53 protein-coding genes and 2 tRNA genes (1 of these 55 cut by a window edge) are annotated in these 55920 nt (G+C 67.0%); 27 read left to right on the top strand and 28 right to left on the bottom strand.

Annotated elements, in window-relative coordinates:
- Positions 1-814, bottom strand: partial view of a membrane dipeptidase gene (locus tag Q0938_RS03330; protein WP_299359104.1) — the 5' portion only. The gene continues 305 nt to the left of window position 1, outside the view; the window shows 814 of its 1119 coding nt (coding positions 1-814); it begins with the start codon at positions 812-814; its stop codon lies beyond the left edge, outside the window.
- 175 nt (positions 815-989) lie between these two features.
- On the opposite strand from Q0938_RS03330, the gene parA reads away from it, so the two are divergent.
- The 3 genes from parA (at position 990) to Q0938_RS03315 (ending at position 3238) form a co-directional block, all read left to right on the top strand.
- Positions 990-1649 (top strand): ParA family partition ATPase, encoded by a 660-nt coding sequence (parA, locus tag Q0938_RS03325; protein WP_299359102.1) that lies wholly within the window; start codon positions 990-992, stop codon positions 1647-1649.
- A gap of 43 nt (positions 1650-1692) precedes the next feature.
- Positions 1693-2766: a rhodanese-like domain-containing protein gene (locus Q0938_RS03320; RefSeq protein WP_299359100.1), complete on the top strand. Its 1074-nt coding sequence runs from the start codon at positions 1693-1695 to the stop codon at positions 2764-2766.
- A 148-nt stretch (positions 2767-2914) separates the two neighbouring features.
- Positions 2915-3238 (top strand): I78 family peptidase inhibitor, encoded by a 324-nt coding sequence (locus Q0938_RS03315; protein WP_299359098.1) that lies wholly within the window; start codon positions 2915-2917, stop codon positions 3236-3238.
- 22 nt (positions 3239-3260) lie between these two features.
- Here Q0938_RS03315 and uvrB read toward each other — a convergent pair whose 3' ends face one another.
- A complete protein-coding gene (gene uvrB / locus Q0938_RS03310) occupies positions 3261-5447 on the bottom strand; it encodes an excinuclease ABC subunit UvrB (RefSeq protein ID WP_299359096.1) in 2187 nt (728 codons plus the stop codon).
- Between the two features lie 125 nt (positions 5448-5572).
- On the bottom strand, positions 5573-6304 hold the full coding sequence (locus Q0938_RS03305) for a superoxide dismutase family protein (RefSeq protein WP_299359094.1): 732 nt from the start codon (positions 6302-6304) through the stop codon (positions 5573-5575).
- A 143-nt stretch (positions 6305-6447) separates the two neighbouring features.
- Between Q0938_RS03305 and Q0938_RS03300 the strand changes: the two genes are divergently transcribed.
- The 3 genes from Q0938_RS03300 (at position 6448) to Q0938_RS03290 (ending at position 7412) form a co-directional block, all read left to right on the top strand.
- Positions 6448-6759, top strand: a complete 312-nt coding sequence (locus Q0938_RS03300; protein ID WP_299359092.1) for an ETC complex I subunit — start codon at positions 6448-6450, stop codon at positions 6757-6759.
- Positions 6760-6866: 107 nt separating this feature from the next.
- Positions 6867-7280 carry a GNAT family N-acetyltransferase gene (locus Q0938_RS03295; RefSeq protein WP_299359601.1) on the top strand — a complete coding sequence of 138 codons (414 nt, stop codon included), beginning with the start codon at positions 6867-6869 and terminating at the stop codon, positions 7278-7280.
- Between the two features lie 55 nt (positions 7281-7335).
- A tRNA-Arg gene (locus Q0938_RS03290) sits at positions 7336-7412 on the top strand.
- Between the two features lie 137 nt (positions 7413-7549).
- Here the strand turns inward: Q0938_RS03290 and Q0938_RS03285 are convergent.
- Both Q0938_RS03285 and Q0938_RS03280 read right to left on the bottom strand, forming a co-directional pair.
- Positions 7550-8293 carry a Bax inhibitor-1/YccA family protein gene (locus Q0938_RS03285; RefSeq protein ID WP_299359090.1) on the bottom strand — a complete coding sequence of 248 codons (744 nt, stop codon included), beginning with the start codon at positions 8291-8293 and terminating at the stop codon, positions 7550-7552.
- Positions 8294-8388: 95 nt separating this feature from the next.
- Positions 8389-9348 (bottom strand): NADPH:quinone oxidoreductase family protein, encoded by a 960-nt coding sequence (locus Q0938_RS03280; RefSeq protein WP_299359088.1) that lies wholly within the window; start codon positions 9346-9348, stop codon positions 8389-8391.
- 189 nt (positions 9349-9537) lie between these two features.
- On the opposite strand from Q0938_RS03280, the gene Q0938_RS03275 reads away from it, so the two are divergent.
- The 9 genes from Q0938_RS03275 (at position 9538) to Q0938_RS03235 (ending at position 20827) form a co-directional block, all read left to right on the top strand.
- Entirely contained in the window at positions 9538-9894 is a 357-nt protein-coding gene (locus Q0938_RS03275; protein WP_299359598.1) for a helix-turn-helix transcriptional regulator, read from the top strand.
- Between the two features lie 123 nt (positions 9895-10017).
- A complete protein-coding gene (hisN, locus tag Q0938_RS03270; RefSeq protein WP_299359086.1) occupies positions 10018-10851 on the top strand; it encodes a histidinol-phosphatase in 834 nt (277 codons plus the stop codon).
- A 154-nt stretch (positions 10852-11005) separates the two neighbouring features.
- A complete protein-coding gene (mgtE, locus tag Q0938_RS03265; RefSeq protein ID WP_299359084.1) occupies positions 11006-12388 on the top strand; it encodes a magnesium transporter in 1383 nt (460 codons plus the stop codon).
- Entirely contained in the window at positions 12385-12924 is a 540-nt protein-coding gene (locus Q0938_RS03260; RefSeq protein ID WP_299359083.1) for a 5-formyltetrahydrofolate cyclo-ligase, read from the top strand. The genes mgtE and Q0938_RS03260 overlap by 4 nt, the downstream gene beginning before the upstream one ends.
- A gap of 406 nt (positions 12925-13330) precedes the next feature.
- Entirely contained in the window at positions 13331-16975 is a 3645-nt protein-coding gene (locus Q0938_RS03255; protein WP_299359082.1) for a vitamin B12-dependent ribonucleotide reductase, read from the top strand.
- Positions 16976-17333: 358 nt separating this feature from the next.
- Positions 17334-17966, top strand: a complete 633-nt coding sequence (locus Q0938_RS03250; RefSeq protein ID WP_299359081.1) for an SOS response-associated peptidase family protein — start codon at positions 17334-17336, stop codon at positions 17964-17966.
- A 129-nt stretch (positions 17967-18095) separates the two neighbouring features.
- Positions 18096-18500, top strand: a complete 405-nt coding sequence (locus tag Q0938_RS03245) for a c-type cytochrome (RefSeq protein WP_299359079.1) — start codon at positions 18096-18098, stop codon at positions 18498-18500.
- A gap of 385 nt (positions 18501-18885) precedes the next feature.
- A complete protein-coding gene (locus Q0938_RS03240; RefSeq protein ID WP_299359077.1) occupies positions 18886-19278 on the top strand; it encodes a hypothetical protein in 393 nt (130 codons plus the stop codon).
- Between the two features lie 505 nt (positions 19279-19783).
- Positions 19784-20827 carry a YeeE/YedE thiosulfate transporter family protein gene (locus Q0938_RS03235; protein ID WP_299359075.1) on the top strand — a complete coding sequence of 348 codons (1044 nt, stop codon included), beginning with the start codon at positions 19784-19786 and terminating at the stop codon, positions 20825-20827.
- Positions 20828-20980: 153 nt separating this feature from the next.
- Here Q0938_RS03235 and Q0938_RS03230 read toward each other — a convergent pair whose 3' ends face one another.
- Entirely contained in the window at positions 20981-21367 is a 387-nt protein-coding gene (locus Q0938_RS03230) for a DUF302 domain-containing protein (protein ID WP_299359073.1), read from the bottom strand.
- A 179-nt stretch (positions 21368-21546) separates the two neighbouring features.
- Here Q0938_RS03230 and Q0938_RS03225 point away from each other — a divergent pair, with 179 nt between their 5' ends.
- Positions 21547-22530, top strand: coding sequence for a calcium/sodium antiporter (locus Q0938_RS03225; RefSeq protein ID WP_299359071.1), 984 nt, complete (start codon positions 21547-21549; stop codon positions 22528-22530).
- Positions 22531-22560: 30 nt separating this feature from the next.
- On the opposite strand, the gene Q0938_RS03220 is transcribed toward Q0938_RS03225, so the two are convergent.
- Genes Q0938_RS03220 through Q0938_RS03205 form a run of 4 tightly spaced genes read right to left on the bottom strand, consistent with a single transcriptional unit; the run spans position 22561 to position 27251 of the window.
- On the bottom strand, positions 22561-23934 hold the full coding sequence (locus Q0938_RS03220) for a mechanosensitive ion channel family protein (protein WP_299359069.1): 1374 nt from the start codon (positions 23932-23934) through the stop codon (positions 22561-22563).
- Positions 23931-24779 carry a 3-deoxy-8-phosphooctulonate synthase gene (kdsA, locus tag Q0938_RS03215; RefSeq protein ID WP_299359067.1) on the bottom strand — a complete coding sequence of 283 codons (849 nt, stop codon included), beginning with the start codon at positions 24777-24779 and terminating at the stop codon, positions 23931-23933. The genes Q0938_RS03220 and kdsA overlap by 4 nt, the downstream gene beginning before the upstream one ends.
- Positions 24776-26614, bottom strand: a complete 1839-nt coding sequence (locus Q0938_RS03210) for a capsule biosynthesis protein (protein WP_299359065.1) — start codon at positions 26612-26614, stop codon at positions 24776-24778. Before Q0938_RS03210 ends, kdsA begins: the two co-directional genes overlap by 4 nt.
- Positions 26598-27251, bottom strand: a complete 654-nt coding sequence (locus tag Q0938_RS03205; RefSeq protein WP_299359063.1) for an ATP-binding cassette domain-containing protein — start codon at positions 27249-27251, stop codon at positions 26598-26600. Before Q0938_RS03205 ends, Q0938_RS03210 begins: the two co-directional genes overlap by 17 nt.
- 198 nt (positions 27252-27449) lie before the next feature.
- Here Q0938_RS03205 and Q0938_RS03200 point away from each other — a divergent pair, with 198 nt between their 5' ends.
- Both Q0938_RS03200 and Q0938_RS03195 read left to right on the top strand, forming a co-directional pair.
- Entirely contained in the window at positions 27450-28019 is a 570-nt protein-coding gene (locus Q0938_RS03200; protein WP_299359061.1) for a uracil-DNA glycosylase family protein, read from the top strand.
- Entirely contained in the window at positions 28016-28783 is a 768-nt protein-coding gene (locus Q0938_RS03195) for a hypothetical protein (RefSeq protein WP_299359059.1), read from the top strand. The genes Q0938_RS03200 and Q0938_RS03195 overlap by 4 nt, the downstream gene beginning before the upstream one ends.
- A gap of 10 nt (positions 28784-28793) precedes the next feature.
- On the opposite strand, the gene Q0938_RS03190 is transcribed toward Q0938_RS03195, so the two are convergent.
- The 10 genes from Q0938_RS03190 to rlmB form a co-directional block, all read right to left on the bottom strand.
- The gene (locus tag Q0938_RS03190; RefSeq protein WP_299359057.1) at positions 28794-29714 is read right to left on the bottom strand and encodes a glyoxylate/hydroxypyruvate reductase A; all 921 of its coding nucleotides are present in this window, start codon (positions 29712-29714) and stop codon (positions 28794-28796) included.
- 3 nt (positions 29715-29717) lie between these two features.
- Entirely contained in the window at positions 29718-30860 is a 1143-nt protein-coding gene (gene rodA / locus Q0938_RS03185; RefSeq protein WP_299359055.1) for a rod shape-determining protein RodA, read from the bottom strand.
- Positions 30861-32804 carry a penicillin-binding protein 2 gene (mrdA, locus tag Q0938_RS03180; RefSeq protein WP_299359053.1) on the bottom strand — a complete coding sequence of 648 codons (1944 nt, stop codon included), beginning with the start codon at positions 32802-32804 and terminating at the stop codon, positions 30861-30863.
- 3 nt (positions 32805-32807) lie between these two features.
- Positions 32808-33374 (bottom strand): rod shape-determining protein MreD, encoded by a 567-nt coding sequence (locus Q0938_RS03175; protein ID WP_299359051.1) that lies wholly within the window; start codon positions 33372-33374, stop codon positions 32808-32810.
- Positions 33375-33385: 11 nt separating this feature from the next.
- On the bottom strand, positions 33386-34357 hold the full coding sequence (gene mreC, locus Q0938_RS03170; protein ID WP_299359049.1) for a rod shape-determining protein MreC: 972 nt from the start codon (positions 34355-34357) through the stop codon (positions 33386-33388).
- A 10-nt stretch (positions 34358-34367) separates the two neighbouring features.
- Positions 34368-35402, bottom strand: a complete 1035-nt coding sequence (locus tag Q0938_RS03165) for a rod shape-determining protein (RefSeq protein WP_299359047.1) — start codon at positions 35400-35402, stop codon at positions 34368-34370.
- A gap of 271 nt (positions 35403-35673) precedes the next feature.
- Complete coding sequence (locus Q0938_RS03160) at positions 35674-37239, bottom strand: 2-isopropylmalate synthase (RefSeq protein WP_299359045.1); 1566 nt, start codon at positions 37237-37239, stop codon at positions 35674-35676.
- 257 nt (positions 37240-37496) lie between these two features.
- Positions 37497-37910 (bottom strand): CoA-binding protein, encoded by a 414-nt coding sequence (locus tag Q0938_RS03155; RefSeq protein ID WP_299359043.1) that lies wholly within the window; start codon positions 37908-37910, stop codon positions 37497-37499.
- 232 nt (positions 37911-38142) lie between these two features.
- On the bottom strand, positions 38143-38571 hold the full coding sequence (locus Q0938_RS03150; RefSeq protein ID WP_299359041.1) for a YHS domain-containing (seleno)protein: 429 nt from the start codon (positions 38569-38571) through the stop codon (positions 38143-38145).
- Between the two features lie 109 nt (positions 38572-38680).
- On the bottom strand, positions 38681-39418 hold the full coding sequence (gene rlmB / locus Q0938_RS03145; RefSeq protein WP_299359039.1) for a 23S rRNA (guanosine(2251)-2'-O)-methyltransferase RlmB: 738 nt from the start codon (positions 39416-39418) through the stop codon (positions 38681-38683).
- Between the two features lie 297 nt (positions 39419-39715).
- On the opposite strand from rlmB, the gene Q0938_RS03140 reads away from it, so the two are divergent.
- From Q0938_RS03140 to hisH, 4 genes are all read left to right on the top strand, one after another.
- A tRNA-Tyr gene (locus Q0938_RS03140) sits at positions 39716-39799 on the top strand.
- Positions 39800-39987: 188 nt separating this feature from the next.
- Positions 39988-41145, top strand: a complete 1158-nt coding sequence (locus tag Q0938_RS03135) for a hypothetical protein (protein WP_366942728.1) — start codon at positions 39988-39990, stop codon at positions 41143-41145.
- Between the two features lie 100 nt (positions 41146-41245).
- Entirely contained in the window at positions 41246-41833 is a 588-nt protein-coding gene (gene hisB / locus Q0938_RS03130) for an imidazoleglycerol-phosphate dehydratase HisB (RefSeq protein ID WP_299359037.1), read from the top strand.
- Positions 41833-42471: an imidazole glycerol phosphate synthase subunit HisH gene (gene hisH, locus Q0938_RS03125; protein WP_299359035.1), complete on the top strand. Its 639-nt coding sequence runs from the start codon at positions 41833-41835 to the stop codon at positions 42469-42471. The genes hisB and hisH overlap by 1 nt, the downstream gene beginning before the upstream one ends.
- Positions 42472-42561: 90 nt before the next feature.
- Here hisH and Q0938_RS03120 read toward each other — a convergent pair whose 3' ends face one another.
- Genes Q0938_RS03120 through hisD form a run of 3 tightly spaced genes read right to left on the bottom strand, consistent with a single transcriptional unit; the run spans position 42562 to position 44805 of the window.
- Complete coding sequence (locus Q0938_RS03120; RefSeq protein ID WP_299359032.1) at positions 42562-43017, bottom strand: low molecular weight phosphatase family protein; 456 nt, start codon at positions 43015-43017, stop codon at positions 42562-42564.
- 1 nt (position 43018) lies between these two features.
- Positions 43019-43495 (bottom strand): UPF0262 family protein, encoded by a 477-nt coding sequence (locus Q0938_RS03115; protein WP_299359030.1) that lies wholly within the window; start codon positions 43493-43495, stop codon positions 43019-43021.
- A complete protein-coding gene (gene hisD / locus Q0938_RS03110) occupies positions 43492-44805 on the bottom strand; it encodes a histidinol dehydrogenase (RefSeq protein ID WP_299359029.1) in 1314 nt (437 codons plus the stop codon). Before hisD ends, Q0938_RS03115 begins: the two co-directional genes overlap by 4 nt.
- Before the next feature lie 132 nt (positions 44806-44937).
- Between hisD and Q0938_RS03105 the strand changes: the two genes are divergently transcribed.
- Positions 44938-45138, top strand: coding sequence for a CsbD family protein (locus tag Q0938_RS03105; RefSeq protein WP_299359027.1), 201 nt, complete (start codon positions 44938-44940; stop codon positions 45136-45138).
- On the opposite strand, the gene Q0938_RS03100 is transcribed toward Q0938_RS03105, so the two are convergent.
- The gene (locus Q0938_RS03100) at positions 45139-46236 is read right to left on the bottom strand and encodes a DUF475 domain-containing protein (RefSeq protein ID WP_299359025.1); all 1098 of its coding nucleotides are present in this window, start codon (positions 46234-46236) and stop codon (positions 45139-45141) included. It abuts the gene before it with no gap.
- Positions 46237-46451: 215 nt separating this feature from the next.
- Positions 46452-47426, bottom strand: a complete 975-nt coding sequence (locus Q0938_RS03095) for a DUF808 domain-containing protein (protein ID WP_299359023.1) — start codon at positions 47424-47426, stop codon at positions 46452-46454.
- 134 nt (positions 47427-47560) lie between these two features.
- Between Q0938_RS03095 and cobS the strand changes: the two genes are divergently transcribed.
- Positions 47561-48538, top strand: coding sequence for a cobaltochelatase subunit CobS (gene cobS, locus Q0938_RS03090; RefSeq protein ID WP_299359021.1), 978 nt, complete (start codon positions 47561-47563; stop codon positions 48536-48538).
- A gap of 15 nt (positions 48539-48553) precedes the next feature.
- Here the strand turns inward: cobS and Q0938_RS03085 are convergent, their stop codons facing one another.
- Positions 48554-49144 carry a hypothetical protein gene (locus Q0938_RS03085; protein ID WP_299359019.1) on the bottom strand — a complete coding sequence of 197 codons (591 nt, stop codon included), beginning with the start codon at positions 49142-49144 and terminating at the stop codon, positions 48554-48556.
- A gap of 201 nt (positions 49145-49345) precedes the next feature.
- On the opposite strand from Q0938_RS03085, the gene cobT reads away from it, so the two are divergent.
- Both cobT and Q0938_RS03075 read left to right on the top strand, forming a co-directional pair.
- Positions 49346-51214 carry a cobaltochelatase subunit CobT gene (gene cobT / locus Q0938_RS03080; protein ID WP_299359017.1) on the top strand — a complete coding sequence of 623 codons (1869 nt, stop codon included), beginning with the start codon at positions 49346-49348 and terminating at the stop codon, positions 51212-51214.
- Positions 51215-51260: 46 nt separating this feature from the next.
- A complete protein-coding gene (locus Q0938_RS03075; protein WP_299359015.1) occupies positions 51261-53102 on the top strand; it encodes an aminopeptidase P family protein in 1842 nt (613 codons plus the stop codon).
- Positions 53103-53148: 46 nt separating this feature from the next.
- Here the strand turns inward: Q0938_RS03075 and Q0938_RS03070 are convergent, their stop codons facing one another.
- The gene (locus tag Q0938_RS03070; RefSeq protein WP_299359013.1) at positions 53149-53739 is read right to left on the bottom strand and encodes a YeeE/YedE thiosulfate transporter family protein; all 591 of its coding nucleotides are present in this window, start codon (positions 53737-53739) and stop codon (positions 53149-53151) included.
- Between the two features lie 10 nt (positions 53740-53749).
- The gene (locus Q0938_RS03065) at positions 53750-54304 is read right to left on the bottom strand and encodes a YeeE/YedE thiosulfate transporter family protein (RefSeq protein WP_299359011.1); all 555 of its coding nucleotides are present in this window, start codon (positions 54302-54304) and stop codon (positions 53750-53752) included.
- A 153-nt stretch (positions 54305-54457) separates the two neighbouring features.
- Between Q0938_RS03065 and Q0938_RS03060 the strand changes: the two genes are divergently transcribed.
- Positions 54458-55837, top strand: a complete 1380-nt coding sequence (locus Q0938_RS03060) for an FAD-linked oxidase C-terminal domain-containing protein (RefSeq protein WP_299359009.1) — start codon at positions 54458-54460, stop codon at positions 55835-55837.
- Positions 55838-55920 lie beyond the last annotated feature (83 nt).

Genomic DNA, 55920 nt, shown 5'->3' with positions numbered 1-55920 from the left:
CTGGTGCGGCAATGCGATGACCGTCCGGACGCAGAAAGCTGATTGCAAAGTTCAGCCCGACCAGGCCCCCGCTCTCGGCGATCTGGCGCAACTGGCGGTCGGTCAGGTTGCGCGAACTGGGCGCAATGGCATGAACCGCCGAATGGCTGGCGACCAGCGGCGCGTCGCTGATCCGGGCCACATCTTCGAAGCCCTTTTCGTTTAGGTGCGACAGGTCAACCATGATCCGCAGGGTGTTGCATGCACGCACCAGTGCAATGCCGGCAGGGGTCAGCCCCTCGCCAGTGTCGGGTGACGATGGAAACGCAAAAGGCACCCCGTGGCCGTAGCGGGTGGGCCGCGACCAGACCGGCCCCAGCGACCGCAACCCCATCGCGTGCCATACGGTCAGCGCATCCGGATCGCGGACCGCCTCGGCCCCTTCCATGTGCAGGATCGCGGCGATGCGTCCGGCATCCATCGCCGCGCGCAGGTCCTCGGCCGTGCGGCAGATCGACAGCGCCCCGGTTCGTTCCAGCGAGAAGAGAGCGGCAGCCTGGGCGAAGGCCTGCGGCAGTGCGGCGTCATGCCCGATCTCTGCCGGCAAGGCGTGCGCATACGGCGGGATGTCGGCTGGCGGCACGACCCCGCCCGCGGCCGCGTACCACCGCTCGGGGATCCAGATCGCAAAGAACCCTCCTGCGAACCCGCCCGCCCGCATCCGTGGCAGGTCGAGATGACCCGCGCCGTCGCCCCGCAGGAACAGGTCCGGCCCGCTGGCGCCCGCCGCGACGACTCGCTGCAGCATGTCGTTGTGGCCGTCAAAGATGCGCATCACTGCCCCAGCCTGTCACGGTCGTTCCGGCGCGACGATGCCGCGTGGTTGCACCGGGCGCAATGGCGGGCGCCGCGCTGCCGCGCGCAACAGAACACCAGAAAAATCCCGGACCCCCGTGCTATTGCTGCACTGCGGCGTTAAGGGTGGGGGCGTCCGGACAGAGGGGGCCAGCATGAATGGACGGATCATCACCGTCGCCCAGCAAAAGGGCGGTTCAGGCAAGACCACATTGGTCGTGAACCTTGCCTGTGCGATGCGCGCGCGCGGCCTGACGGTCGCGCTGATCGACACCGACCCGCAGGGCAGCCTCGGCCGCTGGTTCATGGAGCGGCTGGACCGGCAGGGCGACGATCCGGGGCTGGATTTCTCGACCTCGTCCGCGTGGGGGGCAAGCTATGAAGCGGGCAAGCTGAAGCGCAGCTTCGACATCGTCCTGATCGACACCCCGCCCAAGATCGACAGCGACCTGCGCCCGGCCTTGCGGGTTGCCGATCTGATCCTTGTCCCGGTGGCCAGCAGTCATGTCGATCTGTGGGCGACCGAGGGGGTCCTGGATCTGGCGCAGCGCGAACGCCGCGATCCGCTCATTGTCCTGAACCGCACCCGACCGGGCACGCGCCTGGGCGCAGAGATCGCCGCCGGGATCGAGGAGCTGGGTGTCGCGGTCGCGACAGCGCACCTGGGCAACAGGGTGGCGTTCGCGCAGACCTTGGGGCAGGGGCAGGCTGTTTCCGATCTGCCGCGCAGCCCCGCGCGCGACGAGGCAGAAGCCCTCGTCAACGAGATCATGGACCGCATCGGATCCAAGCAGGGGGAACGCGTGCCTGCGTGAAGCGTTTCGTCCTGATAGCTGAAATCAGGATGGGAGGACGACGATGTGTGCGCTTACAACACGGCTTGTCACCGCGATGCTGGCCGCCGGAGCCTTTGGCTTTCCCGCAGCGGCCCAGGACAGCCAGACCACGTCCGGCGACACGCAGGCCGTGTCGGGCGCGGCTGCGCAGGCGCCCGGCCAGGCACCGCGGGTCTCGATCACTGCCGACATGCCCGAAGCCGTCTTCACGACCGATCGGGGGAAGTTCACGGTCAGCCGCAACCAGACCCCGGGGGCGAAGCTGGAAGGCGACTGGGCGCTGGTCGGTCACGACTGCCCGCCGTTCTGCATCCAGCCGATGCAGCCTGCGCCCGGCGTCACCACGATCGGCGAACTGGAACTGATCGAGATGATGCAGACCGGTGACGTGATCCTGGTCGACGGTCGCACGCCCGACTGGTACGAGGGCGGCACCATTCCCGGCTCGATCAACATCCCGTACACTCAGGCGATCGAGCGGCTGGCGGAGTTGAACTGCACCCCGGATTTTGAAGGGAAGTTCGACTGCACCGACGCGGCCGAGGTGATCCTGTTCTGCAACGGCCAGTGGTGCGGCCAGTCGCCTTCGGCCATCAGGGCGATGCTGAACGCAGGCTACCCGGCGGACAGGATCAACTATTACCGTGGCGGCATGCTGGACTGGCGCCTGCTGGGCCTGACCGTACAGGGTGGAGAGCAGCCCGCCCCGGCTGACCCGATCGCACAGCAGGACGTCTCGCCTGCCGAGCTGGGCGAACCAGGTGCCGCGCAGGAAAAGGCCGCTGCCGACGGCCTGCCGCAGAATGCAGGGCAGGAGGTCGATGACGGCGTCATGACCCCGGCCGAGAACCCGGTGGTGGAGACCACGGCGGAAGATGCGGCCGACACCAGCCTGGCCCCCGAGGAAGGCGAGGCGACGGCCGCTCAGCCGGACGAGGGTGCGGTACCTGCCGCTTCGGCGGTGGAAAGCAATGCCGAGAACGCCGATATCGAGGAGCCCGCGGCAGACACGACTGCATCGTCGCCGGAGGCCGAGGCGGCCGGTGATCAGGGCAGCGCAGACGACGCGGGTGAGGGTGACAGCTCGACCGATTGATGCTTGTGACCACCACGTGGCAGAGGGCCCGCCGAGTGGCGGGCCTTTTCCTGCCTGCCCCTGGCTCCGCCGGAGTCCCGGGCTGCCGCCGGGTTGACCGCGACCGTCAGGCGCTGTTGGTGGGCGCGACAGACCCGAAAGGAAGATGATGACCCGGTTCGTGACGTTTCTGACCTGCATGCTGTCCGTCGGCGCCTGCACGCTGACGGGGAACGGCTCCACGTCGGACCCGACGCCCGACACACTGCCCCGCACCCATGTGCCCGCGGACGGGGTGGCTGTGGCGGCCTGTGCGCCGCGGGAATGGAGCGCGCTGGTGGGCCGGTCCGTGGCAGAGGTCCGGTTGCCGGCCGGGCTGACCTATCGGGTCATGCCGCGTGGCGCGATCATCACCGACGAATACCGGGACGAGCGGCTGAACATCATCACCGACCCGGTCACCGGTCGCATCGTGGACGTCAGCTGCGGCTGAGCCGCGCGAACGCAGCGACGGCTCAGCGGCGGCGGCGCTTGTTGCCGCCACGCTGGCCGGCCCGGCCGGCCGTCGAGCGACCCTGCCCTCGGACTGCCAGATCGGCGGCCTCCTCGACTGCTGTCTGCCGTGCCAGGGGATCGTCGGCGATGGTCAGTTCCACAGCCTCCAGGCGCTTGACCTCGTCGCGCAGGCGCGCCGCGTCTTCGAACTCGAGGTTTTCGGCCGCCTTGCGCATCTGCGTGCGCAGCGCGTCCAGATGCGCGGCGAGGTTCGATCCGATCAGCGGCTTGTCGACGCGGGTCGTGACACGGGCCTGGTCGGTGTCGCCCTTCCACAGGCCCGCCAGCACGTCCTCGACGTTCTTGCGGACGGTCTGCGGGGTGATGCCATGCGTCTCGTTATAGGCCTGCTGCTTCTGGCGCCGCCGTTCGGTTTCCGCCATGGCGCGTTCCATGCTGCCGGTAATGCGGTCGGCATACATGATGACGCGGCCCTCGGCGTTCCGCGCCGCCCGACCGATCGTCTGGATCAGCGAGGTCTCGCTGCGCAGGAAACCTTCCTTGTCGGCGTCCAGAATGGCCACCAGACCGCATTCAGGGATGTCCAACCCCTCGCGCAGCAGGTTGATGCCGACCAGCACGTCATACGCCCCCAGCCGCAGGTCGCGCAGGATCTCGATCCGCTCGATCGTGTCGATGTCGCTGTGCATGTAGCGCACCCGGATGCCCTGTTCGTGCAGGTACTCGGTCAGGTCCTCGGCCATGCGCTTGGTCAGGGTGGTGACCAGCGTACGGTAACCGGCCTGGGCGACCTTGCGGACCTCGTCCAGCAGGTCGTCGACCTGCGTTTCGACCGGGCGGATCTCGATCACCGGGTCCAGCAGCCCGGTGGGCCGGATGATCTGCTCGGTGAACACGCCGCCGGTCTGGTCCATCTCCCATTGCGCGGGCGTGGCGCTGACGAACACCGACTGCGGCCGCATGGCGTCCCATTCCTCGAACTTCAACGGCCGGTTGTCCATGCAGGAGGGCAGGCGGAAGCCGTGCTCGGCCAGCGTGAACTTGCGCCGGAAGTCGCCGCGATACATGCCGCCGATCTGCGGGACGGAGACATGGCTCTCGTCGGCGAAGACGATGGCGTTGTCGGGGATGAACTCGAAGAGCGTCGGCGGTGGCTCACCGGGGGCGCGGCCGGTCAGATAGCGGGAATAGTTCTCGATCCCGTTGCAGACGCCGGTGGCCTCCATCATCTCCAGGTCGAAATTGGTGCGCTGTTCCAGCCGCTGGGCCTCCAGCAGCTTGCCTTCCTCCTGCAGCTGCTTCAGCCGGTTCGCCAGTTCCATCCTGATGCCCTTGATCGCCTGCTGCAGCGTCGGGCGGGGCGTGACATAGTGGCTGTTGGCATAGATGCGGATCTGCTTGTAGTCGGCCTCCTTCGCGCCGGTCAGCGGGTCGAACTCGGTAATTGTCTCGAGTTCGTTGCCAAAGAAGGAAAACCGCCAGGCCCGGTCCTCGAGGTGGGCGGGCCAGACTTCGACGACGTCGCCGCGAACCCGGAAGGCTCCACGCTGGAACGCGGTGTCGAGCCGCTTGTATTGCTGCGCGACCAGTTCGTTGATGAAGCCACGCTGGTCATAGGATTGCCCCACGACCATGTCCTGGGTCATCGCCGAATAGGTTTCGACCGAACCGATGCCGTAGATGCAGCTGACCGAGGCCACGATGATGACATCGTCGCGTTCCAGAAGCGCCCGGGTGGCCGAGTGGCGCATCCGGTCGATGGCCTCGTTGATCTGCGATTCCTTCTCGATATAGGTGTCGCTGCGCGGGACATAGGCTTCGGGCTGGTAATAGTCGTAGTAGCTGACGAAGTACTCGACCGCGTTCTCGGGAAAGAACCCCTTGAATTCGCCGTAAAGCTGCGCGGCCAGTGTCTTGTTCGGGGCCAGGATGATGGCCGGGCGCTGGGTTTCCTCGATCACCTTAGCCATCGTGTAGGTCTTGCCGGTGCCGGTCGCGCCCAGCAGGACCTGATCCCGCTCGCCGCTGCGCACCCCCTCGGCCAGTTCCACGATCGCGGTCGGCTGGTCGCCGGCCGGCTGGAACTCGCTGTGCATCACGAAGCGCTTGCCACCCTCGAGCTTGGTGCGCGCCGGGTCCGGCGTCAGCAGCATCGGCATGGGGGCATTGGTGTTGTTGTGCGCCATCACTGTCTCTGGTCTGGGTCAGGGATAGATCGGACCTGGGGACCGCCGTTGCAAGCCTCGCCGCCGTTCATATGCAAACGCCGGCCCCCTGGGGGCCGGCGCAGCGCGTCTTGCATCAGACCGGATCAGTTCGACGCGGTCGTCGCCTCGAACACGCCACAGGCGATCCGGTCGCCCGCATTGCCGGCAGGTTGCGAGGTATAGTCGTCGGTTCCGGCATGCACGATGAAGGCGCCGCCATCGTCATTCATCACATCGCTCAGCGTGACGTCCTGCAGGAAGAACTCCTGGTTGACGGCCCCCCCGTCTGCCGCATCGACGTTCGGCAGGTCCCCGGGATGCATTCCGTTTGGCGAAAAGGCGCCGTGGTCCTTGTCACCGGCCAGATGGCCACCGGCACTTTCGAAGGTCGGGCCCTCGCACTTGCCGGTCTCGTGGATGTGGACGGCGTGCGGGCCATCCGGCAGAGAGCTGAGGTGCAGGATGACATGCAGCGCCCCGGAGGCCGTATCCGATGCGGTCACGCTGCCATGTTCGGTCCCATCGGCACCCTTGAGCAGGGCGGCCGCTTGGGCGTTCCCGGATCCTGACTGCGTCGCGGAGGTGGTCGTGGTCTCACCCCCTGCGGCGGCGGTATCCGACGCGGTCCCTGACGCGGCGGCGTCGGTTCCGGCGGCAGACCCGGCACTGGCATCGGCAGCGGGCGCTTCGGCCGGTGCCGTTCCGGCGTCGGCCGGCGCCGTGGCAGTCTGTGAAAACGCGGTCATCGGCATGACGATAAGAGACGCACCCAGCATCAGCGCCCCGAACAGGCCCGGGCGGGACAGGATGCGGGTCTCGGTAGTGGAGCGGGTCATCAGGGATCCTCCTCGATCGTGATGGCGGTTCAACGCCGCGCGACCAGCGACGTTCCGGCGAATTCGCAATTGATGCCCCAGCTTGATCGTTCCGCCGGCCTGCGGCACAAGGGGTGCGCCGCGTCTTGCCAGAGAGGGTCGCCATGCGTGTCCGGATCTATCAACCTGCCCGAAACGTGATGCAGTCCGGGACCGCACGGACGCGGGGCTGGGTCCTGGATTTCGCCCCTGACGATCCGCGCCGCATCGATCCGCTGATGGGCTGGACCAGCAGCGAGGACACCCAGAGCCAGGTGCAACTGCATTTCGACACCCGCGAAGAGGCCGAGGATTACGCCCGGAGCCGTGGTCTGGTCTACGTGGTGCAGGAACCGAAGCCTCGCAAGACCAACGTTCGTCCCCGCGGCTATGGCGAGAACTTCGCGACCGATCGCCGGGTGCCGTGGACCCACTGAACGCGGCGAGGAACGCGTCAGAGCCGATGCGGCATGACGACCGCGGCGCGGTATCGGTGGCCGCGCTTAGCGTGACACCCGAAGATCCCTGGTCTCCCGATCTCGACATGCTGTTCGATCGTCACGTCCTTGCCATGCACGAGGATACCCCGCCCGAATCCGTCCACATGCTGCCGAGACACGCCTTGGCAGAAGGCGGTATCACGTTCTTCGTGATGCGGGAGGGCGGGACCCCGGTTGCCATGGGCGCAGTCAAGCAGCTGAGCCCGGCAGAGGGCGAGATCAAGTCGATGCACGTCCTTGCCGAGGTCCGCGGACGGGGCTTGTCGGCGAAACTTCTCGACAGCCTGCTCGATCATGCGCGCGCCGCCGGGATGACGCGCGTATCGCTGGAAACCGGGGTGCAGCCGAGCTTTGCCGCGGCGCGCGCGCTGTACCGGCGCGCAGGTTTCGTCCCGTGCCCGCCCTTCGGCGGCTATGGCCCGGATCCGAACAGCCTGTTCATGACGTTGTCGCTGTAGGTCGGGCGCGGCCGACTTGCGCGCAGGTGCGCTTTGTCGCAATCACATAGCGTGCGGCCCCGTAGCTCAACTGGATAGAGCAGGGACCTTCTAAGTCCAAGGTTGGGGGTTCGATTCCTCCCGGGGTCGCCACGTCTGCCACGCACCGACGTCGTGGCCGCGGGCGCTTGCCTCGAACCTGCGAGAGACCGGGCCATCGACGGGGCGCGCCAAACGAAAAGGCCGGCGCAAGGCCGGCCTTTCGAAACTTCGGGGTGGTCAGCCGCACATCACTCGCGGTTGCCCATGAACTGCAGCAGGAACATGAACAGGTTCAGGAAGTCGAGATACAGTGTCAGCGCGCCCATGATCGCCGACTTGCCCAGGAACTCGCGATCCGACTCGGCCAGCTGCAGGTAGGTGTTCTTGATGTTCTGGGTGTCATAGGCGGTCAGGCCGGCAAAGATCAGAACGCCCAGCGTCGAGATGGCGAACTGCAGGCCGCCCGACTGCATGAAGATGTTGATGATCGACGCGATGATCAGGCCGATCACGCCCATGATCAGGAACCGACCCATCGCCGACAGGTCGCGCTTGGTCGTGTAGCCATAGAGCGACAGCCCGGCGAAACCCGCGGCCGTGGCGACGAAGGTCTGCACGATCGAGATGTTCGTGTAGGCCATGAAGATCCAGCTGAGCGACGCGCCCATGGCGGCCGCGAAAGCATAGAACAGCAGCGTCGCGCCCTGCGTGGACAGCCGGTTGATGGCCGCGCCGAACGCGAACACCATCACCAGCGGCAGGAACATCAGCACCCATTTCAGGGGCGAATAGTAGATTGCACGACCCAGCTCGGTCGCCTGTCCATCCGCGCCGACGGCCAGTTGGTGCAGCCCGAACGCCGTCCCCGCGGTGACGAGCATCCCGATGCCCATCAGCGAATAGACCTTGTTCATGTAGCTGCGCAGACCCTCGTCGTAGACGGCGCCGCGCGTGGCGGTGCCGGTGCGGGGGATTGCGTTGTACTCGACCATCGAAAACTCCCTCTGGTTGGCCGTGTGCGACCTCGTCGCAGTTGCATCGAATATCGTCAGCGATCCCCTGCGTTTCAAGCATCATGGCGTGAAAATCAGGGCGTCAGGATCACCTTGCCGATCGACCTGCGATCGCGCAGCAGGGCGTACGCGTCCTCTGCCCGTTCCAGCGGCAGCACCGTGCCCACCGGGGGCCGCAGCCGACCCCGCGCGTACAGGGCAATCAGCGCATCCAGACTGGCGCGCATTGCGGCAGGGTCGAGCGTGCGGTAGCCGCCCCAGTAGAACCCGTGGATGGTGATGTTCTTGACCAGCGCATGGTTCAGGGGCAGCGCCGGCGGCTTGCCTCCGGCAAAGCCGATCACCAGAAATCGTCCGCCGGGCCGCAGCGCCCCGAAGGCGGCAAGACCCGGGGCGTCCCCCACCGCGTCATAGACCACGTCGCACCCGTCCAGGCTGCGCAAGGTGGCACGCAGATCCGCGGTCTCGCCGCTGTCGATCAGATCCGTGGCACCGGCCTGTCGGGCTGCCTGCAGCTTGTCGGCGCCCCGGGCCACGGCGACGACGCGCGCCCCCAGCGCAGCGCCGATCTCGACCGCGGTCAGCCCCACGCCCCCGCCGGCGCCGAGAACCACCAGCGTTTCGCCCGGCTGCAAGCCAGCCCGCCCGGTCAGGGCAAGGTGGCTGGTCCCGTAGGCCACGACGAACCCCGCGGCCTCGGCCCAGCCCATCGCGTCGGGAATGGGGATGCACGCCGCCGCGTCGAAATTGCCGCGCTCGGCGAGGGTCCCCTGTGCGGCCACCGCGACCCGCTGGTCGATCCGCAGCCCGTGCGGCGGATCGACCTCGGGTCCCACCGCCACGATCTCGCCCGCGCCCTCCAGGCCGGGGACAAAGGGGAAGGCGGGGGTGTCCTGATAGCGACCGTCGACCATTAGCAGATCGGCAAAGTTCAGGGCCGCGGCGCGGATGGCGACCGTGACCTGCCCGGGACCCGGGGCCGGGACGGGGCGGCTGGTCAGACGCGGTGGGCAGCCCTTCTCCGCGACGGTCACCGCGCGAAACGAATCTCTCGATGCGTCAGGTGAGCTTCGAACGATGGTCCTGACGGGCATGTTCTGGCGATCAGACACGCCGGGAGTTGTACTTTTGGTCACCTGGATCGCCTTTACTACCGACAAACGCGAACTGCTGTGCCAAATAACATGCGTGTTTTCCAGTTGTCTCTGTCCAAAAGGTATTACATGGCACATAGCGTTGATCTTCATGTCGGCCGGCGCATCCGACAAAGGCGGTGGCTGATCGGGATGACCCAGCAGCAGTTGGCTGAGCGGGTCGGGATCAAGTTCCAGCAGATCCAGAAGTACGAGACTGGCGCGAACCGCGTCTCCGCGTCCCGCCTGTGGGAAATCGCCGAAGCGCTTGATGTGCCAGCGGCCTATTTCTTCGAAGGACTTTCAGAAGAGGGCACCAATGCGCCCGCCGGTGACATGCTGAACGACAAGGAAGCGTTGCAGCTCATCCGGTCCTATTACGCCATGCCCGAAGCGCAGCGTCGCCAGATTTTTGAACTGGCGCGCGTGCTGTCCCACGCGGCCTGAACGGGCCTCGGGCGAAGCGGGACATTATTCTGCCCGCACAAGGACATTCCTCTGTCCGAACCAAGCTGTCCGGTCGCGCCTCGTGCGACTTGACACCGGGACATGGTAGACCAGAAAGGCGCCATGACCCGCTTCTCCTCCGCTGACGACGATTCTCGCGCCGTTGGCGCGGCGGGCTCCAGCGAACTCATCCGGGTTGCACATGCCTTGGCCGACGCGGCGCGCGCGGCGATCCTGCCGCATTTCCGCAATGCGGAACTGAATTCCGACAACAAGGCCGATCGCGGGTACGACCCGGTGACCGAAGCGGACCTGGCCGGCGAAACGGCCATGCGTGCAATCCTCGCAAGGCAGCGTCCCACGGACGGGATCGTGGGCGAAGAGTTCGGGTCCACCCCCGGCACCAGCGGGCTGGACTGGGTTCTTGATCCGATCGACGGAACCCGAGCGTTCCTGTGCGGCGCACCCAGCTGGGGCGTGCTGATCGGGGTGACGGAGGAATCCGGGCGGCCGATCTATGGCTTGATCGACCAGCCCTGGACGCGCGAACGGTTCGAGGGCGGGTTCGGCCGCGCAACCCTGCAGTCACCCCATGGCACCCGGTCGCTGGAGGTTCGTCGCAACCGAGAGCTGTCCGCCGCGACGCTGATGACGACCTTTCCCGAGATCGGTACCCCGGACGAAGGCGCGGCGTTTCGCCGGGTCGCGGACCGGGTGCAGCTGACCCGCTATGGAATAGATTGTTATGCCTATGCATTGCTAGCCCTCGGGCAAATCGATCTGGTGATCGAGGCGGGGCTGCAGCGCTATGACATCGCTGCTCCGGTGGCGTTGATCGAGGCGGCGGGCGGTATCGTGACGGACTGGACGGGTGGTCCGGCCTACCACGGCGGGCGCGTCATCGCGGCGGCTACCGCCGAGCTTCACGACCAGGCGCTGATGCTGCTCGCGGGCTGATCACCGGCGCGCCCGCGGACCGCCGAAACAGGCCGCGCCGGCCGAGTTGCCGCCTCGCCGTGGAACTCGGCGCGTTGCCCCCGATCGACGCTCCGCCTATTGTCGCGGCGCCGCATCGCACGCCGCAGCTTTCCGCAAGACCATGAGGTGTCGCATGACCGATCCGCGTCCCCGCGAGCCCGAGGCAGAGGACGAGCCGGTTCCGGGTCGCACTCTGGTCGAGGAGATCGAGGCGGCCATCGACGAAGGCGACGCCGCCCGGCTGGATGCGCTCCTGGAACCCTTGCACCCGGCTGACATTGCCGACCTGATCGAACAGCTGACCTCGCGGCGGCGGGGGGAGTTCCTGCGTCTGTATTCAGGCGAGATCGACGGCGAGATCCTGTCCGAGATCGACGAGTCGATCCGCGACGAGGTCATCGGGCAACTGCCCACCCATGTCCTGGCCGACGCCGTCCGCGAAATGGACAGCGACGATGTCGTCGACCTGGTCGAGGACATGGAAGGGCCGGAGCGCGAGACGATCCTCGCGGCGCTGGACCATTCGGACCGCGCCGCCGTCGAACAGTCGCTGGCCTATCCCGAATACTCGGCCGGTCGCCTGATGCAGTCCGAGGTAGTGGTCGCCCCCGAGCACTGGACCGTGGGCGAGACGATCGACTACCTGCGTGGCGAAGACTGGCTGCCCGACCAGTTCTATCACGTGATCCTGACCGATCCCCGTCGCCACCCGATCGGCTATGTCACGCTGGGCCGCCTGCTGTCGGCGCGGCGCGAAGTCAGGCTGCGCGATCTGGCCGAGGACAGTTTCCGCACCATCGACGTGCTGCAGGACGAAGGAGAGGTGGCCTACACCTTCAACCAGTATCATCTGATCTCGGCGCCGGTTGTGGATGCGCATGGGCGTCTGGTCGGCGTGATCACCATCGACGACGCCATGAACGTGCTGGACGAGGAGCACGAGGAGGACATTCTTCGACTGGCCGGGGTGGGCGAGGAATCGTCGCTCTCCGACACGGTGTTGGAAACCCTGCGCCAGCGGGTGCCGTGGCTGGCGGTGAATGTCTGCACGGCGCTGCTGTCCGCGACCGTCATCTCGATGTTCGAGGATTCGATCTCGCAGCTGGTCGCGCTGGCGGTGCTGATGCCGATCGTCGCGTCGATGGGGGGCAACGCGGGGACGCAGACACTGACCGTTGCGGTGCGGGGTCTGGCCACCAAGGGGCTGACCCCCGCCAATGTGCGGCGGGTGATCCGGCGTGAGGTCGTCGTCGGCATGCTCAACGGGCTGGTCTTTGCCGTGGCGCTTGCCGTGATTGCCTGGGCGTGGTTCGGCGGGGTGCAACTGGCAGCCGTGATCGCCGCGGCGATGCTGCTGAACCTGACCGTTGCGGCGCTGGCCGGAATCGTGATCCCGCTGGCCTTGGACCGGGTCGGGGCAGATCCGGCGCTGGCCTCGGGAACCTTCGTCACGACGGTGACCGACGTGATCGGGTTCTTCGCCTTTCTTGGGCTGGCGACCTGGATCCTGTTGTGACCGACAAGGCGACGCTCCGCGCCAGGGCACTGATCGCGCGACAGAGGGGAGGCGACGCGGCGGCACTGACCGGCAACCTGGCCCGGGCGCTGGCGCCGCACCAGGGCAAGCTGCTGGCCGGCTATTGGCCGATGCGCGGCGAGCCCGATCCCCGCCCGGCGATGGCGGCCCACGAAGGGCCCTTGTGCCTGCCCGTCGTGCCCGGACGGGCCGTGCCGCTGATCTTCCGGGCGTGGAACGGCGAGCCGCTGGTGCCCGGCGCGCTCGGCACCCGTCATCCGGATGATTCGGCGGCCCAGGTGCAGCCCCAGGTGCTGCTCGTACCGCTGGTGGGGTTCGACTCGCGGCTGCACCGGCTCGGTTACGGCGGTGGCTATTATGACCGCACGCTGGAAAAGCTGCGGGGAGAGCGTCCAACAGTGGCAATCGGGGTAGCCTGGGCGGTGCAGGAGCTTCCGGCGATTCCCGAGGAGCCCACAGACCAGTCACTTGACGCTCTGGTCACGGATCGAGAGGTGCGGGTCGCCTTGCCGTGACCAATCTGCCGCATGGGACAACCCTGTGGATATCGGAACCCGGGACGCGCGGCGACGCGTGTAAGTCGTCTTGGCTGCTGGGCTTTCCGTCCACAGCGCACTCATCCCCCGCAGATTAACGTTTTGAGTCGCCTTTAGGGCGAGTTGAGCGACGGCCGCCTGTCAACCGATCTTCGCGGATTGGCGACAAATAAACCGCTTGATTGGCGTGGAAACACGCATCAGTTTGTGGGAACAGGGTGCGACCCACACCACATCTAGTCTCGTGTGGGCTCGGCACCATCGAACAGGAAAGCGCGTGACGCGGCGGAGGATCCGCCTGCTGGCAGTGCCACGGCATTGCGGGTCGGAAGCGGCACGACACCACCCAACGCGGCCCGTGCCGCGAAGACATCGAGGGACGGACATGAAGATCGAACGGCGATACACCACCGCAGAGACAGGCGCCTATGGCGGCATCGAGTTCGTCACCACCCTGTCCGAGATCCGGAATCCGGACGGCACGGTGGTGTTCCGCAACGACGCGGTCGAGGTGCCCAAGGGGTGGAGCCAGGTCGCATCCGACGTCATCGCCCAGAAGTACTTCCGCAAGGCCAGTGTCCCCGCGGTGTTGAAGCGGGTGCGGGAAAAGGACGTGCCGGAGTTCCTGTGGCGCTCGGTTCCCGATGCCGCGGCGCTGGAGGCGCTGCCGGAAGCCGAGCGCATGGTCGGGGAGACGAGCGCCCGGCAGGTCTTTGACCGGCTGGCCGGGGCCTGGGCCTACTGGGGCTGGAAGGGCGGATACTTCACGGCTGAATCCGACGCCCGCGCCTATTACGACGAGATGCGCTTCATGCTGGCCCGCCAGATGGCCGCGCCGAACAGCCCCCAGTGGTTCAACACCGGGCTGCATTGGGCTTACGGCATCGACGGCCCCAGCCAGGGGCATTTCTACGTGGATTATCGCACCGGCAAGCTGGTGAAATCCGACAGCGCCTATGAGCACCCGCAGCCCCACGCCTGCTTCATCCAGTCGGTCAGCGACGATCTGGTGAACGACGGCGGGATCATGGACCTGTGGGTCCGGGAAGCGCGGCTGTTCAAGTACGGCTCGGGCACGGGAACCAACTTCAGCTCGCTGCGGGGCGAGGGAGAACGTCTGTCGGGCGGCGGCAAGTCGTCGGGGCTGATGGGCTTCCTGAAGATCGGTGACCGGGCGGCAGGCGCGATCAAGTCGGGCGGCACCACCCGCCGCGCCGCCAAGATGGTGATCTGCGACATGGATCATCCCGACATCGAGGCCTTCATCAACTGGAAGGTCATCGAGGAACAGAAGGTCGCGTCGCTCGTCGCCGGCAGCAAGGCACACGAGCAGAAGCTGAACTGGATCTTTGCCGCGGTGAAGGGCTGGGACGGCAGCATCGAGGACGCGACCGATCCCGCCCGGAACCCGGCGCTGAAGGCGGCGATCCGGTCGGCCAAGAAATCGATGATCCCGGAAACCTACATCAACCGCGTGCTGCAATACGCGCGGCAGGGGTTCGAATCGATCGCGTTTCCGACCTACGACACCGACTGGGACAGCGAAGCCTACGCCTCTGTCTCGGGCCAGAATTCCAACAACTCCGTCCGGGTCACGGATGATTTCCTGAAGGCCGTGCGCGATGATGCGGACTGGGCGCTGATCCGTCGCACCGACGGAAAGGTGGCCAAGACGGTCAAGGCGCGGGAACTGTGGGACCAGATCGGTCACGCCGCCTGGGCCTGCGCCGATCCCGGCATCCAGTTCCACGATACCGTCAACGCCTGGCACACCTGCCCGGCCGACGGGCCGATCCGCGGATCGAACCCCTGTTCGGAATACATGTTCCTGGACGATACCGCCTGCAACCTGGCGTCCATGAACCTGCTGACCTTCCTCCGCGACGGCAACTTCGACGCCGAAGGCTATGTCCACGCCACCCGGCTGTGGACCGTGACGCTGGAAATCAGCGTGCTCATGGCGCAGTTCCCGTCACGGGAAATCGCGCAGCGGTCCTACGACTTTCGCACGTTGGGTCTTGGCTATGCCAATATCGGCGGGCTGCTGATGAACCTGGGCCTGCCCTATGACAGCGAAGCCGGTCGGGCCCTGTGCGGGGCGCTGACGGCGCTGATGACCGGTGTCGCCTATGCGACCTCGGCCGAGATGGCGGGCGAACTGGGCGCCTTTCCCGGCTATGTCCGCAATGCCGATGCGATGCTGCGGGTGATCCGCAACCATCGCGCCGCCGCACACGGAACCGGCGCCTATGATGCCGTCAACGTCGCGCCGATCGAGCTGGATGTCGAAAACTGCCCGGACCTGCGCCTGGCGCAGATGGCACAGGCCGCCTGGGACGAGGCGCTGACCCTGGGCGAGGAGCACGGCTTCCGCAACGCGCAGACGACCGTCATCGCGCCCACCGGCACCATCGGGCTGGTCATGGACTGCGACACCACGGGGATCGAGCCCGACTTCGCGCTGGTCAAGTTCAAGAAGCTGGCGGGCGGCGGCTACTTCAAGATCATCAACCAGTCGGTGCCCGCGGCACTGGCGCATCTGGGCTATGGCCCCGCGCAGATCGAGGAGATCGTCGCCCATGCGGTCGGTCACGGCACCCTGGGGAACTGCCCCGAGATCAATCCGACCGTGCTGGCCGGGCATGGCTTCGGGTCGGTCGAGCTGGCGAAGGTCGGGGCGGCGCTGAAATCGGCGTTTGATATCCGCTTTGTCTTCAACCAGTGGACGCTGGGCGAGGATTTCTGCACCGGCACGCTGGGGATCCCGGCGGATCAGCTTGCGGACCCCACATTCGACCTGCTGCGGCATCTGGGCTTCACCCGCGCGCAGATCGAGGCGGCAAACGACCATGTCTGCGGCACGATGACGCTGGAGGGCGCGCCGCATCTCAAGCCGGAACACTACGCGGTGTTCGACTGCGCCAATGCCTGCGGCAAGACCGGCACCCGGTACCTGTCCGTCGAAAGCCACATCCGCATGATGGCCGCGGCGCAGTCGTTCATCTCGGGTGCGATTTCCAAGACCATCAACATGCCGAACAGCGCCACGATCGAGGATGCGCTGGCGGCCTACGAGTTGAGCTGGTCGCTGGGGATCAAGGCCAACGCGCTCTACCGCGACGGCTCCAAGCTCAGCCAGCCGCTTGCCGCGGCGCTGATCGAGGATGACGACGAGGCGGCCGAGACGCTGGAGCGCGGCAACGCGCACGAAAAGGCCGCCGTGCTGGCCGAACGGATCGTCGAGCGCATCATCGTCAAGGAGGCGGTGCGCAGCCATCGCGAAAAGCTCCCCGGCCGTCGCAAGGGTTACACCCAGAAGGCGGTGGTCGGTGGGCACAAGGTCTATCTGCGCACCGGCGAATACGACGACGGCAAGCTGGGCGAGATCTTCATCGACATGCACAAGGAAGGCGCGGGCTTCCGAGCGATGATGAACAACTTTGCCATCGCCGTGTCCGTCGGGCTGCAATACGGGGTGCCGCTGGAAGAGTTCGTCGACGCCTTCACCTTCACCCGGTTCGAACCGGCCGGGATGGTGCAGGGCAATGACAGCATCAAGAACGCGACCTCGATCCTGGACTATGTGTTCCGGGAGCTGGCGGTCAGCTATCTCGACCGGACCGATCTGGCGCATGTGAAGCCGGCGGGCGCCAGCTTTGACGAGCTGGGCGGTGGCGAGGCCGAAGGCCGCAGTCTGTCCGCTGGCGGTGAGGAGAAATCCACCAGCCTGGAAATGCTGCGCCAGATCAGTTCGACCGGCTATCTGCGCAAGCGCCTGCCGCAGGAGCTGCTGGTGCTGCAGGGCGGGGCCTCGGCGGTGGCGATGCAATCCGGCCTGGCGGAAGGCACCGCAGTGCTCGAATCCGCAAAGTTCGAGAGCGTGACGACCATGTCGCTGGACGCCCGGGCCAAGGCCCGGATGCAGGGCTACGAAGGCGACCCCTGCGGCGAGTGCGGCAACTATACGCTGGTCAGGAACGGCACCTGCATGAAGTGCAACACCTGTGGCGGCACCAGCGGCTGCAGCTGAACGAGTTTGCCATTCCGCGACAGGCGGGGTGGCCGAAGGCTCCGGTCCCGGAAGGGCGGGGAACCTGCCGAGCGGCGAAGGCGCGGGGACACGCGTGAACGAGAGTGACAGATCGCCGTCCGGGTCACCGGACGGCGAGCCGTGTTCTCTGCCAGTCACCAGGGTAATGCCGGTAGGCGGCTGACGCCTAAGCTTGTAAGGGTCTGCCTGATGGCGCGTTTGTATCACGGACCAAGCCTCGTGACGGTGTCACCGGATGCGCTGCCTCGTCATCCCTCGACCACGGAGTGACGCCTGTCCTGCGGTCCCCTAGACTGAGCCGTCCCGCGCCAGTTGGCACCACGAACAGGAGCAGGCAGTGTGCAATCTCTATTCTCAGACCCTGCCCCAGGCGGCGATGCGACAGCTGTTTGCGGCGTGGGCGTTCACCGACCGAACGGGAAACCTGGAACCGGGTGAGATCTATCCCGACCGATTGGCCCCGGTCATCCGTCACGACGGAAGCGGTCTGGAACTGGTGCAGGCGCGCTGGGGCCTGCCGTCGCCACCTTCCGTGCTGAAGACGTCTCGCGATCCGGGGGTCACCAACATCCGCAACCTCGGCTCGCCGCACTGGCGACGCTGGCTGGGACCGGCCCATCGCTGCCTTGTCCCGCTGACGTCCTTCGCCGAGCCGCTGGGGCCGGGCAGGGGCAACCAGTGGTTCGCATCGCAGGACCCGACCACGCCGATGTTCTTTGCCGGGATCGAGGTGCGTGGCTGGACGTCGGTCCGCAAGGTCAAGGACGGCCCAACGACGGACGACCTGTTCGCCTTTCTGACCTGCCAGCCGAACGAAGAGGTGCGGGCGGTGCACCCCAAGGCCATGCCCGTCATCCTGACCACGCCGGCGGAATGGGACCTCTGGCTGTCGGCGCCGGGCGATCAGGCGATCCGGCTGCAAAGATCACTGCCGGATCGCGCGCTGCGGCTGGTCCCTGATCCCATCTAGTCGAGCGGTCCGGAACCGCCGCAACCGGAAATAGGGCCGTTCGAACAGGGCATTGCCGTAACGCCGTGCTATGCGTAGCATCCCCCCAGGGGCCGACGGTTGGTCCCGGTCCAACGGGGGAAAACGGTCATGCGATCCGCTGCTGCTTTCGTTCTGGCCATGCTGGGGCTGTCGATCACCGGCCCCGCTACTGCAGAAGAACATGAACTCGGGGAAGAGCTCTACACGCGCTATTGCGCTGCCTGCCACGGCGAGACGGGCGGCGGCGGCGGCGACATGCAGAACTTCCTCGACATTCACATGCCCAATCTCCGCACCATGGCACAACGGAATGACGGCGTGTTTCCGCTGCTCGAGACCATCCACATTATCGACGGACGATCGGGAATCCGCGCCCATGGCGGACCGATGCCGCTGTGGGGCGACGTGTTCATGACCGAGAATGTCGAGGAGCGGGGTTTCTACGGTTCCGTCCTGGAAACCCGCGGGCGCGTCCTGTCCCTCGCTCTCTATCTCGAGTCCATTCAGGAGTAGGTCCGGCCGCGCGCTCCCCCATCTCTCGGGGTGGGGACGGGCTGTTGCGCTTTCGGGGTCCGAAGCTGCCACCGGTGCCGAGGCAGCGGTATAGTTCAGCCCATGCTGCCGCGCGGGACCCTCATTCTTCGATGGCCGGACGGGATCCGCGCTGGTCTGCGCCGGGAACGACAGCATTCCGAGCGCGGAATGCGTCCGAGGCATGCGCTGGGGCCGTTTGCAGGTGTCGGGGGCGTTGTGGTCTCGCATGTCATGGAGCCGGCCTGTGCGAAGGGTGCAGCACTCCAAGGGCGATCACCGGAGCTTCATGGCCTTGTGAACCCGGCCGGGGCTGATCTGTGCCATGCTGGTGGTTACCTGTGGAACAGCGCGATCGGAGCGAAACATGCGACTTTTCCATTCCATCACGATCATGGCCGCGGTGGCCGTAACGGCAGTCCCCGTCCCCTCACTGGCCGACCCGGGACGCGGCCCGGACAAGCATCGGGGCAATTACGGCGAGGGTTACCGGCGGGATTGTCCGCCCGGCTTGGCCAAGAAGAACCCGCCCTGCGTGCCGCCGGGGCAGGCTCGCAAGTCCGACGACCGATATTATCCGCGGGTCGGGGACGTCCTGCGTGTCGGTGATTACGTGATCATCCGCGACCCGCGACGGCTGGACCTCGAACCGGCGGACGGCTGGCGCTACTACCGTGAAGGAGACCGTGCCTATCGCGTGGACAGCGAAACCAGGAAGATCCTTTCAGTCATCCAGTTGATGGATGCATTTTCGGACTGATCCAACCTCCCGTGTGCGGTCACGGCGGCGCACGGTTTCTCTCTCACAGCTTCGGACGAGGTCCGATCCGTAGTGCTGCGCGACGTTGTGTCGGCGCAGTGCAAGAGGTTGAATGGCTGCCAACCTCCTGTCAATTCGCCTCAATGCGCTGGTCACGCGCGCGAGAGACACGCAGACCGGTTGGCCCGCACGCACTTCCTGTCTGAAATTCCGGGCTTCGCATCCTTGAATCGGTCCCCGCTTTGCCCCATCGCTGCGCACCTCACGGCAGGACTCCCGACGATGTGCCGGGACAAGCCAGGAGGAAAAAAGAAAACCGTCGGCCGGGTGGGTCCCATCCCCATAACACGGTTCCGGTCCCCACAGTTGCTCCGGACGATCTGCACTCAAACCAGTCTTCCAGGCAGACATTGTCCCTGGTTCAGCAACCGCGGCTCCCGGCCGCTCGGTTGATCTTCGGCCGTGAAGCCCGCAGATCCATGGCCTGTCGTTGGGGAATTCTGCCATGTTGTTTGAGATCACTGATACGATCGGCGCGCCTGCCACCGCGGTTCTCATGGGGCTGGCGCTGGGCGCTGCCTTCGGCATTCTGGCCGAGCGCAGCGCCTTCTGCTTTCGTCGCAGCCTGGTTGGCGAGGATCGCGCCCAGGCCGCGGGGGTGTGGCTTGCCGCGCTGGCCGCTGCCATCGGCCTGACCCAGGCGGCCGGTGCGTTCGGGCTGGTGTCGTTCGCCGATCACCGGTTGCTGGCACCGGATGTGCCGTTTGCGGCGGTTGTCATCGGCGGCCTGCTGTTCGGCGCCGGAATGGTCCTGGCACGCGGCTGCATCTCTCGGCTGACGGTGCTGGCCGCAACCGGCAACCTGCGCGCCGCGATCACGGTGCTGTCGGTGGCGCTGATTGCCCATGCCACGATGAAGGGCGTGCTGTCGCCACTGCGCGAGGTGGCCGGCAGCGTCACCGTGGCGCTTGGTCCGTATGTCAGCCTTGCGGCCCTGCCGGGCGGGGCGGCGTTGTGGACGGTGCTGCTGTGCGGCGGCCTGGGACTGATCGTGCTGCGCTCTGGCGCGCGTCCGTCCCGGATCGCCATGGGCGTGCTGATCGGGGCGCTGGTGCCGCTGGCGTGGTTGGGGACCAGCTATCTGGCCGCCGACCCGTTCGAGCCGGTGGCGGCGCAGACCCTGTCCTTCACCGCACCCTTTGCCGACACGCTGTTCTGGATCGTCGCGGCGAGCTCGATCCCGGCGGGATTCGGCGTCGGGCTCATTGGCGGCACGCTTGCGGGCAGCTTCCTGTCCGCCGCCACCGGGGGACGGCTGGCGCTTCGCAGCTTTTCCTCCGCCCCCGAGACCGGTCGCTACCTGGCTGGGGGATCGCTGATGGGCTTCGGTGGTGTCCTGGCCGGAGGCTGCACGATCGGCGCGGGGCTGAGTGGCATCGCGGTCCTGTCGGTCACCGCGGGCCTGGCTCTCGCCGCCATCGCCGCAGGTGCGTTCGCCACCCACGCTGTCCTGTCCAGCAGCGTTGTGCCTGAGGTTGTGCCCGCGTAAGCCGCGGAAAACGAAGCGCTCAACCGGGATTTCCGGTTGAGCGTAACCAGCGAGTTGTCACGCCTGCAGTGACCTGCCCGCGGCGATGGGTGACCCGCTGCAAGCTGCAGAACGAATATGCCAGTTCGGGTCCGCAGGTCCATGCAAGCCGCGTCAGATCGCGGCAACAGCCTTGGCCAGCATGTCGCGCACCTGACCTGCGACGCTGGCAAGCTGCGGGTTCTCGATCGCCTGCATCGACGCGACCGGGTCAACGGCGCTGATCTCAACCCCGCCGTCGACCTGACGCAGGATGACGTTGCAGGGCAGCATCGCGCCGACCCGGGGCTCGATTCCGATGGCCTGATGTGCCATCCCCGGATTACAGGCGCCGAGGATCCAATAGGCCGGCATCTCGACGTCCAGCTTCTTCTTCATCGTTGCCTTGACGTCGATTTCGGTCAGGACGCCGAAGCCATGGTCCGCAAGGGCCTTGCGCGTCCGGGCGTCGACGTCATCAAAATCCGCGTCGGCAATACGGCGATCGATCGTATAGCTCATGGTCGGGCTCTCCCTCTGGTTCCGAAGATGGTCCTTCCGGTCTGCTACGGCAAAAAGACGGGATCGTCACGGGTGGTGACTGCGCGTGGTCCGTTCTCGGCCGATGCGGGCGGTAGCGACCGACGCCCGCGTAGTATATCCCGAGCGGCGACGTGACGAGGGAATGTCGGGAGGTCTGCATGCTGGATGTCTGGTTGCCGCTGGTCGGCGGATTGATCCTGCTGATTGCCGGGGGCGAGTTGCTCGTCCGCGGTGCCGTTCAAGTTGCCACCAGTCTCGGCGTCTCGCCCCTGGTGATCGGGCTGACGCTGGTCGGGTTCGGCACGTCCGCGCCGGAACTGGTGACCTCGGTCCAGGCTGCCCTGTCCGGTGCCCCCGGGATCGCCTACGGCAACATCGTCGGCTCGAACATCGCCAACATCCTGCTGATCGGCGGCGCGGCCGCCCTGATCTGTCCGATCGCGATCAGCTCGGCCGCCCTCAGGCGGGACGGCGCGGTCATGGTCGGCGTCATCATTCTTTTTGCAATCCTCGCCGCCGTTGGTCCCCTGGGACGGGTGACCGGGGCGCTCTCCGTCACGGGTCTTGTCGCCTACGTCTATATCGCCTTCCGGCAGGAGGGCGGCGAGCCGCCCGTGGATCACGGTGCGGTCTACGACAAGAGCCTGGCGCTGCAGGAAACCGATCCGGCACTTGCCCCCGCTTCGGTCCTCCGCAACTCGCTGGTGGTCTCGGGACTGATCGCCCTGGCAGGGCTGGTTCTGGTCGTGATGGGGGGCAGGTTCCTCGTGGACGGCGCCGTGACGCTTGCCCGGGGGTTCGGGATTTCCGAGACGGTGATCGGCCTGACGATCGTGGCGCTGGGCACCTCGATGCCCGAACTCATCACCTCGGTCGTGGCCAGCTTCAAGCGCCAAGGGGATGTTGCCTTTGGCAATATCGTCGGATCGTCGATCTACAACATCCTCGGGATCGGCGGCGCCACGGCGCTGATGGTGCCCGGGGCCGTACCTGCCGAAATCGTCAGCTTCGACAACCTCGTGATGATCGCCGTTTCGGCGCTGCTGGTCGGCATGGCCTGGACGGGATTGCGGGTGAACCGCGGGGAAGGCGCGGTGCTGGTGGCCGGTTATGCCATCTATGTGTTCGCGATCTGGCCGTGACAGGCTGGCGACAAACCGGCTGACCCGCCGTCACTCCTGCGGTGCGTCGGGGGACAGCAGGTTCGGCTCGCGATCGGGCGCGTCCTGTTCCTCGGCGACCATCCGGTCCAGGGCGTGATCGGGGGCGAGGTCGGCCGGGGGGCAATCGTCGCGGCGGATCGGCGTCGGCGGGGCGGTCCCGCGCGCCGCGGCATCGGGTGGAGCGGTTTCGGTCAGATCCGTTTCGGCAGTCTTGTCCTCGCCGCGCAGGTTCACTTGGTAGATCGGTTCGGGCAGGCCGAACCCGGCCGCCCCGACCGCTTCCTTCACCACACGGATCGCCTCACCGCGGGCCAAGCTGAACTCGGCGCCGCGCTGGGTGACCCAGCCGGTGAACCGGACCACGACACCTGAATCGGTGACCTCGCTGACCCAGACGGCCGGCGCGGGGGTATTCAGAACGAAGTCGAGGCTTCGCAGCGTCTCGAGCCCCAGTTCCCGCACCACTGCCAGATCGGATCCCGCACCGATGCGCAGGTCGAAGCTGAAGCGGCGTTCCGGATTCCGGGAATAGTTCGTGATCACGGCCTTGAAGACCGTCGAGTTCGGGATGCGGACATGATTGCCGTCCAGCGACAGCAGCGTCGTCGCCCGGCTGGTCAGGCGGATCACGCGGCCAAGCTGCCCCTCGATGTCGACCAGATCGTTCGGCCGGAACGGCTGGCGCAGCGACAGCAGGACCGAGGCGACGAAGTTTTCGACCGTGTCGCGTACGGCGAAGCCCAGCGCGATGCCGATGATCCCGGCAGCGCCCAGGAACGTGCCCAGCAGCGCCGTGGCGCCGAGGATGTCGAGTGCGACCACGCCCCCAACGAGATACGATGCCAGACGCACGACCTGGCGAATGATGTCGGCGATGAAGGGATTGGGGGCGAGCCGATTCCAGAACCCGTGCCAACGCGTTGCGAGATGACCCAACGCCGCGATCGCGATCGCCGCGACCAGCGCCACCAGAAGCAGCGGCAGATAGGCAGCCGTCTGTTCGATCCGGGCGGCGAAGCGTTGCCCGACCGATTCCAGCCGGGTGGTCACGTCCGTTGTCTCGGTCACCCGGTTGTCGATCTCGACCACGCCGTTCACCCGCGCGACCAGCCGGTTCAGCCGATCGACAGTTGCGCTGTCCAGCGCCTCGCCGGTCAGGGTGACGATCCCACTTTCGACCCTCACGCGGACCCGGTCATAGGCTTCGATCTGCGACAGGATCGCGGTGATCCGCTGCCGGATCGCCTGGTCGGTCGCGGCACCGTCCTCGACCGAGATCACCCCCGAGGGCTGCGCCGGATCAGCCGCAGGTCCGGCCGGATCCTGCGCCAGTGCCGGCCCTGCGAGCAACAGCCACAGCGCCAGAACCAGCAGTCTCGTCATTCCCCCATCACCGGGTCCGCCTTGGCGAGCCGGTCGAACGCCATGAGGCTGTCGATCAGCGCAGGCATCCGGTCCAGTGGAATCATGTTGGGCCCGTCCGACGGGGCGCGGTCGGGGTCCTGGTGGGTTTCGATGAAGACCCCGGCCACCGCGAGGGCGACGGCGGCCCGGGCTATCACCGGGGCGAATTCGCGCTGTCCGCCGGATGATCCGCCTTGGCCGCCAGGCTGCTGGACGGAATGGGTGGCGTCCATGATGACGGGATACCCGGTGCGTGCCATGATCGGCAGCGACCGCATGTCGGCCACCAGCGTGTTGTAGCCGAAGCTGACCCCGCGCTCGGTCAGCAGGATGTCCCGGTTGCCCGTCGAGGCGACCTTTTCAGCCACGTTGGGCATGTCCCACGGGGCGAGGAACTGCCCCTTCTTGATGTTCACCACCGCGCCGCTGCGTCCCGCGGCCAGCAGCAGATCGGTCTGCCGGGACAGGAAGGCGGGAATCTGGATGATATCGACGACATCGGCCGCGCGCCGGCACTGCGCCTCGTCATGCACATCGGTCAGCACGGGGCAGCCGATCCGATCGCGCACCGCCGCCAGCATGTCCAAGCCCTCATCCATGCCGACGCCCCGCCGCCCCGACAGCGACGTGCGGTTCGCCTTGTCATAGCTGGCCTTGAACACGAACCCCGCCCCAGTGCGTTCCGCCGCCACAGCAAGCGGCTCGGCGATTGCAAGTGCGTGATCCAGTGTTTCCAGCTGGCATGGGCCGGCGATCAGAACGAGCGGCAGGTCATTGCCGAAGGTCACGTTCCGGGCCGCGACATGGCGTGGGGCAGAGTTCATGTGGATACCTGTTCGCGGAGAATGGAGGCGGTCAGCGACATCATCAGATAGATGGCGGAGAAGATCAGGAACGCAACCAGCGTGTTCTGCGCCGCCCGGGGATAGGTGGGGCTGTCCGGCGGCACTGGCGCCACCGACAGCGACAGGTAGCGAACCTGCTTGTTGGCCTCGATCCGGGCGGTTTCCATCTGCGCGGCGGCCGTCGCCAGCAGTTGCTGGCGCGTCGCCAGATCGCTTTCCGCGATCCTGATCTCGCCGGAAATGGAGGCCAGCGACGCCCGTTTGCCGGTGTCTTCGGTCAGCTGCGCGCGGGTGCTGGCGATCATCTCCTCCAACCTCGAGATGTCGCCCTGCACCCCTTGCACGCGGCTCTGGTTCGGGCGGATGTTCGATTGCAGTTGGCCGAGTTCCAGCCGTTTCTCGGTGAGTTGCCGTTCCAGTTCGCCAACCTGCGCCATGACGGCCGAGCCCTCGGCGACCGGATCCAGCACCCCCATGCGTTCCTGCAGCTGCTGCACCCTGTTCTGCGCGTCGAGTACCTTGGCCTCGGCATCGTTGTAGCTGTCGATCGCGCCTTCCATCTGGTCTTCGCGCAGCCGTGCGGTCATTTGGTCGACCTGCCCCTCGGCATAGCCGATCAGCGCCAGTGCGAACTGCTGGCTGAGCAGGGGATCGGGTGAAACGACCTCCATGCCGATCACGCCCTCGGTCGGATCGTAGCCGATCTTGACCATGCGTTGATACAGCTTGTAGGCGGCTTCGTTCGTCGCGTCTGGTGCCAGCCGCAGCACCGGATCGATGCTGGGATCCTGGAACGCCCGCTTGAATCCCAGGTCCTCGTTCAGGCGCAGCATGGCGTCGCGGGAATTCAGATAACCTTGGACCGACACGCTGTCGGGGTTGGTGGCAAGCTGGGTGCCCGAAAACATCCCGCCGATGGCGCCGCCGCCGCTGTTGTCCGCCTGCTGGATCAGGAACTGCGACTTGGTCGCATAGAGCGGGGTGGCCAAAGCGAAGTAGTACCAGCCAACCAGAATCGTCGGCAGCAGCACCAGCACCGCGAGCCGGACCACCAGCATGCTCAACCGGCGTCGGCGGCGACGGGCGATGTCGCGCTGAATCCGCATGATCTCGGCAATCCGCGGGTCCTTGGTCACCGCGTCGTGCGGCGGTGCGATGGGGGCGATTTCCTGACCGGGCCGGCGGGCGGGCGGGCTTTGCGGGGTAATGGCCGGGGGGGTCAAGGCCGGCACGTTTCGGGCGCGGGCGCCTTCGTGCGCCAGGACCTGCCCGACAGCCTCGCGGTGGAATGGATCGATGCCGCGCTGCCGCAGCCTGACGACCGCCTCATGATCCGAGGACACGTCGATCTCGTGCAGGGCGGCCAGGCGGGACGCCATCCGAAGCTGCCGACGGGTGAGGTTTTCGGCTCTGACCGCGGCGATCGGGCCCATTTCGGCCGGGTGCCCGGCCGCCGAGCCCGTCTGGTCGGTGGAAGGCTCCGCGCCGGGAAAGGTCATGCCCTCGAACCCGTCGTCGGTCGAGGCAAAGGGCATCTCCTCGGCCTTGCCGCGCGGCGGTGGTAACGCTTGCTCCTCGGCCGCACTCCGCGGATCGGCCGGCCGGTCGTTCAGCTGACCGTCGTCCCTGGGCTGACGTGCCGCGTTGAACGCCGTGTCTTTCCGCCGCAACTGGACGCGGATCCCGCCGGACGCCGACCCGGTCGCCGCCGCGACGCCCGGACTGCTGTCCGCGGGTCCCGGTGCGCGTGCGCGGGCCAGAACGGATTCCTCGCGGCTGACCCGGTACAGACGGGCCTTAGGTGGTGTAGTCATAATACTGCCGGGCCTCGTCGAGCGTGTCGAACATGTACAGCTTGCCATCCTGCAGCACCGCCGCAGTCCGGCAGAATTTTTCAAGGGTCGCAGCCTGATGGGACACCACCACGACGGTTGACGTCTTCAGCCGGTCGTACAGGACCCCGCCGGCCTTTCGGTTGAAATTCACGTCAGTGGTTGCCGGCATGCCTTCGTCGATCAGGTAGATGTCGAACTCCAAGGCCAGCAGCAGCGAGAAGTTCAGACGCGCCCGCATCCCGGCGCTGTAGGTGGCGACCGGACGATCGAAATATTCATCCAGGTCGCAGAGCCAGCGGCAGAACGCCTCGACGTAGTCGGGATCCAGTCCGTAGATCCGGGCGATGTAGCGCGCGTTCTCGTTCGCGGACAGCTTCGCGACGATCCCCCCCATGAAGCCCAGCGGGAAGGACACGCGGCAGCCCCTGCGGACCACGCCTTCGTCCGGCTTTTCGAGCCCGCACATCATGTTGATGATGGTCGTCTTTCCCGTGCCGTTCGGCGCCAGGATGCCGAGCGACCGGCCGAGATCGACACGAAACGACGCCTGATCGAGGATCACCTTGCGCTGCGACCCGGTCCAGAAGGATTTTGAGACGTTGTCGAATTCCAGCATGACTGTCCGTGCGCCGCCCAGATCCGGCGCCCCCGGCGATGCGGCAGGCAGACGGGTTCCTTTACCAGACGGGCTCCGGCTAGGTGAACCTGTCGATCTCGGACCATACGGGTGCGCTGCCCACCTGTCCATCTGCCCCCGCCTGGTCGTGAGAATGCGGGGTTTTTTCTGCTGCCGGGGGCGCTTATCTCGGCCTGCATGCTTCGCGACGAAATCAGCGCCTGCCGGCTGTGCGCCGACCGCTTCCGGACCACGGCCACGGCCCACGCACCGCGACCGGTGGCGTGGTTCAGGCCGGGGGCGCGCATTCTCGTCGCCAGCCAGGCGCCGGGGCTGCGGGTGCACGGGACCGGGCGTCCCTTCACCGATGCGTCGGGGCGGCGGCTGCGCGACTGGATGGGGGTCGACGAGGACACCTTCTATGACCAGTCCCGCATCGCGATCGTTCCGATGGCCTTCTGTTTCCCTGGCTATGATGCGGCCGGGTCCGACCTGCCGCCGCCCCCGATCTGCGCGGCAACCTGGCGGGAACGGGTGATGGCGGACCTGCAGCCCCGGGTCACGCTGCTGATCGGCGGATATGCGATGCGTTGGCACCTGGGAACCCGCAACGTCACCCAGGCGGTTGCCGCGTGGCGCGACCATGCACCGGCGGTGTTTCCCTTGCCTCACCCCTCGTGGCGCAATACCGGATGGCTGAAACGCAACCCGTGGTTCGAGGCGGAACTGGTCCCCGAACTGCGTCACAGTCTGGCGGCGCTGCTATGACCGAGTTCACCCATCTCGACCGCCTGTGCACCGTTCCGTTTCACGAGGCGGAGGATACGCTGCGCGCCGAGGTGCTGCGGCGGCTTGCCGATACCGAACTGTTCGCAGCCCTGGCCGCTGACCCGAAGGGGGACCGGGTGGAACTGATGCTGTTCGATCTGGGGGGGCTGACGGCCGCGCTGGCCAGCGAGGATGCGGCGGAGCTTGCCCGCTTAGTGGGCGGGCCCGTCGCGCACGCCGCCATGCCCGGCCGCGTGCTGGCTGCGACGCTGGCAGCCGAGGGGCGGGGACTGCTCGTCAATCCGGATCGCCCGTCGCAGATGCTGCTCGACCCGCAGACACTCTCGTGGCTTGGTCAGGCACTGGCCCAACGCCCCGCCGAAATCGCCGCCCGGCCCACCCGGCTGGGACCGCCCGACCCGGACGCGGTGCAGCAGGTGGCCGAGCCGCTGGCGCGGCTGCTGGCGGATCGGGGCGGGGTGTTGACCGGGGCGGCACTGGTTGCGGCAGACTGGGGCGACGGAACGAGCGGGCACCTGCTGGCGATCGCCGGTGCCGCCGACGAGGACCGCGCCGCCCTTGCCAAGGCGGTGGCGGAACTTCTGGCATTCCTGCCGCCTGTCCCGGGCGGGCTGGATGTTGCGTTCGAGCCTGTGGCCCTGCCATCCGGGGCGCTGCGACTCGAATTGTCTGCGGTGGAGCCGGTGACCCATGCTGCCGATGCGACATCAAGCCAGGACGCTCCGCCACGGTTGCGCTGGTAGCCGCCGGTGCTCAGTAACCCCGCTGGCGCTCGACAAGGTGCAGCAGGGGTTGCGCGCTCATCGCGCGGCGCAGGTTTTCTGCGACGACGCGCGCGGCCGAGGACGGCCGGGTCTCGGCGGCGACATGCGGGGTGATCGTCACCCGCGGATGGGCCCAGAACGGATGTCCTGACGGCAGTGGCTCGGTCCGGAACACGTCCAGCACGGCATGGCGCAGATGCCCGCTGTCCAGCGCGGCGATCAGGGCGTCATCGACGATCAGCGTGCCGCGCCCCGGATTGATCACCGTGGCGTCGCGGGGCAGGGTGGCAAGCCGGTCCGCGTCAAGCACATCGCGAGTCGCGGGTGTATCCGGCAGCAGGCAGATGAGGATCTCGGCACGCGCGAGCGCGCTGTCCAGTTGCTCCCCTGCCAGTACGCGGATCCCCTGCACGGGCCGTCCGGATGCGGACCATCCGGTCACGTCGAAGTCCAGCCCGGCGAGCGCCCCGGCAACCGCCGATCCCAGCGCGCCGGTACCCAGCACCGTGACCTTGCGCTGGCTTGCAAGGGGCGGCGACAGCTCGTGGCGCCAGACGCCATCCTGGGCGAAGACGTCCATCTGCAGATGTGCCCGCAACGTCCAGCCGATACAGTATTCGACCATGCCCTGGGTCAGACCGGGATCCACCATCCGGCACAGCGGCTGCGTCAGCGTGGGGTTGTCCACGATGCGTTCCACCCCGGCCCACAGGCTTTGCACGACACGGGCGCGCGTATAGGGACCGAAATCCAGCGGCTCGCCGGTCTCGGGAAAGCCAGGGGCGTAGATCAGCGCGTCAAAGCTTTCGGGCGGACCGTCGCGGCGCAGATCGATGTCGGGACAGGCGGCGCGCAGATGCGGGGCCCACTCGTCCCACATCCGGGCAGGGGCGGCAAACAGCACGCGCATCCGTCAGCCCCGCGGCCGGTGAACATGGGCCGACTGGACCATCCCGAATGCCATCAGCAGGATCATCAGCTGCGTTCCCCCGTAACTGACCAGAGGCAGCGGAACGCCCACCACCGGCATCAGTCCCATCACCATGCCCATGTTCACCGCGAAATACAGAAAGAACGTGCCCGCGACGCCGATCGTCAGCAGGCTTGCGAACCTGTCGCGATTGGTCATCGCCGAGTACAGGCAGAACGCCAGGATCAGGGTGTAGAGGGTCAGCAGCGACATCGTTCCCACGAAACCGAATTCCTCGGCGAGCGTCGTGAAGATGAAGTCTGTGTGCTTTTCGGGCAGGAAGTTCAGCCGGCTCTGCGTGCCCTGCATGAATCCGCGCCCCGACCAGCCGCCCGACCCCAGGGCGATCTGCGCCTGTGTGATGTTGTAACCGGCGCCCAGCGGATCGCTGGACGGGTCCAGGAACGTGTCGATGCGCCGGAACTGATAGTCGTGCAGCAACTGCCACTCGGTGCCGCGGCTTTTCAGCACCGTTGCGACCAGCCCGATGACCAGGCCGATCACGGCGCCGAAATACCACAGGCTGACACCCGCCGCGAACAGCATGATCCCGCCCCCGGCCACCAGCATGACCGAGGTCCCGAGGTCGGGCTGCTTCAGCACCAGGGCGGTGGGCAGCAGGATCAGGATGACGGGGATCAGCACCCACACGGGGCGCGAGACCCGATCCATGTCCAGCCAGTCGTAATAGGCCGCCAGCATCAGCACCAAGGCGATCTTCATCAGCTCGGATGGTTGCAGCTTCACGGGGCCGATATCCAGCCAGCGCTGGGCGCCCATGCCGACGTGCCCGAACAGGTCCACCGCGATCAGCAGCATGATCCCGAGCGCGTAGCTGACGATCGAGATCGACCGCCAGAACCAGATCGGCACGAAGGCAAGCCCGATCAGCGCCGCCATCCCAACGACGAAGCGTTCGATCTGCGGCTGGGTCCAGACCTCCGGCCGGCCGCCTGATACCGAATACAGCATGAGGAACCCGGCGCCGGCCACGGCCGCCAGCAAGAAGACGAGCGGCCAGTTGAGGTAAAGGATCTTGCGCCACCCCGTCGGGGTATGAGCGACCTTGTAGTCCAGGTAGGTCATCTAGGCGCGCACCCGTGCCGTCCGGGGCAGTTGTGGCGTATCCAGCTGCAGCTTGGCCCGCATTTCCTCGACAGCGTCGCGCTGGCCGGGCGGATAGGCGTCCAGCGGCGGCAGGCCGCCGGCCAGTGCGAACAGCAGGATGTCGCGGGCAATCGGCGCCGCCACCGCCGAGCCGCCACCGCCATGTTCGACCACCACCGACACCGCATAGCGCGGCGCCTCGACCGGGGCGTAGCACACGAACAACGCGTGGTCGCGTCGGGCCCAGGGCAGCTGTTCGTTCGAAATGACGCCGCGGGCCCGTTCCGCGGCGGTGATGTTGCGGACCTGACTGGTGCCGGTCTTCCCGGCCATGCGCCATTCCGGGACGACGGTTCGGGCCCGCGCAGCGGTACCACGGCTGCCGTTCATCACCGCGTCCATGCCGGTCTGGGCGATTTTCAGATGCGCCGGGTTCAGGCCAAGTTCGGGATAGTCCTCCAACGGCCGGGCGATCCCGTCGATGGCCCGCACCAGGCGCGGTTCGATGGCGCGCCCGGTCGCGAGCCGCGCGGTCATGACGGCCAGCTGCAATGGCGAGGCAAGAACGAAGCCCTGTCCGATCGCGGCGTTCAGCGAATCGCCGACCTGCCAGTCCGCGTCATAGCGGGCACGCTTCCACGCGCGATCCGGCGCGATGCCCTCGGCCACTGCCGACATCGGCAGGTCGTGACGGACGCCAAGGCCCAGCCGACGCGCCATCGCTGCCATCCGGTCGATGCCGACCTTCTGGGCCAGTTCGTAATAAAAGACGTCGCACGACTGCTCCAGGCTCTGGACCGGGTCGACGGACCCGTGCCCGCCGCGCCGCCAGCAGTGAAAGCGCCGGCCGGCGACCTGTGTGTATCCCGGGCAGTGGAACCGCGACCCGCCATTGATCACGCCAGCGTCCAGCCCTGCCAGCAGCGTCACCATCTTGAAGGTCGAGCCGGGCGGATAGACGCCCTGCACCGTCTTGTCGGCCAGCGGCCGGTGATCGTGGTCCATCAGCGCGCGATATTCGGCACTGCCGATGCCGCGGACGAACAGGTTGGGGTCGAACACCGGTGAGGACGAGATCGTCAGCACATCGCCGGTCTGCACGTCCAGAACCACCGCAGCCGCCGATTCCTCGCCGAGCCGCTGGCGCGCAAAGTTCTGCAGCCCGGCGTCCAGCGTCATCTGCACCGTCGCGCCCTGCTCGCCTTCCTGGCGGTCCAACTCGCGCATCTCGCGGCCGGCGCTGTTGACCTCGACCCGGCGGGATCCGGCCTTGCCCCGCAGGATGGATTCCAATTTCGCCTCGGCCCCGACCTTGCCCAACTGGAATTCCGGCAGCATCAGCACCGGATCGGGATCCTCGATCTTCGACAGGTCGTAATCGGACACCGGCCCGACATATCCTAGGACATGGGCAAAATCGCCCGCCCGCGGATAGCTGCGGGACAGGCCGGATTCGGGCGTCACCCCGGGCAGGGCGGGTGCATTCACCGCGATCGATGTGAATTGCTGCCAGGTCAGGCGGTCGGCAACGCTGACCGGGGTGATGGCGCTGCGCCGGTCGATCTCGGCCAGCAGTGCGGCGACCGAGCTGTCGGTCATCGGGATCAGATGCCGCAGCCGCGCCACTACCGTGCTGACGTCGCCGGCTTCCTCGCGGGTGATCGTCACCCGATAGTTCTGTTCGTTGCCGGCCAGCAGGACACCATTGCGGTCGTGAATCAGCCCGCGAGCGGGCGGCAGCAGGCGCAGCTTGATCGAGTTGCCGTCCGACAGCAGCCTGAATTCGTCGGACCGGTCCAGCTGCATGGTTTTCAGCCGCCAGCCCAGCGTTGCAACCACCGCGGCTTGGATCGCGCCCAGCATCAGCCCGCGCCGGCCGACCAGCCGGGCACTTTCCTGCACGTCCCTGACCGATTTCCGCATCGTTCAGATCCCCGTCGCCGCGAGGTTGCCCGGCGGGGCACGGCGCAGACCGACCAGCCAGCGTGCGGCCAGCACGACCAGCGGATAGGCCGCCACGGTCGCGATGACATTCATGAGAACCTGCCCCAGCGGCGGGCGCGGGGCGAGCGTCTGGGGCACGAAGAATGCTGCCTGCACGATCCTGTCCAGCATGACCGCTCCAAGCACCAGAAGTCCGATCCGGAGCCATTCAAGCAGAAAGGGCTGGTCGCGCCAACGATGCTCGTTTCGACGCGCGATCTCTGTGGCCATCAGGACGATGGCAGCCCACAGGCCGATCGGCTTCAGCAGCAGCAACCCCTCCACCAGGAACATCGCGGCCACGATCAGGGCCGGCACCTGCTCGGGTCGGCGAAGGATCCACGCAAATGTCAGGCACAGCAGCAGATCCGGACCGGGCCAGGACACCTTGCCCGGGTTCAGCGGCAGTAGGCGCAGGAATAGGATCGCCAGACCGAGCGCCACGTAAAACGTAATCCCGACCAGCTGCCGCCGTCGAGCCCCATCAATCATTGGCAGGTCGACCCTCATCGCAGCGTCGATCAGTTGTCGCCGCGAACGGAATCGCTGCCAGCCGAGCCACCAGCCGGGGGCTGCCCGGGGGCCGAAGCGGCATCCGCGGCAAGCTGCCGGCGGGGCAGCGCCGGGCCGATGAAATCGTCACGAGGCGGGGGAATCAGGGTGCCGGCGTCCAGCAGCTGCTCGGCGGGGTGGCTGCGCAGCACGCGCAGGAACTCCAGCCTGCCGTAATCGGCGGCCATGCGGACCCGCATCCGTCCGTCCGAGGCAAGCACCGCCTGACCCACCAGCAAACCGGACGGAAACACGCCCCCATCACCCGAACTGATGATGCGGTCCCCAGGACGCACGTCATCGGCGCTTTCGATGAAATCCAGATGCGGCAGTTGCGTGTTGTCCCCGGTCAGCAGCGCCCGCTGGCCGGACGGCTGCACCGTGACCGGCAGGCGTGAACTCGGATCGGTTAGCAGCATGACGCGACTGGTGGTCTCGCCCACACCGGAAATCCGGCCGACCAGCCCCAGCCCGTCCATCGTCGCCCACCCCTCGACGATACCGTCCCGCGCCCCGACATTCAGCAGCACCGACTGGCGAAAGGCGGTGCCGCTATCGGTCATCACAACCCCGGACACGCTGGTCAGGGCCGGGTCGATGCGCACGTTGTTCTGGGCCAGCAGCTTGGCATTTTCCTGTTCGAGCTGGACCGCCGCTTCCTTCCAGGCCGACATCCGCTGCAGCTCGCGGCGCAGCTCCTGGTTCTGTTCATAGATGCGGGCATAGGACTGCAGCCCCGCGACCATCTGGGTGACCTGGGTGACCGGCCGCAACGCCCATTCGAACCCGGGGACGAACCGGTCGATGAACATCGCCCGCATCCGTTCCGCCCTCGGCCCGTCGATGCGCCAGAACAGGAACAGTCCGACCAGCACCAGCACCAGCACCGCAACCAGGACGCGGCGGACGGGGGCGGCGAAGTCATAGCCCTTGCGCGCCACGGCCGAAACCTCAGCTGTCGTAGTCGATCACGTGGCGCAGCTGCTTTTCGTACTCCAGCGCCTTGCCGGTGCCCAATGCCACGCAGCTCATCGGCTGATCGGCGATCGAGATCGACAACCCGGTCTGCTCGCGCAGCGCCAGGTCCATCTCGCCCAGCATCGCACCGCCACCCGTCAGCATGACACCCCGATCGACGATGTCAGCGGCCAGATCCGGGGGCGTCGCCTCCAGCGCGATCATGACGGCCTCGCAGATCTGCTGGACGGGTTCGGACAGCGCCTCGGCCACCATCGCCTGGGTGATCTCCAGTTCCTTGGGGATACCGTTCAGCAGGTCGCGGCCGCGCACCATCATGCTGGCGCCGCGTCCGTCATCCGGCATCCGTGCGGTTCCGATCGACGTCTTGACCCGTTCGGCCGTCGCCTCACCGATCAGCAGATTGTGGTTGCGCCGCAGGTAATTGACCACCGCATCATCCATGCGATCGCCGCCGATCCGGACCGAGCGGGCGTAGACCACGTCGCCGAGCGACAGCACCGCTACCTCGGTCGTGCCGCCGCCAATGTCCACGACCATGCTGCCGGTCGGTTCGGTGATCGGCATGCCGGCCCCGATCGCGGCGGCGATCGGTTCGGCGATCAGCGCGCTCTTGCGGGCGCCGGCGGACAGGACCGACTGACGAATGGCCCGCTTTTCCACCGGGGTGGCGCCGTGCGGCACACACACGATGACCTTGGGCTTGGAAAACGTGGTGCGCCGGAACACCTTTCGGATGAAGTGCTTGATCATCTCCTCGGCGCTGTCGAAATCGGCGATCACGCCATCCCGCATCGGCCGGATCGCCTCGATGCTGCCGGGGGTCCGGCCCAGCATCAGCTTGGCATCCTCGCCCACCGCGAGAACCTGCTTCTTGCCGTCCTTGACGTGGTAGGCCACCACCGACGGTTCGTTCAGGATGATGCCCTTGCCCTTGACGTAGACCAGCGTGTTTGCCGTGCCCAGGTCGATCGCGATGTCCGTTGCAAACAGACCGCCGAATGCCATCTTTCCGTGTCCCTTTCGCCTTGCGCGTCCTGTCCGGCCCGGTCGCACCCCGGCAGGAAATGTTTGGGCCGGCGAACGCGCGCCCGAGTCGCGGTCGCCGGCCAGTGCTTCCTATACGTCCCACCCGTGAAACAGGAAAGGTTAATCAGCCACCCGGCACACGCGATGATTGTTCGACACCACGAACAGACATCATTGCCGTGGTCGCGGGTCCCGGTCGCTTTTGCCACGATCAAAGGCTGGCCCGACCGCAGCACGGTCGGGCCAAATCTCAGTGCGAATACATGCTCACCGTCTTGCTGTCGCTGTCCGGCGCGGTTTTCTGTCGTCGCACCAGCAGTCGGTTCAGCGCCCCCACATACGCCTTTACACTGGCCAGGATCGTGTCGGTGTCCGCCGCTTGGCCGGTGGCGATCCGCCCATCCTCCTCAAGCCGAACACTGACCGTCGCCTGCGCATCGGTCCCCTCGGTGACAGCGTGCACCTGATAGAGCTGCAGCGTGGCGCTGTGATCGAACAGGGCGTTGACGCAGGCGAATGCGGCGTCGACGGGTCCGTCCCCTTGCCGCTCGACGGTCTTCTCCTCATCGCCCACGCTCATCGTCAGGTTGGCGATCGCCGGCTCGCCGCCCCCGCAGACGACGCGCAGCTTGCGGACCTGCAGGTGGTCGCTGTCCGTGTTGGCGGTGCTGTCCTGCATCAGTGCGACCAGGTCCTCGTCGAACACTTCCTTCTTGCGATCGGCGAGGGTCTTGAAGCGGACGAAGATGTCCTTCAGCTGGTTGTCGCCCAGCTCATAGCCGAGATCCTTCAGCTTGGCGCGCAGCGCCGCGCGGCCGGAATGCTTGCCCATCGCGATGTTGGCTTCGTTCAGGCCGATGTCCGCGGGCTTCATGATCTCGAACGTCTCGACATTCTTCAGCACGCCATCCTGGTGGATGCCCGATTCGTGCAGGAACGCGTTCTTGCCGACGATGGCCTTGTTGAACTGCACGGGAAAACCGGACACCTGGCTGACCCGCCGGGACAGGCCGATGATCTTGGTAGTATCGATCGCGGTCGTGTACGGCATGATGTCGTGGCGCACCTTCAGCGCCATCACGACCTCTTCCAGCGCGGTGTTGCCGGCACGTTCCCCCAGTCCGTTGATGGTGCACTCGATCTGCCGTGCGCCGGCCTCGACCGCGGCCAGGCTGTTGGCGGTCGCCATGCCCAGATCGTTGTGGCAGTGGGTCGCGAACACCACCTTGTCGGCGCCCGGAACGCGGGTCAGCAGCATGCGGATCAGGTCGGCGGATTCGCGCGGCGCGGTGTAGCCGACGGTGTCGGGGATGTTGATCGTGGTTGCCCCCGCCTTGATCGCGATCTCGACGACGCGGCACAGATAGTCGTGTTCCGTGCGGGTGGCGTCCATCGGGGACCACTGCACATCCTCGCACAGGTTGCGGGCGTGGGTGACGGTCTCGTGGATGCGGTCGGCCATCTGGTCCATGTCGAGATTGGGAATGGCGCGGTGCAGCGGCGACGTGCCGATGAAGGTGTGGATGCGGGGCCGCCGGGCGTGCTTCACCGCTTCCCAGGCACGATCGATGTCGGGCAGTTGGGCCCGCGCCAGACCGCAGATGACGGCATTCTGCGCCTGCCTGGCGATTTCGCTGACGGCCGCAAAGTCGCCCTCGGATGCGATCGGAAAACCGGCCTCGATGATGTCCACGCCCATCTCGTCCAGCATCTGGGCGATCTCGAGCTTTTCGGCATGGGACATCGTGGCGCCCGGCGACTGTTCGCCATCGCGCAGGGTCGTGTCAAAGATGAAAACCCGGTTGGTGTCGGTCATGTGCTGCTGCCTTGGTCATGTGTCTGCTTGTCGGGTGTCCGGGCGCTGACCAGCTGAGCGGTGGCCCGGGGACCCGCTCAGCGCAGCGTAAGAAGCAGCAGACCGCGGAGGCTCACGTCCAGCCGCGAACGGGGCTGCGCGATCCTGGTCGTGGCGATGTATCGCATCCGGGTCATGCCGGAACTATAACGTGCAGACACACGATTGAAAGGGGGAACGGCCGAACGGGTGCGCGTGCCCCCCAGTGTCGGCGGCGATCAGCGCGGGAACTCGATCTTGGGGCACATGTTCTGAACGACGGTCTTGCCGGCCGCCTCGGCCTTGGCCGCGGCGTCGGCGTGCTGGACGCCGATCTGCATCCAGACCGTGCGGAGATTCGGCAGAACCTCCAGGGCTTCGTCGACGATGGCCGGAACCGCATCGGACTGCCTGAAGATGTCGATCATGTCGACCTGGTCGGCATTCGGAACCTCGCCCAGGCTGGCATAGACCGTCTCGCCGAGGATTTCCTGACCCGCATGCCCCGGGTTGACGGGAATGATCCGGTGCCCGCGGGACTGAAGGAAGCGCGCGACGCCGTGGCTGGGCCGGTCCGGCTTGGGCGACAGTCCCACAACGGCAATCACCTTTGTTTCTTCAGCGATTCGATCGATCTCTGCGCGCGTGGTCACAGCAAGCTCCTGGGTTGACCTGGGGAACGACTCTGGGCAGCACCCTAATAAAAAGCGCCCGGTTCTGACAGAGCAGACCGGGCGCAAGTCGCGGAACGAGGGACAGTGATCCGAACACGACCGTTCCGTGGTCATGTTCACGATATAAATGCGCCTTGTGCGCCTTTGGTTCCAGTCCCGTAACGGGGTCGTGACAACCGCTCACGCTGCCGTGCAAGGAGAGCGCGGCCGTTCAGCGCGCCGCAGCCCGTGCAGCGGCGAGAACGCCGTCAGGGTCGGCCAGCAGGATGCTGCGATGCCGGACCGAGGATGGCAGGTACATGCGCCCGCCGATCACCACCGCAAGCTCTGGCCGGCCGGGCACACGCGCCCCCTCGGCCAGCGAGGCGGGGCACAGACCCCCGAGTGCAGGCGCAAACCGGCGCGGATTGGCCTCAAACGCGCTGCGGTTCGGTTCGGACGCGAACAGCCACGTCCGCCCTTTCCAGACCGTGCCCAGGTCACTGCGTCCGGCGATAGGGCGACCGCTGCTGAACAGTTCAACGGCGTCCAGCCCGCCGACCGCCCAGTTCTGGGCAACGGACGGCGTGGGCAGGGCGGCCAGCGTCAGTGCCGCGGCAGCAACCCACAGCAGGTGAGGCAGCCGGAGCAAGGGGTGCAACAAGGGGATCATCGCAGCGGGTGTGCCACCAGTGTGCTGCAACCTCAATCGAAACTGCCGTGACGCGCGCGCATGTGAACGTCCGGGGGCGGCCGGTGATCGGCTGCCGTCAGTCAGCCTGACGCGCGGCGAACAGCGCGACCGCCGCCGCGTTGGACACGTTCAGCGATCCGAAATCGGACGCCGACGGGATGCGGACGACGTGATCGCACGTGGCGACGGTCTTGTCCCGCATTCCGGGACCCTCGGCCCCCAGCACGAGGCAGATCGGCGCGCCGGGCAGGGCGCCCAGCAAATCCGGCAAGGTCCGGTCGCCGGTTCCATCCAGACCGACCAGGACGAAGCCGAGCGACCTCAGCCGGTCCAGCGCATCGGACAGGTTCGTCACCCGCAGGTAGGGCTGACGTTCCAGCGCGCCCGATGCCGACTTGGCGAGCGCGCCGGTTTCCGGGGCGCTGTGCCGTGCGGGGGCGACGACCGCCTGCGCGCCGAACACCTCGGCCGAGCGCAGGATGGCCCCTACATTGTGCGGGTCCGTGACCCGGTCCAGCGCCACGACGAGGGGGCGTCCCGGACGAGGCGCAAGCGCCACGTCCTCCAGACGGCCCCAAGCCAGCGGCCGGACCTCCAGCGCCGCGCCCTGGTGGACGCTGTCCGGGGCCAGCGGGACGACCTTTGCAAAGCTGCGCGCATCGACGATCTCGGGGGCGATGGCTGCGGCGGACAGGTCCTCGGCCAGCCGGTCTGCGGCGTTGCGTGTCAGCACCAGCCGCAGCTTTTCACGTGCCGGGTTCGCCAGGGCATCGCGGACGGCGTGCAGGCCGAACAACCACACCGGTTCCGTCATGGCGGTCCGTTTCGCCCGTTCCTTGTCAATGACCCAGGTCGGCTTGCGAGGGGGGTGGCCGTCGCTACCGCTGGTCTCGGCGGACCGGCTGCCTGACGCTCCCGCGCGGCGGCCCCGCGTGTCGGCGGGGCGGGACGGATGTGACGATGAACGTGGCTTATCTTGCATGGCTTCGTTCCTGCGCGTCAGGCGGCCGCGGTGCAAGTCGAAACGGATCATCCGCGGGCCTGTCCCCCTGTCGATCGTCCTGAAACCGCTTGACCGGGTTAAATGGCGGGGCTAATCACCGCCGGCGTCGGGCGACGTGCTGCAAGGTGCGGCAGCGGACTGTAACTCCGCCGGGGAGACCCATGCCTGGTTCGATTCCAGGGTCGCCCACCATCCCGTCCCGCGCGTGACCCAAGTCTCGGCAGGACGCACCCCCGCAGGCGCAGGCCGAGATGACCGACCCTCGCGAGGCTTCCCGAAACTCTGATGTCCCGCACTATCCGCCGGTCCACGGCCACGGTGCGCAAGGGGGCGGTGCAGCCGGACCGGCCATCGGCCCATCGGCTGAGGACGCAGCGACGTTGCGCGCCACACGGAAGGCCCGGAACCGGGCGGACCGCGCGGCACGGCGTGCCGCGAACCGGATCGCCCGGGCAGAGCGCGAGCGCCGGGCCGACCGGACCGAGGCAGGATCGGGGGCTGCTGCGTGTGCTGCCGTCGCGCATACGCGCGGTGAGTTGCGCACGCTGCAGGACCACGCCCGCGCGGATCGCCAGTCCACGCCCGTCTTCAACATCCTCGCAGTGGCGCAGGCGGGCCGGCTGGAGCGCGAGGCCGCGTTGCTGGCCGCCAGCCTGCGCCGGAACGCGCCCGGGTTCCGGGGCCGGCTGATCGTGGCCGAGCCGCAGCCCACCGGCGCGTGGCAGGGGCGGGATGTTCGCCTGACAGCCGCCGGCCGCGCCGCCTTGACGGACTTCGGGGCCGAGATCGTGCCGCTGCATGCGCACGCGTTCGGGCACAGCTATCCGCACGGCAACAAGATTGAGGCACTGGCGCTGCTGCCCGCCGGCGAACCGTTCCTGTTTCTGGACAGCGACACGGTCATCACCGGGCCGATCGGCCGGCTGCCGCTCGGTAGTTGCCCCCCGACCGCATCGATGCGCCGCGAAGGCACATGGCCCGATCCGCCGCTTTACGGCCCGGGTTATAATGCAATCTGGAGCGCGCTGTATGACCGGTTTGGGCTGGACCTCGCCACGTCGCTCGACTTGTCCCAGCCCGAGGACCACTGGGAGCGATATCTCTACTTCAACGCGGGCTGGTTCTGCGGGCCAGATCCGGCGGAGTTCGGGCGGCGCTTCCTGACCTGGGCGACCGACCTGCAGCGTGATCCCGGCGAGGCGCTGGCGGCCCAGGCCCTTGTGCCCTGGCTGGATCAGGTGATCCTGCCCCTGGTCATCCACAGCCTTGGCGGCGGGCGGCCGGGGCCCGAATTTGCCGGCATGGACGGCGCGGTCGCGTGGCACTGGCGAAAGCTGCCCCTGCTCTATGCCGCGGCGCCCGACAGCGCGGTCGAGGTGGTCGAGGCGCTGGCCTGCCTGTCGGCGTTGCAGGCGCTTATGGCGGGCTGGCCCGCCTGGGATCGGCTGGTTGTCGGCGGCGACGGACGGGACCTGATCCGCCCGCGTTCGACCGGTCCCGGTTGCCGTCACGCGAACAGGTCATCCGTCAGAAGCTGAAGGCCGCGTCGCTCTGGCTCGTCTGATCGGTCGTGGCGCCTGCTTGCCGCCGGGCTGATCCATCCTGTAAGCGGACCAGAGCTTGCAAATGGGGACCGCCATGCGACGCGCGACGTTGACCCGTCAGACCGCGGAGACGGATATCACGGTGACGATCGACCTCGATGGGACCGGCCGCTTCGCCAACCGGACAGGGGTCGGATTTTTCGATCACATGCTGGATCAGCTCTCCCGCCACTCGGTGATCGACATGGAGATCGCGGCAACCGGTGACCTGCATATCGACGACCATCACACCGTCGAGGACACCGGGATCGCCCTGGGGCAGGCGCTGGCGCGCGCGCTGGGCGACAAGCGCGGGATCCGCCGCTATGGCAGCTGCCACCTGCCTATGGACGATACGCTGGTGCGGGCGGCGCTGGACCTGTCGGGACGCCCCTATCTGGTGTGGAACCTGCCGTTCGCGGCACCCAAGATCGGCAGCTTCGACACCGAACTGGTGCGCGAGTTCTTCCAGGCCCTGTCGACCCATGGGGGCATCACCCTGCACGTGGACCTGATCCACGGCATCAATGCGCACCACATCGCAGAGGCCGCCTTCAAGGCGGTGGCCCGCGCCTTGCGCGAGGCGGTGGAACAGGACCCCCGCCGCGCCGATGACGTCCCGTCGACAAAAGGTGCGCTGTGATGCGGGTGGTGCTGATCGACTATGACAGCGGCAACCTGCATTCGGCCGAAAAGGCGTTCGCCCGCATGGGCCGCGAGGTGGGCGTCGACCGTGTCGAGGTCACGGCCGATCCGGACGCGGTGCGCCGGGCGGACCGGATCGTGCTGCCGGGCGACGGCGCATTCCCCGCTTGTCGGGCAGCCTTCGATGCCCAGCCCGGCCTGCGAGAGGCGCTGGACGACGCAGTCCTGCGCCGCGCCGTGCCGTTCATGGGGATCTGCGTTGGCATGCAACTGCTCGCCGACCGCGGCTTCGAGCATGGCGAAACGCCGGGGCTCGGCTGGATTGCGGGAGAGATCCGGGCGATCGAGCCGGCAGATCCGGCGCTGAAGGTTCCGCATATGGGCTGGAACGACCTGAAGATCCTGCAGCCCCACCCGGTTCTGTCGGGGATCGCCACGGGGGACCACGCCTATTTCGTTCACGGCTGGCAGTTCATGCCGGCCGACCCGTCAACCCTGCTCGCTACCGTTGACTACGGTGGACCCGTGACCGCCGTGATCGGCCGCGACAACATCGTCGGGACCCAGTTCCACCCTGAAAAATCCCAGCAGGTCGGGCTGCGGATCATCCGCAACTTTCTGGAATGGTCGCCGTAAGGTCACCGATACGGCCGCTGGCCGCGGCCGGGATGAACAGGGCTGGCTGACGCCGCTGGCGCAGCGCGCCCGGCCAGTCGCTGATGCGCTTCAATGCTGCGGCGGGCCGAACCGGTCGATCATCCGTTTGCGGATCTGGTCGCGGGTCATGCGGTATGCTGCCAGCTTGGCATCCCGGCCCTCTGCAAGGCCCGTGGGATCCATGATCGGCCAGTACTCCACCGCAACATGCGACGTGCGCGTCAGTTCCAGCGCGTGACGCTGACTGGCCGGGCTGAGCGCGATGATCAGGTCGAACTGGGCCAGATCATCGCCCCAGTCGCGCATTTCCTCGAAGCTGCGGGTCCGGTGCCGGCCAAGTTCGACGCCAAGCTCGTCGCAGACGGCCACGGCGAACCCGTCGATTTCCATGTCGTTCCGGATTCCGGCGGATTGAACATAGGCCCGCCGCCCATAGAACTGCTTCATCATCCCCTCCGCCATGGGCGAGCGGATGGAATTGTGATCGCAGCAGAACAGGACCGAGCCCGGGAAGCTGTCCGCCATGTCAGTCGGCGAGCAGGGCACAGACAAGGGTGAACAGGCGGCGGGCGGTGTCGATGTCGATCTCGGCCTTGCCGTCCAGCCGTTCCATCAGCGTCCGGGCGCCCTCGTTGTGGATGCCGCGCCGGGCCATGTCGATCGCCTCGATCTGCGCCGTCGGCAGCTTCTTCACCGCGTCGAAGTAGCTTTCGCATATCTGGAAGTAATCCTTTACCGCCTGACGGAAGGGCGACATCGCCAGGTGGAACTCGGCGACAAGCTCGCCCGCCTCGGTCGTCACCTCGAAGACCAGGCGCCGGTCCCGCACCGCCAGCAGCAGCGCATAGGGGCCAGGCGCGGGCGCCACACCGTCGCGGCCGGGCAGGGTAAAGCTGTTATCCTCGAGCAGGTCGAAGATCGCGACCCGCCGCTCCTGCTCCATCTCGGGGGTGGCCGGGGGCAGGGCGCTGTCGTCGATGGCGATGCGGATCAGCCGGGTCATGCGGCGCCCCTGTCGTTGAGTAAGTCCAGCCGGACCGCAACGGATCTGGCGTGCGCCGACAGACCCTCGGCGCTGGCCAGAGTCACGGCGGCGGGCCCGATCGCGGCCAGCGCGGCGGGGTTCAGCCGGGACAGCGTCGTGCGTTTCAGGAAATCCATGACCGACAGCCCGGACGAGAAGCGGGCAGAGCGCGCGGTCGGCAGCACATGGTTCGGGCCGCTGACATAGTCGCCGGCCGCCTCGGGCGTCCAGCTGCCCATGAAGATCGCGCCGGCATGGCGGGTCTGCGCCGCCAGCGCCTCGGGATCGTCGACGCAGAGTTCCAGGTGTTCCGGCGCGATCCGATCGCTGAGCGCAGCGGCCTCGACCAGATCCCGGCACAGGATGATCGCGCCGTGATCGCGCCAGCTTGCGCCGGCAATTTCCGCCCGGGGCAGGGTAGGGATCAGCCGGTCGACGGCCTGCCGCACCGCGGCTGCAAGGTCGGCATCGGGGGTGATCAGGACCGACTGGGCATCGGCATCGTGTTCGGCCTGAGCGAGCAGGTCGAGCGCCAGCCAGTCGGGATTCTGCGCGCCCTGCGCGATGATCAGGACCTCGGACGGGCCCGCGATCATGTCGATCCCCACGCGGCCGAAGACCTGTGCCTTGGCAGCGGCGACATAGGCATTGCCGGGGCCGGTGATCTTGTCCACGGGGGCGATCGTATCGGTGCCATAGGCAAGCGCCGCGATCGCCTGTGCGCCGCCGATGCGATAGACCTCGTCGACCCCGGCGAGCCGACACGCATGCATCACCAGCGGGTTGATCACACCGCCCGGCGTCGGCACGCAGACCACCAGCCGTTCGACCCCGGCCACGCGCGCAGGGATGGCATTCATCAGGACAGACGAAGGATAGCTGGCCTGCCCGCCAGGCACATACAGACCAGCCGCCCGGACCGGCGTCCAGCGCCAGCCCAGTTCCGCGCCGATGCCGTCGGTCCAGCTTTCATCCGTCGGCATCTGGCGCTGATGATAGCTGCGGATCCGTGCCGCGGCGAGATCAAGCGCGTCTGCCTGATCGGCCGGAACCCGTGCGGCGGCAGACGCGATCAGATCATCCGGCAGGCGCAGCTCGTCCGCCGTCAGATCCACTCCGTCAAAGCGATTCGTGAGATCGACCAGCGCCGCATCGCGGCGCTTTCGCACATCGGCGATGATCGTCGCCACCGCGGCGCCGACATCGGCCGCGTCCTCTCGCTTGACCGCCAGCAGCGCAGCGAACTGCTGCTCGAACGCGGCATCGGCGGTGGATAGCGTCGCGGGCATGGCAAGGCCTTTCTGCGGGTCAACCCCTGTTAGCGACTGCCCGCCCGGGCCTCAAGCGGCCGGGTGCCGGCGGCGGAACCGCCAGCGGGTTGAACGAGTTGGTATGCGAATGAACCAACACAGGAGTTCGACATGAACTGGGATGTCATCAAGGGGAAATGGGACCAGCTCAAGGGGTCCGTGAAACAGGAATGGGGCGACCTGACCGACGACGAGTTGACGCAGATCGCCGGTGATCGCGACCGCATGTCCGGCAAGCTGCAGGAACGCTATGGCTGGACCAAGACGGATGCCGACGAGAAGATGAACGACTTCTTCCGTCGTCACATGTGATCAGTCCGAACTGATGAACGATCCAGGGGCGCCCTCCACGGCGCCCCTTTCCATGTCCGGTTGGCCGTTCTTCCTGTTCCAGCGCAGCGACGACACGAACGACAGACCGATCACGAAAGCACCGCCAAGGCCCGTGATCACCTCGGGGATGTGCCACATGCTCTGGGCGAACATGACCACCGATAGGATCAGGATCGACCAGAACGCGCCGTGTTCCAGAAAACGGAACTCGGCAAGCGTGCCGCGTTCGACCAGCATCACCGTCATGGACCGGACATACATCGCACCGATGCCTAGTCCGATGGCGATCAGGAACAGGTTCTGGGTCAGCGCAAAGGCCCCGATCACCCCGTCGAAGCTGAACGAGGCGTCGAGCACCTCCAGATACAGGAACCCGCCCAGTCCCGCTTGACCGGCCGCGTTAGCGCTGCTCTGACCCCAGCGGTCGAGGACGTGACCCAGCGCGTCGACCGCCAGATAGGTGACGATCCCCCACATGGCGGCAAACATGAACCGCGCCTCATCCGGCAGCGGGAGAAGGATGGTGAACAGCAGCACGAAGACCAGCACGAAGCCCACCTCCATGCCGCGGATGCTGCCGACCGAGCGCAGGCGGCGCTCCAGCCCCTCGATCCAGTGGACGTCCTTCGACTGGTCGAAGAAGTAGTTCAGCGCGACGAGCATCAGGAACGACCCGCCGAACGCGGCGATCGGCAGATGGGCGTCGCCGATCAGTTCGGCGTAGCGAACCGGATCGGTTGCGGCGAGTTTCATCGCGGCCCAGGGGCCCACCTGCGCGGCAATGACGACGATCAGCAGCGGAAAGATGATCCGCATGCCGAATACGGCGATGATGATCCCCCAGGTCAGGAATCGCCGCTGCCACACGGGCGACATCGTCCTGAGCTTCTGCGCGTTCACGATCGCATTGTCGAAGGACAGCGAGATTTCCAGGACGGCAAGGACGGCAGCGATCAGGAAGAACGACAGCGTGCCGGCGATGGTGCCGGAAAACTGCCACCCCAGCGCGGCGGACAGGATCAGTCCTGCAACCGTGACGATGAAGGGCCACTTCATGTACTGCAATGTGGTGCGCATGACGGTTCCCTGATCGACTTGATCCGGCCCAGATAGGGGCAGCCCCGACGGGGGGCAAGGGCGCGGGGGTCAGCGCATCCCCGACCTGCCGGGAGTGCAGGTCACGCGTTTGCCCGTGAGATCGTGAGGGGGGCGACGCTCTGGCGAGGCGCTTCATGGGCCTTCTCGGGCGCACATCCCCGTCCGTTCCGATCCGGCCGGCGGCCGGCGTGCGCTCAATGGGCCTTGGCTTCGCTTCCGGTGACCGCGCCGATCAGCGGGCTGACGACACGGGTGGCGACGGGGATCAGCAGCAGTCCCAGAGCCAGCCCGAATACGCCGTCGAAGAACGCGGTGACCGCCCATCCGATGATCCCCGAAAGCGACTCGGGGGCTGCATGGGACGCGCCCTCGGACCAGTGGTGGATCGTGTCGTACGGGGTGGAAAATCCAAGCACGTCGAGGCCGTGCAGCACGATGTTGCCGCCCACCCACAGCATCGCGGCCGTGCCCACGATCGTCAGCGCCTTCATGAACCCCGGCATGATCTTGACGATCCGCTTGCCGGCGGCTTCCAGGAACCCCTCGCGCGTCTTCGCCAGTGACAGACCGTAATCGTCGGCCTTCACGATCAGCGCCACCGAACCGTACACGGCGATGGTTATGCCTATCGCCACCGCCAGCAGGACCAGCGCCTTCATCCACAGGCTCTGTTCCGCGGGGATGGTCGCCAGCGCGATGGTCATGATCTCGGCCGACAGGATGAAGTCGGTCTTGATCGCCCCCTTCACCTTGGACTCTTCCAGATGCGCCTTGTCGCCCCCGTCCACGTCATGCGTCGCGTCCTCGTGCGTCGCGCCGCTGATCGCGTGCCAGACCTTCTCGGCCCCCTCGAAGCACAGATAGCAGCCGCCCAACATCAGCAGCGGCGTGATCAGCCACGGCGCGAACACGCTGAGCAGAAGCGCGACGGGCAGCAGGATGGCGACCTTGTTCACGATCGACCCGCGGGCGATCTTCAGCACGATCGGCAGTTCGCGGCTGGCGTCGAACCCATGGACGTATTTCGGGGTCACGGCGGCGTCGTCGATCACCGCGCCGGCGGCCTTCATTCCCGCCTTGGCCGACATGCCGGCAACGTCGTCCACAGAGGCCGCGGCGACTTTCGCGATCCCCGCGACGTCGTCCAGCAATGCAATCAGTCCGCTCATCCCTGCCCCTTGTGCATCTTCGTGTCATACTGTCCCGCGACTGGCGGAACGCGCAAGAGCCGCATCGGGTTCTCAGCTTGCACGCAGATTGCTTATCCTCCATGACCCGGGAGGATAGGCGAAAGGACGGGATGATGGCCGATCTGGACGAACACGCGAAACCCACCGAAGAGATCGACCTTCGTGATGTCTTCGGCCTGGACAGCGACATGAAGGTCAAGGGCTTTGCCGAGCGCACCGATCGGGTGCCCGATCTGGACACGACGTACAAGTTCGATCCCGACACGACCTTGGCCATTCTCGCGGGCTTCGCCTATAATCGCCGGGTGATGATCCAGGGCTATCACGGCACCGGAAAATCCACGCATATCGAGCAAGTGGCGGCGCGGCTGAACTGGCCCTGCGTGCGGGTGAACCTGGACAGTCACGTCAGCCGGATCGACCTGATCGGCAAGGATGCGATCAAGCTCGTCGGCGGCAAGCAGGTGACGGTGTTCCACGAGGGAATCCTGCCGTGGGCGCTGCGCAACCCGACCGCGATCGTCTTTGACGAATACGACGCCGGACGCGCCGACGTGATGTTCGTGATCCAGCGCGTGCTGGAGGCCGACGGCAAGCTGACCCTGCTGGATCAGAACGAGGTCATCACCCCGAACCCGTATTTCCGGCTGTTCGCCACCGCCAACACCGTGGGCCTGGGCGACACCACCGGCCTGTATCACGGCACCCAGCAGATCAACCAGGGCCAGATGGACCGCTGGTCGCTGGTCGCCACGCTGAACTATCTCAGCCACGATGCCGAAACGGCGATCGTGCTGGCCAAGGTGCCGCAGATGAACACCGACAAGGGTCGCAAGATGGTCGGGCAGATGGTCACCCTGGCCGATCTGACCCGGACGGCGTTCATGCAGGGCGACCTGTCCACCGTCATGTCGCCCCGCACCGTCATCAGCTGGGCGCAGAACAGCCGGATCTTCGACAGCATCGGCTATGCGTTCCGCCTGACGTTCCTGAACAAGTGCGACGAACTGGAACGGCAAACGGTGGCCGAATTCTACCAGCGCCTGTTCGATGAGGAACTGCCGGAAAGCGCCGTTGCCAAGGCAGGCTGACGGTCGCCTTTTCCGTCACTGCGCGGCGTACTCCATCAGCGCCCGATAGAGGTCCGGGGGCAGGTTCTGCGGATCGGTGATGGTCAGGGTGCTGCCGGGCGGCAGGGATGCCGGGCCACCATCGCTTGCCGGCGACGCGGTGCGCTCGCGGGGTTCCGCTGTGCCCCGCGCCGTGTCTGCGTCCAGGCTTTGCAGCGTTCCGGTCAGTGACGGCATCCTGGCGTCCTTCGGGATCGTCGCGCCCGCTCCGGCGTTTGCCTGCTCCTCCAGCGCCCGTTCCTGCGCGGCCGCGATACGGGTGTCGAGTTCTGCCGCCGACTGCTGTTGCAGCTGTTTCAGCTGCGCGTTCACCTGCGCCTGTACCTGCGTCTGCATCGTTGCGGTTGCCTGCGCCAGCTGCGCCCTAATTGCATCCACGCCGTGCAGAAAGCCGTCATTATAGGCCTGCCTGACGTCCTTCGCGCAGCCCGGCCCGGCATTCAGCACTGGCTGCGGCGCGGGCGCGGGGCTCCCCGTCTCTGCCAGAGCGGCGGCCCCGCCGTGTAGCACGAATGCAAGGCACGCAGCTGCCAGCAGGCGAGTCGGGCGAGCGAAATGCGCAGTCATCGGCGTCTCCTTCTTGGTGCTGCTGCCTCAACGTCGCGGGACGCCCGACCGGTTCCGCCGCGACCTCTCGACACGGCGCCCGACATGTCGGACAAGGGTTCATGCCGCCGCGATCTCCAGCGGCCGTCCTGTCGCTTGTCGGGCTTGGACCAACGCCCGCACCGCCGCCCCTGACATCCCCGAGCCGCGCCCGAGCACCGCATGAAAAAGACCGACAACCCCGCCGATCCGTTCAAGAAGGCGCTGACCGAGGCGACGCGCGCGCTCGCCGAGGAGCACGAACTGAACGTGACCTTCACGGCCGATCCGTCGGGCTTTTCCGGCGACACGATGCGGCTGCCGCAGGTCAGCCGGCGGATGAGCCGGGACGAAGTGCTGATGGCGCGCGGCGCCGCCGATGCCATGGCGATGAAGATCCGCCACCACGACGCGGCGACCCACGCCCGCTACACCCCCTCGGGCCCGGTCGCGCGCGAATTGTACGAGGCGATGGAGACGGCGCGGTGCGAGGCGCTGGGGGCGCGCGACATGCCGGGTGCCCTGTCCAACATCGACGCCCGCATGGGCGCCGAGGCAGAGCGCAAGGGCTACGGCCAAGTGCGACAGGCGTCCGACGTGCCGCTGGCGGTGGCGGCCGGCTATCTGGTCCGGCAGGCGGCAACCGGGCGACCGCTGCCCCAGGCAGCACAGCACGTGGCCGATCTGTGGCGACCGTTCGTCGAACAGCAGGGCGGCGACACGCTGGATGCCGCCGCCCATTCGCTGGACGACCAGGGCGCCTTTGCGCGGCTGTCCCGGCGCCTGATCGCGGATCTCGGCTATGGCGACCAGTTGGGCGACGACCCGGACGAGCCCGAGGATGAGGCCGACGAGAACGCCGAGCAGGAGCAGGATGATTCCGGCCAGGAGCAGTCCCAGCAGCAGGATGAGGGCGACGACGCCGAAGCCAGCCCCGAGCAGAGCCAGGAACGAACCCAGGACGAGCGTCAGGCCCAGGTCAGCATGGACGAGCAGTCCGAGGACGAGCTGGCCGATGATGCCGAGATGTCCGACAGCGACATGCCCCCGGACCTGCCGCCCCCGGTCAGCGAGGCCAATCCCGACTATGCCGTGTTTACCCAGGCCCATGACGAGGAGATCAGGGCCGAGGATCTGGCCGAGCCGGCCGAACTGGAACGCCTGCGCGCCTATCTGGACAAGCAGCTGGACCCGCTGCGCGGGGCCGTGTCCCGGCTTGCCAACAAGCTGCAGCGCCGCTTGCAGGCACAGCAGAACCGCAGCTGGGAATTCGACAAGGAAGAGGGGGTTCTGGATGCCGGCCGCCTGGCCCGCGTCGTTGCCAATCCGACCACGCCGCTGAGCTTCAAGGTCGAGAAGGACACCGAGTTCCGCGACACGGTGGTGACCCTGCTTCTGGACAACTCGGGCTCGATGCGGGGGCGCCCGATCAGCATCGCCGCAATCTGCGCCGATGTGCTGGCGCGCACGCTGGAACGCTGTTCGGTCAAGGTCGAGATCCTGGGGTTCACGACCCGCGCATGGAAGGGCGGGTTGTCGCGCGAGGACTGGCTGAAGGCCGGGCGTCCCGCCGGCCCCGGCCGCCTGAACGATCTGCGCCACATCATCTACAAGAGCGCCGACGCGCCCTGGCGGCGGGTTCGTCCGAACCTCGGGCTGATGATGAAGGAAGGCCTGCTGAAGGAGAACATCGACGGCGAGGCGCTGGAATGGGCGCATCGCCGGATGGTCCGGCGCGCCGAAGCCCGCAAGATCCTGATGGTGATCTCCGACGGCGCCCCGGTCGACGACAGCACCCTGTCGGTGAATCCCGCCAATTATCTTGAAAAGCACCTGCGCGACGTCATCGCGATGGTCGAACGTCGAAAGCAGGTCGAACTGATCGCCATCGGGATCGGCCACGACGTGACCCGCTATTACAACCGGGCGGTGACCATCACCGACGCCGAACAGCTGGCGGGCGCGATCACCGAACAACTCGCCGCGCTGTTCGAAAGCGATCCCCGCAAACGCGCCCGCGCGATGGCGGGACAGGGCCGCCGCTTTGGCTGAGGACGGGCCGATGGTTCGGGCGGCGGGCGAAGCTGCGATAGGTGGCATGAGGACCGGCGCCGGATCGCCGGAGGACACGGCCTTTCAGGATTTCTCCGCGCCGAGCAGTCCTGCCGTTGCGGCCCCACGGGTGGGGGCACTGCGCGCGCGCATGGCCGCGCAGGGACTCGACGCCGTGATCGTGCCGCGGGCTGACGCGCATCAGGGCGAATACGTCGCCGACTGCGATGCGCGCCTGCGCTGGCTCACCGGGTTCTCGGGCAGCGCGGGCTTTGCAGTCGTCACCGCCGACAGGGCGGCGGTCTTCGTTGACGGCCGCTATCGCGTCCAGGTCCGTGCGGAAACCGATCCCGCCCTGTTCGTACCTGTGAACTGGCCCGAAACGACGGCGGCGGACTGGGTGGCCGATGCCTTACCTGGCGGCGGCCGCCTCGGGTTCGATCCGTGGCTGCACACCCGGGCCGAGATCAGTGCGCTGCGCGAACGGCTGGACAAGGCCGGCGTCGCTCTGGTCGGCACCGACAACCCGGTCGATGCCATCTGGTCCGACCGACCGGCCCCGCCATGTGGCCGCGCCCGACGTCATCCGGATGATCTTGCAGGCGCGACCGCACAGCAGCGTCGCGCGCAGATCGCCGCGGTGCTGGCCGAGGCGGACCAGCGCGCAACCGTCCTTACGCAGCCGGACTCGATTGCCTGGCTGCTGAACATCCGCGGTTCGGACATTCCGCGCAATCCGGTGGTCCAGGCCTTCGCTATTCTGGGACATGACGGGCGCGCCACGCTGTTCGTCGATCGGGCCAAAATCCACGATGATCTGCGCGATCATCTTGGGGCCGACGTGATGATCGCCCCGCCGGACCGGCTGGCCGATACGCTGGTGTCGCTGACCGGTCCGGTCCGGCTGGACCCGCAGACCGCACCCGAGCAGGTCTTCCGGCTGCTTGAAGGGGCGGGAATCGCGATCGCCGAGGCGCCCGATCCCGTTGCGCTGCCCAAGGCGCGAAAGACCGCCGCCGAGCTTTCGGGCATGCGCGCCGCCCAACTCCGCGACGCCGTCGCGATGGTCCGAATTCTCGCCTGGCTCGACAGCCAGACCCCCGGGGCGTTCACGGAAATCGACGTGGTCCGTACGCTGGAGGGATTCCGGCGCGAGGCGGGCTGCATCGACATCAGCTTTGACACGATCTGCGGATCGGGGCCCAACGGCGCCATCGTGCATTACCGGGTGACCGAGGCCACGAACCGCACCGTGCAACCCGGTGACCTGCTGCTGCTCGACTCGGGCGGGCAGTACCCGGACGGCACCACGGACATCACCCGCACGCTGCCGATCGGGTCGGTGCCGGACGCCGCGCGGGATCCCTTTACCCGGGTTCTGCAGGGGCTGATCGCGCTCAGCCGGTTGCGCTTTCCCCGCGGGCTGTCGGGGCGCGACATCGAAGCCGTGGCGCGGGCACCGCTGTGGACCGCCGGTCTCGACTTCGATCACGGCACCGGCCACGGCGTCGGGGCGGCGCTGTGCGTGCACGAAGGCCCGGCCCGGATCTCGCGCCGGTCGGACATTCCGCTGGAACCGGGGATGATATTTTCCAACGAACCCGGCTACTACCGTGAGGGGGAATGGGGCATCCGCCTGGAAAACCTGATCGCCGTGCAACCCGCCGACAGTCCCGACGGGCGCGACATGCTCGGGTTCGCGACGCTGACCTTTGTGCCGTTTGACCGACGGTTGATCGACCGAAATATGCTGAGCCCGGCTGAAATCGACTGGCTCGACAGCTATCATGCTGTGGTCCGTGAACGGCTGGACCCGCTGGTGCCAGCTGATCTGCGGGCATGGCTGCACAGGGCGACGGCGCCGCTTCACGCTGTGCTTCAAACGTGAGTGCCCCGCCTCTCGGCGGGGCACTTTTGCAGCAGTCCGGTTCTGATCAGGCGCGAACGGGTTCACCCACGACGGGGGCAGGGCGCAGCCGTTCCGGCAGCACGAACGCCACCGCGACGAAGATCAGGCCCATGATGATGCCCAGCACGTCGCCGCGGATGTTCAGCACGCCGCCATATTCCGATCCGGGCACCGGACCCAGCGTCACCTTGCCGCCGGCGATGCCGTCCAGCAGGCCCATGGCGGTGACCGCGTCGTAGACCAGCGTGAATGCCAGCGCGCCCAGCAGCCCGCCGAACACATAGCCGATCGCATCGCGCCGGCCCGCACCCACCGCACAGACCGCGGTGCCGGGGCAGTACCCCGAGACGGCCCAGCCGATTCCCAGCAGGACGCCGCCCAGGAACACGCCGGCGTTGGCCGCCTTGACCGACATGTGTCCGACATCAACGAGGCCGAGCATCTGGCCGGCGAAGGTCAGGATCGAGAAGACCCCGATCCCCAGCATGATCGCCTTGGCCAGGCGCAGGTCGCGCAGCGCCAGCATGCGGTTCAGGATGCTGGGATTCGTGGCGCCGATGCGGTCGAGCACTGCGCCGAATGCCGCGCCCAGAATGATTGCAAGAACGATTTGCATCGGTTTCTCCTCAGGTATTGGGGCTGGTGTCGCGGGGGAACAGCGCGATCGCGGTCGGGATCGCCGCGGCGAACGCACCCAGCGTGAAGATGTAGCCCGACAGGGCCGTCTGGCCCATGCCGCTCATCATGTTGCCCGAGGTGCAGCCATCCGCGAGCCGCGCCCCGAACAGCACGATGAACCCGGATGCGAACGCCACGAGGAACCGCTTGGTGGCATCGTTGCCGTGGTTCGCGGCCCACAGGGCAGGCACCCGACGCTCCTCACGGCTGAGCCCGCCGCGCGCCAGGGTGGACGCGGCCGCGCCGAGGATCATCACCAGCACGAAGATGAAGTCGTAGTTCAGCGGGTTGGCGATCTTCGAGGCGTTCTTGTCGATATAGGTCACCGCCGACGAGGCCGTGCCATCCGCGCCGGTCACCACCAGCGACGGGTTCAGCATGTCCCAGATCACGCCGTCGGCGACCACGAACTGGGTGGACACGCCGATGGGTTTCACGAGCAAGAAGGCCAGGAAGAACACGAGGCCCAGCAGGACGCCTCCGCTTTTCCAATCGAGGGTCATGAGCATCTCCTGTCATATTCTGTACTATGAATATCACATCGCCGACGAACCCGTCAATCTGTCTCGTGTGCTCAGGTCCGACCGGGCTTGTCCGCTTGAACAGCGGCCCATGTCGCGCGATGCTGCGCTGTCCTGTCCGAAGCGGAGAGCGCCTTGCCCATCCCCGACCATGTCCTGTCCGACCTGCGCGCCGTTCTCGGCGATCGTCTGTCCACCCTGGACAGCGACCGCGAACAGCATGGGGGATCGGAAACCTTTCACCGCGCCCCGCCGCCCGATGCCGTCGCCTGGCCGCTGACCACGGCCGAGGTGTCGGCGGTGCTGCGCATTTGCAACGATCACCGGGTCCCGGTGATCGGATGGGGCGCCGGAACCTCGCTGGAGGGTCACGCCCTGGCGGTGCGGGGCGGGCTGACGATGGACCTGACCCGCATGGACAAGGTGCTGGAGGTCCGTCCGGGCGACATGCTGGCCGTCGTTCAGCCCGGCGTGACGCGCGAGGCCCTGAACCAGGAGCTTCGCACCACCGGGCTGATGTTCCCGGTTGATCCGGGCGCGAATGCCACACTGGGTGGCATGGCGGCCACACGGGCCAGCGGCACCACCGCGGTACGTTACGGCACCATGCGCCAGAACGTCCTGGCGCTGGAGGTGGTGCTGGCCGATGGGCGGGTGATCCGCACCGGCACAAGGGCGGCGAAATCCAGCAACGGTTATGACCTGACCGCCTTGGTCGTCGGATCGGAAGGCACGCTGGGCCTGATCACCGAACTGACGCTGCGCCTGCATGGCCAGCCCGAGGAAGTCGCGGCAGGTGTCTGTGCCTTTCCCACGCTGGAAGACGCGGTGAACTGCGTGGCGATGACCATGCAGTCGGGCATCCCCATGGCCCGGATCGAGTTCATGGACCCGATGGCGATGAAGGCCGTGAACCTGCATCTGGGCAGCGACTATCCGCTGGCGCCCCACCTGATGATCGAGTTCAACGGCAGCCCGGAATCCGTCAAGGCCGATGCCGAGGCGTTCGGCGCCCTCGCCGATGAATGCCACGGGACCGGGTTCACCTGGGCCACCAGCCTCGAGGATCGCAACCGCCTGTGGGCGGCACGGCACGCCTCGTACTGGGCGAGTCTCAAGCTGCGGCCGGGCGCAACCGGGGTGGTGACGGACATCTGCGTGCCGATGACGGAACTGCCGGGGCAGGTCAGTGCGGCCGCCGCCGACATGGCGGCCGAGGGGGTGATCGGCGACATCGTGGGCCATGTCGGCGACGGCAATTTCCACACGCTGATGCTGATCGACCCCGAGAGCGAGGCAGAACTGGCCACCGCGAAGGCGATCGCCGGCCGGATGGCCGAACGCGCCATGGCGGTCGGTGGAACGATCAGCGGCGAGCACGGCATCGGCCTGGGCAAGCGGGGTCTGATGCAGGCCCAGCATGGCGAAGGCTGGCAGGTGATGGCGGCGATCAAGCAGGCCCTCGACCCCAACAACATCCTGAATCCGGGCAAGCTGGTCCCCGACATGAACTGAACGGGCGTCGCCCGTTCACAACCGCAGGTTGCTGACGCGTTCGTGATCGTTCCCGCGCACGGGCGGCTGGATGATCACGTCGC

It is taken from the genome of uncultured Paracoccus sp. (genome assembly GCF_947496875.1).
GTDB lineage: Bacteria > Pseudomonadota > Alphaproteobacteria > Rhodobacterales > Rhodobacteraceae > Paracoccus.
This window is presented reverse-complemented; position numbering and strand designations above follow the sequence as displayed.

What these genes read in the sequence shown, in the direction of transcription:
- rlmB (WP_299359039.1), bottom strand. Translation starts at nt 39,418, where the DNA reads ATGACGGAACCGGTGTGGTTGTTCGGCCTGCACGCCGTCCGCGATGCC.
- Q0938_RS03085 (WP_299359019.1), bottom strand. Translation starts at nt 49,144, where the DNA reads ATGACTGCGCATTTCGCTCGCCCGACTCGCCTGCTGGCAGCTGCGTGC.
- hisD (WP_299359029.1), bottom strand. Translation starts at nt 44,805, where the DNA reads ATGCCCGCGACGCTATCCACCGCCGATGCCGCGTTCGAGCAGCAGTTC.
- Q0938_RS03160 (WP_299359045.1), bottom strand. Translation starts at nt 37,239, where the DNA reads ATGACCGACACCAACCGGGTTTTCATCTTTGACACGACCCTGCGCGAT.
- Q0938_RS03220 (WP_299359069.1), bottom strand. Translation starts at nt 23,934, where the DNA reads ATGACGAGACTGCTGGTTCTGGCGCTGTGGCTGTTGCTCGCAGGGCCG.
- Q0938_RS03235 (WP_299359075.1), top strand. Translation starts at nt 19,784, where the DNA reads ATGTTGTTTGAGATCACTGATACGATCGGCGCGCCTGCCACCGCGGTT.
- Q0938_RS03320 (WP_299359100.1), top strand. Translation starts at nt 1,693, where the DNA reads ATGTGTGCGCTTACAACACGGCTTGTCACCGCGATGCTGGCCGCCGGA.
- hisB (WP_299359037.1), top strand. Translation starts at nt 41,246, where the DNA reads ATGCGACGCGCGACGTTGACCCGTCAGACCGCGGAGACGGATATCACG.
- Q0938_RS03120 (WP_299359032.1), bottom strand. Translation starts at nt 43,017, where the DNA reads ATGGCGGACAGCTTCCCGGGCTCGGTCCTGTTCTGCTGCGATCACAAT.
- Q0938_RS03190 (WP_299359057.1), bottom strand. Translation starts at nt 29,714, where the DNA reads ATGCGCGTGCTGTTTGCCGCCCCTGCCCGGATGTGGGACGAGTGGGCC.
- Q0938_RS03305 (WP_299359094.1), bottom strand. Translation starts at nt 6,304, where the DNA reads ATGACCCGCTCCACTACCGAGACCCGCATCCTGTCCCGCCCGGGCCTG.
- mgtE (WP_299359084.1), top strand. Translation starts at nt 11,006, where the DNA reads ATGACCGATCCGCGTCCCCGCGAGCCCGAGGCAGAGGACGAGCCGGTT.
- Q0938_RS03300 (WP_299359092.1), top strand. Translation starts at nt 6,448, where the DNA reads ATGCGTGTCCGGATCTATCAACCTGCCCGAAACGTGATGCAGTCCGGG.
- parA (WP_299359102.1), top strand. Translation starts at nt 990, where the DNA reads ATGAATGGACGGATCATCACCGTCGCCCAGCAAAAGGGCGGTTCAGGC.
- Q0938_RS03255 (WP_299359082.1), top strand. Translation starts at nt 13,331, where the DNA reads ATGAAGATCGAACGGCGATACACCACCGCAGAGACAGGCGCCTATGGC.
- Q0938_RS03240 (WP_299359077.1), top strand. Translation starts at nt 18,886, where the DNA reads ATGCGACTTTTCCATTCCATCACGATCATGGCCGCGGTGGCCGTAACG.
- Q0938_RS03230 (WP_299359073.1), bottom strand. Translation starts at nt 21,367, where the DNA reads ATGAGCTATACGATCGATCGCCGTATTGCCGACGCGGATTTTGATGAC.
- cobS (WP_299359021.1), top strand. Translation starts at nt 47,561, where the DNA reads ATGGCCGATCTGGACGAACACGCGAAACCCACCGAAGAGATCGACCTT.
- hisH (WP_299359035.1), top strand. Translation starts at nt 41,833, where the DNA reads ATGCGGGTGGTGCTGATCGACTATGACAGCGGCAACCTGCATTCGGCC.
- Q0938_RS03200 (WP_299359061.1), top strand. Translation starts at nt 27,450, where the DNA reads ATGCTTCGCGACGAAATCAGCGCCTGCCGGCTGTGCGCCGACCGCTTC.
- kdsA (WP_299359067.1), bottom strand. Translation starts at nt 24,779, where the DNA reads ATGAACTCTGCCCCACGCCATGTCGCGGCCCGGAACGTGACCTTCGGC.
- mrdA (WP_299359053.1), bottom strand. Translation starts at nt 32,804, where the DNA reads ATGCGGAAATCGGTCAGGGACGTGCAGGAAAGTGCCCGGCTGGTCGGC.
- Q0938_RS03315 (WP_299359098.1), top strand. Translation starts at nt 2,915, where the DNA reads ATGACCCGGTTCGTGACGTTTCTGACCTGCATGCTGTCCGTCGGCGCC.
- Q0938_RS03065 (WP_299359011.1), bottom strand. Translation starts at nt 54,304, where the DNA reads ATGACCCTCGATTGGAAAAGCGGAGGCGTCCTGCTGGGCCTCGTGTTC.
- Q0938_RS03205 (WP_299359063.1), bottom strand. Translation starts at nt 27,251, where the DNA reads ATGCTGGAATTCGACAACGTCTCAAAATCCTTCTGGACCGGGTCGCAG.
- Q0938_RS03115 (WP_299359030.1), bottom strand. Translation starts at nt 43,495, where the DNA reads ATGACCCGGCTGATCCGCATCGCCATCGACGACAGCGCCCTGCCCCCG.
- Q0938_RS03100 (WP_299359025.1), bottom strand. Translation starts at nt 46,236, where the DNA reads ATGCGCACCACATTGCAGTACATGAAGTGGCCCTTCATCGTCACGGTT.
- uvrB (WP_299359096.1), bottom strand. Translation starts at nt 5,447, where the DNA reads ATGGCGCACAACAACACCAATGCCCCCATGCCGATGCTGCTGACGCCG.
- Q0938_RS03245 (WP_299359079.1), top strand. Translation starts at nt 18,096, where the DNA reads ATGCGATCCGCTGCTGCTTTCGTTCTGGCCATGCTGGGGCTGTCGATC.
- Q0938_RS03210 (WP_299359065.1), bottom strand. Translation starts at nt 26,614, where the DNA reads ATGACTACACCACCTAAGGCCCGTCTGTACCGGGTCAGCCGCGAGGAA.
- Q0938_RS03225 (WP_299359071.1), top strand. Translation starts at nt 21,547, where the DNA reads ATGCTGGATGTCTGGTTGCCGCTGGTCGGCGGATTGATCCTGCTGATT.
- Q0938_RS03285 (WP_299359090.1), bottom strand. Translation starts at nt 8,293, where the DNA reads ATGGTCGAGTACAACGCAATCCCCCGCACCGGCACCGCCACGCGCGGC.
- rodA (WP_299359055.1), bottom strand. Translation starts at nt 30,860, where the DNA reads ATGACCTACCTGGACTACAAGGTCGCTCATACCCCGACGGGGTGGCGC.
- Q0938_RS03095 (WP_299359023.1), bottom strand. Translation starts at nt 47,426, where the DNA reads ATGAGCGGACTGATTGCATTGCTGGACGACGTCGCGGGGATCGCGAAA.
- Q0938_RS03165 (WP_299359047.1), bottom strand. Translation starts at nt 35,402, where the DNA reads ATGGCATTCGGCGGTCTGTTTGCAACGGACATCGCGATCGACCTGGGC.
- hisN (WP_299359086.1), top strand. Translation starts at nt 10,018, where the DNA reads ATGACCCGCTTCTCCTCCGCTGACGACGATTCTCGCGCCGTTGGCGCG.
- Q0938_RS03295 (WP_299359601.1), top strand. Translation starts at nt 6,867, where the DNA reads ATGCTGTTCGATCGTCACGTCCTTGCCATGCACGAGGATACCCCGCCC.
- Q0938_RS03195 (WP_299359059.1), top strand. Translation starts at nt 28,016, where the DNA reads ATGACCGAGTTCACCCATCTCGACCGCCTGTGCACCGTTCCGTTTCAC.
- Q0938_RS03275 (WP_299359598.1), top strand. Translation starts at nt 9,538, where the DNA reads ATGGCACATAGCGTTGATCTTCATGTCGGCCGGCGCATCCGACAAAGG.
- Q0938_RS03075 (WP_299359015.1), top strand. Translation starts at nt 51,261, where the DNA reads ATGAGGACCGGCGCCGGATCGCCGGAGGACACGGCCTTTCAGGATTTC.
- Q0938_RS03105 (WP_299359027.1), top strand. Translation starts at nt 44,938, where the DNA reads ATGAACTGGGATGTCATCAAGGGGAAATGGGACCAGCTCAAGGGGTCC.
- Q0938_RS03175 (WP_299359051.1), bottom strand. Translation starts at nt 33,374, where the DNA reads ATGAGGGTCGACCTGCCAATGATTGATGGGGCTCGACGGCGGCAGCTG.
- Q0938_RS03070 (WP_299359013.1), bottom strand. Translation starts at nt 53,739, where the DNA reads ATGCAAATCGTTCTTGCAATCATTCTGGGCGCGGCATTCGGCGCAGTG.
- cobT (WP_299359017.1), top strand. Translation starts at nt 49,346, where the DNA reads ATGAAAAAGACCGACAACCCCGCCGATCCGTTCAAGAAGGCGCTGACC.